Origin of the sequence: Rhizobium sp. WYCCWR10014 (assembly GCF_001657485.1) — a bacterium.
Taxonomy (GTDB): domain Bacteria; phylum Pseudomonadota; class Alphaproteobacteria; order Rhizobiales; family Rhizobiaceae; genus Rhizobium.
The window spans coordinates 740,087-797,757 of sequence record NZ_LXFU01000037.1; the positions used below are offsets into that span (position 1 = coordinate 740,087).

The following is a 57,671-nucleotide window of genomic DNA, read 5'->3' on the forward strand; positions in this document are numbered from 1 at the left end:
AGGGCGATGCATCGATCGGCGAAGCGCTGGAAAGTCATTTTTCCGCGCTGGAAACGCTCCGCATCCAGGCTGCCGAGGATTTGAAGGCATCGCTGTTTACCCGTGTGCTGCTCGGCGACCGCTTCGCGGGCGCCGCCTTCACCGACGGGGCCGAACTGACGGCGGAAGGCCCGGGCTACCGCCTGAGCGGGCGCACGCGACAGGCACCCGGTATTCTATTCGCTGACTGGATTGCCGCTGCCGCCACCGCTCCGCCCAGCCGCCCGGTGACGCTCTACCTCGCACGCGGTGAAGAAGGCGTGCAGGTGGTCGATGATTGGGACGGCTTCGGCCAGCGCACCAATGGATCGGCGACGGCGATCGTCGGCACGCTTCATGTCAATGCCGATGCGATTGCCTCTGCCCCCTCATCCGGATATTCGACCGGCATCTCGCTCGGCCTGCTGCTCAAGGCGGGCGTCAGTCTGGGCATCGCCCGGGCCGCATGGAGCGATCTGATGACCGCAATTGGCGATCGCAGCACGACCGTCCTTCCCCAGATCGGCGAACGCGCCATCCGCATCGAAGCAACGGCGGCAGCCTTGGAACGGGCTGGCCGCAAACTCGACATTGCCCAGGTCAATCCTGTGGAGGCCGCGATGGCGGACGCGCATTTCTCCGCCTCGGCGGCCGCGATCCTTGCCGGGGAAACGGCGCTCGACACCGCGAATGCGCTGTTCGAACTTGCAGGGGAAACATCGGCCGGCATCGGGCTCAATCTCGATCGCCATTGGCGCAATACCCGCATTCACGCGCTATCACTGCGGCGGGATAAGCTGATGCACGCCGCAGGCGAATATAGGTCGAGGCCCGGCAGCACCTAATTCAGCTGGCGGCGGAGATCGGGAATTCTTCCTTGGCGCCGTCGATGCGACCGCCGTCGGCGACGAATTGCTCGAGGGTCATATTGTCGAGAATGGCGGCGATCGCGTCCCGAACATCGGTCATCGAGCGCCGCACCTGACAGGTTTCCGGATCGGCACAGTCGTCGCAGGCCTCGTAGGCCGTACGGCTAGCGCAGCGGATCGGCGCTAAGGGCCCGTCGAGCGTGCGGATGACATGGCCGATGCGGATTTCGGTTGCCGGCCGCGACAGGGAATAGCCCCCGCCCGGCCCCTTCTTCGATCGCAGGATGCCGACATTGCGCAGTTCGAGCAGGATCGTATCGAGAAACTTCTTCGGGATATTGTTGCGGGCCGCGATGTCGTTGATGAAGGCGGTCTCACCCGGCGCCAGCCGCGCCAGGTCGACCAGCGCCTTCAGCCCGTATTTTCCCTTTTTCGTCAGCATCGTCGTCGCCTTGTAGAAATCGCAATATTTATCCTGTCAATAGCAGGCAAATAGCGTCAAAAGCGTGAACATACAACAAAATAGCTATTATTTATAGCTTGTATCGGCAACGTCCACAGGTGCGCGCGGCAGCCTTAAGAAGAACCGGCCGCCGCGCGCCTTGTCAGCCGCCTCGATTAGATCGTCTTCAGCATGCCGCCATCGACGAAATAGGTCGAGCCGATGCAATAGCTCGCACGCTCCGAACTCAGGAAGACGAAGACGTTGGCCAGCTCCTCCGGCGTGCCGAAGCGTTTGGAGGCGGCGTGCTCGTTGGCGACGCTCTGCAGGTAGCCTTCCCAGTTGCCGCCGGTTTCCGCCGTCAATTGCTTGGCGGTCTTGATCCAGTCGGGCGTCAGGATCAGGCCGGCATTGACGCAGTTGACGCGGATATTGTCCTTGATGAGCTCGGTCGAAAGCGTCTTCGAAAACATCATCAGCGCCGACTTGCTGACATTGTAGATCGGCTCGTACCAGAGTGGCTGGACCGCACAGATCGAGGCATTGTGCAGGATCACCCCGCCGCCGCGTTCCTTCATCTGCGGCGCGATGCCCCGCGCCAGCCGCACGGCGGCCATCACATGTAGGTCCCAATAGTCCTGCCACTTCTCGTCGGGCGCCTCCATCACCGTCTCGTTCGATCCGGTGCCGGCATTGTTGATGAGGATATCGGCGCCGCCTTTTCCGGCCGCCGCCGCAATGATCGCCTCGGTTCCCGCAACCGTCGCCACATCGGCCGCGACCGCGGCAGCGCTGACGCCGTACTTCTCGGCGATACGGGCGGCTTCCGCCTCAAGCCGTTCACCGCCTCGGGCTGCCAGCACGAGGTCGGCGCCTTCGGCCGCCAGCCCCTCGGCGATCGCCAGTCCGATGCCGACCGACGCACCTGTTATGACGGCGGTCTTTCCCTTCAATCCGAGATCCATGTCTTCCTCCGCAAACGGCCGGAGATTCCGGCCTGATGTGCTGAGTGTTTCGCCAATGAACCCGGGCGTCAAGCTTCCGAACTCCTCTTGCGGCAGGCGCCGATCTGTCGCATGCCTGCATCAAAAGATGGGAGGAGTTTTCATGCGACGTTATTCAGCCTGCATAGAATGGCTGTTTGCCGAAGAGGGCGACAGCTTTCCCGATCGCATCCGCCGCGCCCATGCGGCCGGCCTGCCGGCGATCGAATTCTGGCGCTGGACCGGCAAGGATCTGGATGCGATCGAGGCGGCGCTGAAGGAAACCGGCCTCGCCGTCTCCAGCCTCGTCGCCGAACCGATGATCGCGCTGACCGACGCCGCCAACCGGCAGGCCTGGCTGAAAGGCCTTGCCGAATCCGTCACTGTCGCGAAACGTCTCGGCGCGCCGGTGCTGATTGCCCAGGCGGGCGACGATCTCCCGGGCTTGACCCGCGAAGAACAGCGCCGGGCGCTCACCGAAACGCTGAGAGCCGGCGCCGATATCCTCAAAGGCAGCGGTGTCCGCCTCGGCGTTGAGCCGCTCAATATCCGCATCGACCATGTCGGCTATTTCCTCGATTCGACCCGCGAAGGTCTAGACATCGTCGATGACGTCGCTCGCCCCGAGATCGGCATCGTCTACGACATCTACCATTCCGCCGTGATGGACGAGCGCACCGAGGAGGTGCTGAACGGCCGTCTCGACCGTATCATCCACGTCCATGTCGCCGATCACCCTGGCCGCCACGAACCGGGTTCCGGCAGCATCGACCTTGCCCACCGCCTCGGCTGGATCTTCGCCAACGGTTACGACGGCGCCGTCGGTCTGGAATATCGGCCGACCAGGCCCGGCGCGGACGCAGCCAAGGCCGCGATTGCTTCGCTCGGCGGTTAAACCTCGGCGGCATCGACGCTTGCCACCACCTTGCAGGGTCCGGCCGAGCGCCGCTCGATAATGCGCGAGGCAATCATGATGCGCCGCGCCGGCATGCCGGGCAGGCGTGGATTCTCGATGCGCTCGAGCAAGAGCCGCAGCCCAACCGCCCCGCATTCCTGCCCCTCCATCCTCACCGTCGTCAGCGCCGGCGAGATCTGCGTCGCCGCCGAGTAGTCGCCGAAACCGACGACCGAAATATCGTCGGGAATGCGATATCCCTGGCCGAGCAACTCGGAAACCACAGTCAGTGCCAGCCCGTCATGAGCACAGAAAAAAGCCGTCGGGCGGATACCTTTTTCCGCAAGCGCTCTGAAAGCCGCGCTGAAGCCGTTCTCTTCATCGAACTGCATAACATGAAGCGCAACATCAGGATAACGTTCGGCGATTTCGCGGGCGCCGTAATGCCGCTCCTGGCGCCCCCGCAGGCCCGGCATGCCATAGACATAAACGATGGACCGATGGCCGAGCCCGACCAGATACTCCACCACCGCCTGCCCTGCCTCATGGTCCGTGCCGCCGACATGGTCGATCTGTTCGAGCGCATCGACCCAGCCGAAACGTACGATTGGAACGCCGGTGGCACTCGCCGCCGCCACTGCCTCACGGGCATGCGGACCGACGAGCATCAGCCCGTCGCACGTGCGCGCCAGCTCCTCCAACTGGCGGGAATCATGGGTCCAGCGTACGCGCAGCGTCATGCCAAGCCGATGGGCCTCGCGCTGCACACCGTTCTGCACCTGCATATAAAGCTCACTGTTGACGGCATCCAGATCGTGAAAGACAACCGCGACCTCGCCCGCACCACCCTGCCCGGCCGGCCTTGTATAGCCGAGGCGCTGCGCCGTCTCGCGGATCAGCGTGCGCGTTTCCTCGCTAACGCCGCTCTTTCCGGCAAGCGACCGCGATACCGCATATTTCGACAGGCCGACCTCCCTTGCGATGGTCTGCAATGTAACCCGGCCTCTACTTCCCACGTGACACCTCAGCGTTCGATTGATGCGACGCTGGCTCTATCAACCGCGCCCGTCAGCCAAATTTTTACACTAACGAAAAACATAACGCTTTACCTAACAATATCCAAATGTAATCTTTTCCCCATCCAAGCCCGACAGCAAAAAATAATCATAAGGGCACGGATTTTTGGAGGAGATCCCCTATGATCAAGCTGAAACGACGTGCGTTTCTGGCCGGGACGTCGGCCGCCCTGATACTGCCGGCCCTGCCGGTTTTCGCCGCTGACTTCAAGGAAGCGGATGTTCTGAAAACGAAGGTGTCGAGCGGCGCCCTGCCGGCCCTGAAGGACCGACTTCCTGAAAATCCGCTCGTCGTCAAACCGGTCGAAAGCGTCGGCAAATACGGCGGCGACTGGAACATGGCGCTGGTCGGCGGCGGGTCGCTGTCGATGCTGTTCCGCTATCAAGCCTACGAGCCGCTGCTGCGCTATACGCCCGACTGGTCCGGCGTAACGCTCAATGTCGCCGAGTCCTTTGAGGGCGACGCCGACTCCAAGGTCTATACGATCCGCCTGCGCAAGGGCATGAAATGGTCGGACGGCCATCCCTACACCACCGCCGACATCAAGTTCTGGTACGACACCGTCTTCACCGACAAGCGCGTCGCCTTTGTCGGCCAGGATCATTGGAAGTCCGGCGGCAAGCCGGCCAAGCTGGAGATCGTCGACGAGCAGACCTTCAAGGTCATCTTCGACAAGCCGAACGGCCTGTTCCCGCTGCAAGTCGCCTGGGCAAACAACGACCAGACGACGCGCACGCCGAAGCATTATCTCGAGCAGTTTCACATCGACTTTAATCCGAAGGCTGATGAACTCGCCAAGCAACGCGGCTTCGAAAGCTGGATCGCCTCCTTCCAGGCGGCCGCCGGTTTTCAGGATGACAATGCCTTCTTCCTGAACTCCTCGAAGAAGCCCTGCGTCCATGCCTGGATGTTCACGATAGCACCCGGCGAAAACACCGAACGCGCCGTTGCCGAGCGCAATCCCTACTACTGGAAGGTCGATACCGAGGGCAACCAGCTGCCCTATATGGACCGTATCGTCTACCAGATGGTCGCCGACCCGCAGGTTCTGCTGCTGAAGGCCATGCAGGGCGAAGTCGACCTGATGGACCAGTATATCGCCACGCCGAACAACAAGTCGGTTCTCTACGATGCGCGTGAGCAGGGCGGCTATGATTTCTACACACTGACTTCGACTGAAGCCAATGTGATGAATTTCATCTTCAACCTGAACCACAATGATGAGACCAAGCGGAAGCTTTTCCGGAACAAGGATTTTCGTGCGGCGCTCTCGACGGCGCTCGACCGGCAGTCGCTGATCGATGCGGTGCTCGTTGGCCAGGGGGCGTCTGCTCAGCCGTCGATCAAGAAGGAGGACCCGCTCTACAACGAGCAGCTCGCCACGCAGTTCACGGCCTATGACGTCGACAAGGCGAATGCCATGCTCGATCAGATCGTGCCGAAGCGCGACGACCAGAACTTCCGCCTCGACGAAAAGGGCCGCCGCCTGACGATCATCTTCGAGATCGACCAGGCGCGCGCTGTCTTCCTCGATCTCTTCCAACTTGTCATTCCGATGTTCCAGGCGGTCGGCATCGATGCGCAGATGCGCTCGATGGACCGTTCGCTTTGGGAAACCCGCGTCCGCCAGGGCCGTGATTTCGATGCGACTGCGCACCAGTTCGGCGCAAATGGCGGCGTCGCCGCCATGCTCGACCCGCGCTATTACGTGCCGACCGATGCCAACGCCATGTATGCCCCGGCCTGGCAACTCTGGTATCGCGACCGCGCCAATGCCAATGCCGAGGAACCGCCGGAAAGCACGAAGAACCAGCTCGCGCTCTACGACAAGCTGAAGGCGACCTCCGACGCATCAGGCCAGCGCGAGGTCATGAAGCAGATCCTGCAAGGTGCGGCCGACAATTTCTATGTCTTCGGCATCTCGCTGCCGCCTGACGGCTACGGCATCGTCAAGAACAACATGAAGAACATCACGAAGATCATGCCGAATTCTTTCGGCTGGCCGACGCCCGCTCCGACGATGCCGGAGCAATTCTACAAGGTCTGAAGACCTTTTATCCCAGGAGCCCAGTCAAGCGCCGGCCCCGCCGGTCGGCGCCCAGATGCTTTCTTTGCCAATGATTGGATGAAGACGATGCTCGATGCCAGGAAACAAAATACCCACGCGCTGAGAACGCCGGACTGGTTCAAGACCGCGACACGCTGGACCCAGCTGACCTTCGTGGAAGACGACCCGGAGAAATACGACCCGGCCTTCTGGATCGATGTCTTCAAACGCACGAAATCGAACGCGGTCTGCCTCAGCGCCGGCGGCTATATCGCTTATTATCCGAGCGACGTGCCCTACCACTATGTGAGCAAGTATCTCGGCGACAAGGATATCTTCGGCGCGCTCGTCGACGCCGCCCGCAAGCTCGACATGCATGTCATGGCCCGCGTCGACCCGCATGCGATCCATGACGATGCCGCCAAAGCCCATCCCGAATGGGTGATGATCAATGCCGACGGCACGCCGCGCCGTCACTGGGCCTATCCCGACGTCTGGGTGACCAATGCCTATGGCGACTACAACACCGTCTTCATGCCGGAGGTGGTCAAGGAGATCGTCCGCAAATACGATATCGACGCGGTCTTCGCCAATCGCTGGCAGGGCCACGGCGTCGATTACAGCGAAGACAGCGCTCGTCGCTTCAAGGACATCTCCGGCCACGCACTGCCGGCGAAGCCCGATGCCGAAGATCCCGCCTGGCAGGCCTGGGTGCAGTGGCGCCGCCGCGTGCTCACCGACATGATCGCCCAATGGGACGATGCCGTCAAAGCGATCCGCCCGCATGCGAGCTTCATTCCGAACATGGGCGGCGCTTCGCTGATGGAATTCGATCTCTCGGTCATCGCCAGACATTGCCCCTTCCTCGTCGTCGACCATCAGGGCCGCAAGGGCCTCGAGCTCGGCTGGTCGGCTGGGCGCAACGGCAAGCGCATCCGCGCCACCTTCCCCGACCGCCCGGTCGTGCTGATCACCTCGATCGGCCCGGAGGAGGAATATCGCTGGAAGGATGCCGTCACTTCGGGCGAGGAGATGCAGCTCTGGATCAACGACGGCACCGCTCACGGCCTCTACGCCTGGTTCACCAAATTCAACGGCGTCGTGCCCGACAAACGCTGGGTCGAGCCGGTCGCCGACGCATTCGGTCTCCAGGCAGCCGTCGAGCCGGTGCTGGAAAGCATGAAGCCCACCGCCGAAATCGCCGTCATCGATCCCTCGACGACGCTGCGCCACTGGGCGCCGGAAGAGCGGCATTCCGCCGAAAAGCATGACCTCGGCCTCTACCATGCCCTCGTCGAGGCCCGCCTGCCCTTCGAGCTGCTTTCGGACCAGGTGCTGACCGAAGAAAGCCTCGATCGGTTCAAGCTCATCATTCTCGCCAACGCTTCCTGCCTTTCTGATGCGCAGAACGCGGCGATCCGCGCCTATGTCGATCGTGGCGGCAGCGTCATTGCCTCTTACGAGACGTCGCTGCGCGATGAATTCGGCAAGAAGCGTTCCGAATTCGGTCTGGCCGATGTGCTCGGAGCCAAGTACGTTTCCGGCCCGCGCGGCATCGTCAAGAACACCTATGTCGCCCTTTCCGGCGATCACCCGATCAATCGGGGTTTTGACGGCGCCGAACGCATCATGGGCGGCACCCGCCTGATCCACGCCGAACCGTCGGCCGATGCGAAGACGCCCTTCCTCTACATCCCCGATTTTCCCGATCTGCCGATGGAAGAGGTCTATCCGCGCGAAGACCCGACAGGTGCTGCCGTCATCGCCCGCGAGACTGGCAAGGGGGGCCGCAGCGTCTATATCCCCTGGAATATCGGCGAGATCTTCTGGGAGGTTTTTGCGGTCGACCACGCTCGTCTCATCGCCAACGCCGTCCATTGGGCGCTCGGCAAGACACCGCGCGTCACCGTCAAGGGCAAGGGCGTCGTCGATCTGGCGCTGCGCGAAAACGGTGACGGCCTGGCCCTCAGCCTCTTCAATCTCACCAACCCGATGATGATGAAGGGCCCGATCCGCGACAATTACCCTCTGGCAGCGCAGACCGTTTCGGTGGAGATTCCGGAGGGCCGATCGGTGGCGAAGGCCTGGCTCGTCGTTGCCGACCGCGCCGCAAGCTTCAGCTTCGGGAATGGCCTCGCGCAGGTGGAGGTGCCTGGTATCGATCGGCTGGAGGTCCTGCATCTCACCTGGAAATGAGATGACACGCGACGGAGGAGCGCTTTCGGCCTCAAGGGCCGAAGGCGGGTGAAGATCCGGGGGAAGCGTGTCACCGCGTTCCCGACGGGAGGAGAAACGTTTCAATGCTTGGCTATATCTTCAAGCGCGTGCTCTACATGATCCCGACCTTGTTTGGCATGTCGCTGATCTCGTTCCTGATCATCCAGTTGCCGCCGGGTGACTATCTGACGTCGATGATCGCCACCATGAGCGACAGCGGCCAGACCGTCGATCCCGCGCAGATCGAGCGGCTGAAGGAAATCTACGGCTTCGACGATCCCTTCTATATCCAATATCTGAAATGGATCTGGGGCATCGTCAGCCGCGGCGACTTCGGCTACTCCTTCGAGTGGGGCCAGCCCGTTTCCGGGCTGATCTGGGCCCGTATGGGCTCGACGCTGGTGATCTCGCTCTTGAGCCTGCTTTTTGTCTGGATCGTGGCTTTGCCGATCGGCATCTACTCGGCCGTGCGCCGCCACTCTGTCGGCGATCATGTCTTCACCTTCCTCGGCTTCATCGGCCTCGCGGTGCCGAACTTCATCCTGGCGCTGACGCTGATGTATGTCGCCTATAAGTATCTCGGCCAGAGCGTCGGCGGACTGATCTCGCCGGAATATGCCGAGGCGCCCTGGAGCCTCGCCAAGGTTGGCGATTTCCTCGCCCATCTCTGGATCCCGATCATCATCATTGGCGCATCCGGAACGGCAGCGATGATCCGTATCCTGCGCGCCAACCTGACCGACGAACTGCACAAGCCCTATGTCGTCACCGCCCGCGCCAAGGGACTGCCGGAATACAAGGTCATCCTCAAATATCCGGTCAGAATCGCGCTCAATCCCTTCGTCTCGGCGATCGGCTGGGTGTTGCCGCATCTCGTCTCCGGCGTCACCATCACCGCCATCGTGCTGAACCTGCCGACCGCCGGCCCGCTGCTTTTCCGCGCGCTGATCTCGCAGGACATGTATCTCGCCGGCAGCTTCATCCTGCTTTTGAGCGCGCTCACCCTTGTCGGCATGCTGCTGTCGGATCTGCTGCTGGCGCTGCTCGATCCGCGCATCCGGTTCAATTGAGGGGAATGCGATGAGCACGCACGAAACCTTCGGAGCCCATGCTGGTCCGCTTCACACTGTTGCCGACGGCCCCTCGATCAGCCCGCTGAAACAGGGCAAGACCGTCTCGACCGCCGCGATCGGCCCCTGGCGGCTGGTCGCCGGCAAATTGATCCGCCAGAAGGTGGCGATGGTGGCCGGCGCCATCATCCTGTTCCTCTATCTGGTCGGCCTCTTCGCCGAATTCCTGGCGCCGGCTTTGCCGATGACCTCGCGGCCACAATATACCTATGCCCCGCCGCAGGGCTTCAGCTTCTTTGTCGAAAAGCCGGACGGCAGTTCGGAGTTCAATTTCCATGTGAAGGGTTACAAGGTCGAGATCGACAAGGTGGCGCTGCGCCGCACCTTCGTCGTCGACGACACCAAGGTCGTCCCGATCGGCTTCTTCGTCAAAGGCGCGGCCTACAATCTCTGGGGCCTGATCCCGATGAACCGGCACCTGATCGGCCCTCTGAACCAGAACGACCCGATGTATCTGCTTGGCGCCGACAGGCTTGGCCGCGACGTCTTCTCGCGCCTCGTCTATGGCACCCGCGTATCCATGTCGATCGGCCTCGTCGGCGTCGCCATGTCGCTGATCCTGGGCGTCGTGCTCGGCTCGATCTCCGGCTTCTACGGCGGCTGGGTGGATACGCTGATCCAGCGTGTCATCGAGGTCGTCAGCGCCATGCCGACCATCCCGCTGTGGCTCGGCCTGGCGGCGGCGATCCCGCTGACATGGTCGCCGGTCAATGTCTATTTCGTCATAACGATCATCGTCTCGCTGCTTGGCTGGACCAGCCTGGCGCGGGAGGTGCGCGGCCGGTTCCTGGCGCTGCGCAGTGAGGATTTCGTCGTTGCCGCCCGGCTCGATGGATCAAGCGAGGCGCGGCTGATCTTCCGCCATATCCTGCCGTCGCTGACGAGCCACATCCTTGCCGTCGTGACACTGGCCGTGCCGACGATGATCGTCGCCGAGACTTCGCTGTCCTTCCTCGGCATCGGTCTCAAGCCGCCGGTCGTCAGTTGGGGCGTGCTGCTGCAGGACGCCCAGAACATCCGCACCGTCGCCACCGCGCCGTGGCTCCTGATCTGGCCATCACTCGCGGTCGTCGTCGCCGTCCTGTCCTTCAATTTCTTCGGCGACGGCCTGCGCGATGCCGCCGACCCCTATGACAATTGAGGAGGAAACCATGACCGATCTTTCAGACGACGTCGTTCTCTCCGTCGAAAACCTCTCGATCGATTTCAGGCTGCGCACCCATATCCTGCACGCCGTCGAAAATGTCAGCTTCGAGCTGAAACGCGGTGAGACGCTCTGCCTCGTCGGCGAAAGCGGATCCGGTAAAAGCGTCACCGCCCGTTCGCTGCTGCAGATCGTCGACAGCCCCGGCAGCATTGTTTCCGGCCGCATCCTGCTCAACAATGGCGACGGGGTCACCGATATCGCCGCCTTGAAGCCGTCGGATCGGGCAATGCGCGCCATCCGCGGCCGCCGCATCGGCCTGATCTTCCAGGAGCCGATGAGCTCGCTGTCGCCGGTCCACACCATCGGCTCGCAGATCATCGAGGCGGTGCGCCTGCATAGCAATCTCGATCATCGCGCCGCCCGCGAAAGGACCGTCGAACTGCTGCGCCAGGTCGAAATTCCGAACCCGGACAAGATGGTCGATCGCTATACCTTCGAATTCTCCGGCGGCATGCGCCAGCGCGCCATGATCGCCATGGCGCTTGCCGGCAATCCGGATATTCTCATCGCCGACGAGCCGACGACGGCGCTCGACGTCACCACCCAGGCCGAGATCCTCGACTTGATCAAACGCCTGCAGGTCGAGCGCGGCATGGCCATGCTGCTCATCACCCATGACATGGGGATCGTCGCCGAAGTGGCAGACGACGTCGCCGTCATGCGCTTCGGCCGTATCGTCGAGCGCGGACCGGTGGATGCGATCTACCATGCCGCCGAACACCCCTATACCCGCCAACTGCTCGCCTCGACAGTCAAGCTCACGCATCATGTCGAAGGCCGGCTGCCCGCCGTGGCGCTGTCGCCGGAGGCACCGCAGCCGATCCTGTCCGTCCGCAACCTCGGCAAGATCTACGGCTGGCACGGCAAATCAAACACGCTGCGCGCCGTCGATGACGCCAGCTTCGATCTCTATCCCGGCGAAAACCTCGGCATCGTCGGCGAAAGCGGCTCCGGCAAGACCACACTCGGCCGCTTGATCCTGCGCACCGTCGAGCCGACAGCGGGCAGCATCACCTATCGCGGCAGGGATGGCGGCGAGATCGATGTCACCAAACTCACCAAGCGCGAGCTCCGCACCTTCCACCGCGAAGTCCGCCTGGTCTTCCAGGATCCGTTCGCCTCGCTCAATCCGCGCATGACCGTCAAGGAGGTGATCGGTGATCCGCTTGTTGTCAACGGGCTGGCCAAGGGCAAGGCGCTGGAGGACCGCGTCGCCGAACTGATGCGCCTCGTCGGCCTCGATCCGATGGGCATGGAGCGTTATCCGCATGCCTTCTCCGGCGGCCAGCGCCAGCGCATCGGCATCGCCCGCGCCCTTGCGCTCGACCCGCGCATCATCATCGCCGACGAGGCGACATCGGCGCTCGATGTCTCGATCCGCAGCCAGATACTCGACCTGCTGCTCGATATCCGTCAGCGGCTGAACTTGAGCTTCATCTTCATCTCGCACGACATTTCAGTCGTGCGTTATTTCTGCGATCGTGTCGCCGTCATGCATCGCGGCAAAATTGTCGAACTCGGCGAAGCCGAACAGATCTGCACCGCTCCCAAGGAGGCCTATACCAAGAGCCTCATCTCCGCCGTTCCCAATCCCGACCCCCGCGACAAGCGTATGCTGCACCGGCATCGTTTCGTTGCGCCCGCCAATATCTAAGGACGATCCCGTGCCGAAATTCTCTGCCAATCTTTCCTTCCTCTATCAGGACTTGCCCTTCCTCGATCGATTTGCCGCGGCTGCAAGGGACGGCTTCGGCGCGCTCGAATATCTTGGCCCCTATGCCGAACCGAAGGAGAAGGTCGCCGAGGCGCTGAAGGCGAGCGGCCTGAAACAGGCGCTCTTCAATGTGCCGTCCGGCGACTGGACCGGCGGCGAGCGCGGCATTGCCTGCCTGCCGGACCGCGTAGAGGAGTTCCGCAACGGGGTCGCGCAGGCGCTCGATTATGCCGCAGCGCTCGATTGCCCACAGGTGAACGTCATCTCCGGCCTGGTCCCGAAGGGTGCGGACCTTCAAACGCTGGAAAATATGCTGGTCGACAATCTGAAATACGCAGCAAAGCGCTGTGCCGACGCCGGCGTCAGGCTTTTGATCGAGCCGATCAATCTGCGCGATATTCCCGGCTTCTTCCTGTCGACCACTGCTGATGCCGAACGCATACTCGACCGGGTCGGCTCGGACAATCTCTATATCCAGTATGATTTCTACCACATGCAGATCATGCAGGGCGACCTGATCCCGACCTTCACAAGGCTGAAGGAGAAGATCGCCCATGTGCAGATCGCCGACAATCCCGGCCGGGGCGAACCCGGCACCGGCGAGATCAATTACGGCTTCATCCTCTCCGAACTCGACCGCCTCGGTTACGACGGCTGGGTCGGCTGCGAGTACAAGCCGAAATCCGGCACCAGCGAAGGCCTCGGCTGGATGAAACCCTATCTGAAGTCAGCGAGGACGGCATGAACATCGGATTTATCGGACTGGGCGTCATGGGCCGCCCGATGGCGGAACACCTGATCGACGCCGGCCACACGCTGCATCTGAGCCGCGTGAAGGAAGCCTCGCAGCATCTTGTCGACAAGGGCGGCAAAGCCGTAGCAAGCGCCAGGGCGGTGGCGCACGCCTCCGACATCGTCATCCTGATGCTGCCGGATACACCAGATGTCGAGGCGGTGCTGTTCGGCGAAGATGGCGTCGCCTCCGGCCTTTCCCAAGGCAAGCTCGTCATCGACATGAGCTCGATCTCGCCGGTGGCGACGAAGACCTTCGCCAGGCGGATCGAGGCGCTCGGTTGTGATTATCTCGATGCTCCCGTTTCCGGCGGTGAGGTCGGCGCCAAGGCCGCCTCGCTGACGATCATGGTTGGCGGCAAGGAGCAGGTTTTCGAGCGCGCCAGGCCGCTTTTCGAAAAGATGGGCAAGAACATCACCCATGTCGGCGGTAGCGGCGACGGTCAGACGGCCAAGGTCGCCAACCAGATCATCGTCGGCCTGACGATCGAGGCGGTTGCCGAAGCGCTGCTCTTTGCCAGGAAGGCAGGTGCTGATCCGGCCAAGGTGCGCACCGCGCTGATGGGCGGCTTTGCCGCTTCGCGCATCCTCGAAGTGCATGGCGAGCGCATGGTCAAGGAGACCTTCGAGCCCGGCTTCCGCATCCGTCTGCACCGCAAGGATATGACGCTCGCCGTCGATGCCGCCCGGGCACTGGATCTGTCGCTGCCGAACACCGCCGCCACGCAACAGCTGATGAATGCCGCGATCGCCAATGGCGACGGCGAACGCGACCATTCCGCCCTCATCCGCACCCTGGAACTCCTCGCCGGAGGACCGCGCTAGATCAACGCTTTTTAGAATAGCCGGACGACACCTTCGATTGCCGACGCCGGAGCCTTCTGTCCGGACGGCGAAGCCATGTCCGGACATCGATAGAGAAGGACAGGATAATGCTGAACAAAGATATCCAACTGCCCTACGGCGCCGTCTATTTCCGCAAGTCCAATCCTCCCCGCGAGGATTGGGAACGTGACTACGCCACTGCTGGACAAGACGGCCTCAACATCTTCCGCCACTGGTTCATGTGGAGCGCGATCGAAACCGCCCCCGGCGTCTACGATTGGGAGGAATATGACCGCCAGATGGATCTTGCCGCCGCAAACGGCATCAAAACCGTTATCGCCGAGCTGATTCATGCCGTGCCGGACTGGGCGATACGCAAATATGCTCATGCATTGCAGGTCAATGCCGACGGCACCAAACTCGGCTCCTATATGGGCGTTTCGTCGGCAACCGGCGGCTTCTCCAACAATGGCGGCGGCGCCGGCGCCCTGACGCTGAACTGCCCCGAAGTGAAGGAAGCAGCGGGCAAGTTCCTGACCGCGCTCGCCACCCGCTACAAGGATCATCCGGCGATCTACGGCTACGACGTCTGGAACGAGTGCAACTATTCCGCCGATGTCGATTACAGTCCCTATGCCAAGGCTGCCTTTCGCAAATGGCTGGAAGAGAAATACGGCAGCCTGAAGGTTCTGGCAAAAGCCTGGTACCGCTACAGCTATGCCGAATGGGACGATATCGAGCCGCCGGTGCATATGGCGCCCTATCCCGAATGCATCGACTGGCTGCAGTTCAAGCGCGACAATTTCTACGATCAGATGCAATGGCGCATCGACACGATCCGCGCCGTCGACCAGAAGAACACCATCGTTGCCCACGGCATATCCGGCGCAATTCCCAACATGGCGGCCAACGGCTGCGACGATTGGCTCGCCGCCTCCAAGGTCGAGGTTTACGGCTTCACCTGGATCCAGGCCCGCAAGGGGTCGGAAGCCTGGAAGAACTGGTACGGCGTCGACATCAACCGTGCTGCCGCCCGCGGCAAGCCGTTCTGGCACGCCGAGCGCCAGGGCGGCCCGCTCTGGCTGCAGCCGCAGGTGATCAGCCGCGACAAGGAGGATGGTCGCGTCGCCGAACCCGAGGATATTCGCCTCTGGAGCATGACCTCGCTTGCCGGCGGCGCCCGCGGCGTGATCAATCTGCGCTGGCGCCCGCTGCTCGATGGCCCGCTCTTCGGCGCTTTCGGCTCCTACGGCATGGACGGCGCGCGCACGCCGCGCTCCGACATGGCAAGCGCCATGGCAAAATGGGCAAACGACAAGGCGCAAGGCACCCTCTGGGAGGCAAAGCCGGTGCGCGGCGAAGTCGGCATCCTCGTCGTTCGCGAAACGCAGGAGTTCGATTACCTCCTGAACCACGACCGCAAGGAGAAACCCTATCCCGAAGCCATGTGGGGCGCCTATCGCGCCTTCCTCGAAAACGGCGTGCAGCCGGACTGGGTGCATATCGACGACATCGCGGCCTATGATTTCCTCTATTTCCCCTATCCGATCATGTTCACATCAGAGCAGGCGAAGCGCTTGAAAGCCTGGGTCGAGAACGGCGGCACGCTGATTGCCGAGGCATGCCCCGGCTATTTCGGCGATCGCGGCCATGTCGGCACCGTGCAGCCGAACATGGGCCTCGACGAGGTCTTCGGCGCACGAGAGGAAGAGGTCGAGTTCATGCCCGATATCGGCGACCGCATCCATTTCGATCTCGACGGCGCGGCGGTCGACGGCGGCGGCTTCCTGCAGTCTTATCGGCTGACCGGCGGAACGGGACGCGGCCACTTCACCGACGGCCGTCTTGCCGTCGTCGAAAATGCCTATGGCAAGGGCCGCACGCTGCTGATCGGCACCAATCCTTCCGTCGCCTATTACCGCACGCAGGGTAAGGCGAATGGCGTTTTCTTCGCCGAGTTGCTGGCATGGAGTGGAAAGAAACGGCATGTGACGCTGTCGAACACCACCCTTTTCGCCCGCATTCACGAGGGGGAAAAGGGCAGCTTCCTCTGGCTCGTCAATCCGACGCGGACGACGCAGAAGACCGAGGTGACGCTCGCCCGAGGGACGCCTGCACAAGGTCAAGCCGTCTGGCCAATCGGCCATATCGGCAATGGTAGCATCGAGGTGCCTGCGCGCGACGTACTGATCCTGCCGCTCGATAGCTGAAACTTCAGGATGCGGATGAACTGGCGCCTTCGGCAAAGGCTTCAAGCTCGGGATCGAAATCGACCTCGACGACATTGTTGAAGACGGCGGTGGCCAGCATGATGCCGGCAAAGGCGACGAGATCGACAAGCACCTTGGTCTCGTAGCGCTCTTTCAGCTTCGCCCAGAGTTCGGCGGGAACAGCGTTGGAATCGGCGACGATCGCCTTGCCGAAGGCGTCGAGCAGCGCTTCCTCGTCGGAAAGCACCAGCGCATCGGGATTGAAACCCTTGTTGATCAGCGCCCGGCGAAAGAAGGTGATGGCGATCTTCGATTTCGCCACCTTCGAGATCGCATGCGAGAAGATCCAAATCGCCCGGTCGCTGACGGCAGGATCGAGCTCAGCCCGTAGCGTGAACCATTCGGCATAGATGCGGTGGGCGGCGGGCGAATGCAGCAGCGTCCGCTTCATGTTGGTCATCCGCCCGCGCAGCCTGACTTCCTCGTCATGCGCCGCACGAACCTCTTCCGAAGCGGTGTCGTAGTCGATCTGCGGGAGATGGCTCATCGGCTTGCTCTTCCTTTTCGCACAAAAGCTATCGGGTCGCCGAGACGTTATGCGGCTGCGCAGCGGCAATTCGCTTGGCCACCGCCCTGCTCCCGCTTAGAATGACGAAATCGAAAGTGGAGGCAAGGCATGAGCGACGACCACGAGCATCACCATGTCGACTGGCGGGAACATGGCGTCAAGGTCATTCCCGGCAATTCGCTCGATCCGAACACCGCGCAGACGCCGGGCATGAACCGTGCGGCCGCAATCAACAAGGCGCGCGCCGGCGCCGAGAAGATCTGGGCCGGCACGGTGACGATCCATGCCAACGCCAAGACCGGCGCCCATCACCACGGCGATCTCGAAAGCATCATCTACGTGGTCAAGGGCAAGGCCCGCATGCGCTGGGGCGAGCATCTGGAATATACCGCCGAGGCCGGCCCCGGCGACTTCATCTATGTTCCGCCCCATGTGCCGCATCAGGAGATCAACGCCAGCCGCGACGAGACGCTGGAATGCGTGCTCGTCCGCTCAGGCCAGGAACCAGTCGTCGTCAACCTCGACATCGAGCCGGTCGAAAAGCCGGAGGACGTCGCGTGGATTGACCCGATCCACCGTTAGAGCAATTCACCGTCGAGCAAGCGGCTGACATCCTCAGCCGCCGAACGCTCTGCCAAGATCATCGCAAAAGATCGTCGCAGACCGCTTTAGGCGTGGACGGCGCCTGCGCTGTTCATAACAGGGTTCTCGATGATCCGGCCGGTATCGGCGGCATAGAGGTGGATCTGGTCGTAATCGATCGCGATGCCGATCGGATCGCCCGACTTCACCTTCACGGCCTCAGTCAGCGCCACGGCAAAGGGCAGCCCGTCGAAATCGGCGTGGACGATGCGGCTTGCGCCGAGCTCTTCGATGAAATCGGCCGTTGCGACAAGGGCGCCCGGCGCATCCGGGGCCACCAGCCGGGCGGCCTCGGCGCGCATGCCGAGCACGACGCGTTTGCCTTTCAGCGGTGCGGCGCGCTCACGCGGCAGCGCGACCTTGCGGCTTTGATCGTAGACGAAGACGCCCTCGTCATTGATCGTGCCCTCGAGCAGGTTCATCGCCGGCGTGCCGACGAAGCCTGCGACGAAGCGCGAGACCGGATGATGATAGACCTCTTCCGGCGTGCCGACCTGTTCCACCCTTCCGCCGTTCATCACCACCAGCCGGTCGGCCAGCGTCATCGCCTCGGTCTGGTCATGCGTGACGAAGATCGAAGTGGCGCCGAGGCGGCGGTGCAGGCGGCGGATTTCGGCGCGCATGGCGATACGCAGCTTGGCGTCGAGGTTCGACAACGGCTCGTCGAAGAGAAATACCTTCGGTTCGCGGATCATCGCCCGGCCCATGGCGACGCGCTGGCGCTGACCGCCGGAAAGAGCGGCGGGCCGGCGTTCGAGGAAAGGTTCGAGGCTGAGTGCCTTGGCGACCTCGCCGATACGCCGCTGACGTTCCGCCTTCGAGACGCCGGCCACCTTCAATGCGTAGCCGATATTCTCGGCAACGCTCATATGCGGATAAAGCGCGTAGTTCTGGAACACCATGGCACAGCCGCGCTCGCGCGGCTCCAGCTGGTTGACGACGCGGCCGTCAATGGCGATTTCACCACCGGTGATTTCTTCGAGGCCGGCGATCATGCGCAGCAGCGTGGACTTGCCGCAGCCGGACGGGCCGAGGATGACGATGAACTCGCCCGACTGGATGTCGAGATCGACGCCGTGAACGACGGGGGTCTTGCCGTAGTTTTTCTTCACGCCACGAATGGAGATCGGTGCCAAGGGAGTACTCCTTCACTTCTCGGTGGAGATAAGGCCGCGTACGAACCAGCGCTGCATCAGGATGACGAGGATCAATGGCGGCGACATGATGATCAGGGTTCCGGCCATGGCGACGTTCCAGTCGGGCAGGCCGAATTCGGACGGGATGAGGGTCTTGAGCTGCGTCACGGCGATGCCGAAATTCGGATCGGTGGTGATCAGCAGCGGCCAGAGATACTGGTTCCAGGCCCAGACGAACATGATGGTGAAAAGCGCGATCATATTTGGCCGCGAGAGCGGCAGCAGAATGTCCCAGAAGAACCGGACCGGGCCTGATCCGTCCATCTTCGAGGCCTCGGCAAGCTCGTCGGGAACCGTCAGGTAGAACTGCCGGTAGAGGAAGGTGCCGGTAGCGGTTGCGACCAGCGGCAGAACGAGACCGGGGTAGGAATTCAGCAGGCCCCATTCGAGCTTGATCTGGATGCCGGTGATCTGCGCAACGAGCCAGCTTATGCCGGTGACGTCGAGGATCGTCTGGAAAGGCTGCAGCGCGTTGGCCGCAATCGAATAGGTCGGCACGATGCGGACTTCCAGCGGCAGCATCAGGGTGATGAAGATGATCCAGAAAATCACATACCGGCCGCGGAAGCGGAAGTAGACGATCGAGAAGGCTGCCATGGAAGACAGCATGACCTTGCCGGCGCCGACGGTTGCGGCGAACATGATGCTGTGGAACAGCTTGTTGCCGAGATCGGCGCGAACCCAGGCGGTCTCAGCGTTTTCCCAGAAGTGCGAGCCCGGCATCAGCGGCAGCGGCACGCGATTGACCGTCTCCAGATCGAGCGTCGAGGCGATGATGACGATGGCGAAAGGCAGAAGCGCGATCACCATGCCGAGCGCGAGAAGCGTATAGCAGATGAAGTTGAATATCGGCGTGCGTTCGATCATGTCCGCGACCTCACTTGTAGTGCACGCGCCGCTCGATGAAGCGGAACTGGAAGATGGTGAGAAGGACAACGAGCACCATCAGGATGATGGACTGCGCTGCGGCGCCCGAATAGTCGAGACCTCTGAAGCCGTCGAAATAGATCTTGTAGACCATGAGCTCGGTGGCACGCGCCGGGCCGCCCTGCGTCATGACATCGACGATACCGAAGGAATCCTGGAAGCTCTCGGTGATGTTGATGACGAGCAGGAAGAACAGCGTCGGCGTCAGCAGCGGCAGCTGGATATCCCAGATACGGCGCATCGGCCCCGAACCGTCCATTGCGGCGGCCTCGATCAGCGAGCGCGGAATGCCTTGCAGCGCCGAGAGGAAGAAGATGAAGTTGTAGCCGATATATTTCCAGGAGAAGGCGACGATGACCGCGATCATCGCATCCTTGCCGTCGAGTGCCGGGTTCCAGAGGCCGGGCCAGACGTGGTTGATAACAGACAGAAGGCCGGCCTCCGGCGCCAGGATGAAGCGGAAGGCGAGGCCGAGAGCGGGAGCGGCAATTGCGTAAGGCCAGATGAAGACTGACCGGTAGACTTTGTGGCCGCGCAATTCGCGATCCGTCAAAAGCGCCAGGATCAGCGCCAGCCCCATGGCGATGGCCGTAGAGCTGAAGCCGAAGACCATGCTGCGGGTGATCGAGTCCCAATAGATCGGATCGGTGAGCAGCTGTCTGAAATTGTCGAAACCGACCCAGGCATTACCGCCGCCCCATGGCTGCTCGAGCGTGAACGCCCAATAGAGCGCCTGTGCGCTCGGCCAATAGAAGAAGACGAAGATCAGCAACAGCATCGGAAATGCGAAGAGCAGTCCGATCGTCGTTGAGGAGAAAGTGACGCGCTTTTCCATGAGTGGTCGTTTTCGCCCTGGTTTGGTTTCAAGCATGTTGCGCAAAACTGTACAGCGGTTTTGCGGTGACGACATGCGTCAAAATAAAGATCTAAAGCGCGAGGAGCGAATCTAAGATTGCAACGCGCTTCAGGCGCGGGCGGCTAGTTCGCAGCCGCGACAAACGAGAGACTTACAAAGACGCACCCGGCGCGCAAAACGCGGGCCGGGTGCGGTTCCTATCAGCCGATCAGGGGAGCTGAACGTTCTTGTAGGTCTGCTGGAAGCGGCGCAGCAGCGTATTGCCGCGTTCGGCAGCGCTGTCGAGCGAAGCCTGGACATCGGCATTGTTGACGAAGATTGCCTGCAGACCATTGGCGATTTCGGTGCGGACCTGCAGCAGGCCACCGAGGCGGATGCCCTGCGGAGCCGCATCGCCAGCCGGAGAAGCGGTCAGGCTCTGAATGGCGAGTTCGCGGCCGGCATAAGGCGCCTTGCCGTAGAAGCCCTGCTTATTCAGATATTCGAAACCGGAGTTGCGAACCGGGATGTAGCCGGTAACGGTCGACCAGGTAAGAGCTTCTTCCGGCTTTGCGATGAAGTTGAAGAAGGCGGCGGCAGCCTTGTATTCGGCGTCGGAGTGACCCTGAAGAACCCAGAGCGAAGCGCCGCCGACATAAGAGCTGTGTCGGGTTGCGTCGCCGTAGGTCGGGAGCATGGCAACGTCCCAGTTCATGCCTTGCTTGGCGGTGCGGCCAACGTTGCCGTGGTCGCCGACCGAGGTCAGGATGACCTGGCAATCGCCAGCGGCAAAGGCTTCGACGAAGGTCTGGCCGACAGCCTTGTTCTTGATGACGACCAGCTTGTCGTCATACCAGGACTTGAGGTCCTTGATGTAGCTGACGAGAAGCGGGTTCTTGTTGAACACCAGCTCGGCGTCGAGACCTTCAAAGCCGTTCTTCTTCGTGGCGATCGCTTCGCCGTTTACGGCTTCGAACTGCTCTATGTACTGCCAGACTTCGTTGTTGGAGATGTCAAAGCCGAGCGGGCAAGCATAGCCTGCATCCTTCAGAGCCTTGAGGTCCTCGCCTGCTTCCTTCCAGGTCGCCGGAGCATGATCCTTGCCGATCTTGGCGAAGGCGTCCTTGTTCCAGTAGAGAAGAGCGGTCGAGGAGTTGAAGGGGAAGGAGTACATCTCGCCCTTCGATGTCGCGTAATAGCCGGAGATACCGGAGAAGTAGTCCTTCCAGTCGACGGTATAGCCCATGTCGGTCATCAGCTTGTTGGCCGGGTAGTAGGCGCCGGAGAGCATGATGTCGAGGGTGCCGGCGTCGGAGACCTGGGCGATGGTCGGCTGCTTGCCGGCGCGGAAGGCAGCAATGGTGTTCTGCAGGGACGCGTCGTAGCTGCCCTGGCTGGTGCAGACGACTTCGTAGTCGGCCTGCGACTGGTTGAAGCGATCGCACTGCTCCTGGACACGCTTTGCGATGTCACCGGAATTGCCGAACCAGAAGTCAATCTTGGTCTTATCGGCGGCGGCAGCGGGACCAGCAAGAAACGCTGTAGCGAGAAGGGCGCCAACGGCGCCGAGAAGCTTGGCTTGCATGAGAACCTCGAACGTAAAAGGACGCGCACTTTCAGCGCACGCCCTATTAGCTGGTTCAAATTGCCGCCGCCAATGAATATTACATGACATGAAATGTTCCAATTCTAGTTGTCACAAAACAGTCATACAATCATTATTCGTAACATTTTGAGAAATATTTAGAGTAACTTAGCAGGATTCTCAAATGTATTTGAAATACTATATATTTACATTAAAATAAACACAATTTTAGAAGGCGTTTAGTGTCTAATTATATTGGAAAAAGGCGTCTTTGTTCGTGCGTCCAGCCGGATTGAAACTTGCAAAAACAGCCGCATTTTGCCGTTGCACTGCTGTGCAACGCTCGGTTTCAGCCTCAAAATCAAAGGGAATCCTTCAAAATTGCAGCAAAACGCGGGTCGAATGCCCGGCTGATCGGTCCCGCGGCAGCCCCGAGCGCCACAGACCAGGGATCGGCCATGCCGGACTGCAGGCGCGGCAGCGTCCGGCCACGACGTTCAGCAATCGACGGCAGCAACGGACCGATTGCCGCAATCAACCTGTTCACCAGCGCTTCCGGCGCGCTGCCGCAGAGGATCACCGTCTGCGGATCGAACAGCGTCTCGATGAGATGGATGCTCCAGCGCAGGTCCACTGCCGCTACTTCGACCCAGGCGTCGATGCTTTGATCGCCCCTCAAGGCAAGGTCGTTGATCCGTGCATAAAGGCCGGGCTCGGCGGGGTCGACCGACAGATGCTGATAGAGCGAGGCGAGCGAGGCGCGATGTTCGAGCGGCGTCGATTTGCCGTCGGCAAACAACAGCGCCATGCCGATCTCGCCGGCATTGCCGTTGGTGCCGCGGTAGAGCTCGCCGTTCAGAATGAGGCCGGCGCCGATGCCATAGCCGACGAAGAGGCAGACGGCGTGGTCGAGGCCATGGGCAGCTCCCACCATGCGCTCGGCGGTCGCCGCCGCTGCCGCATCGTTCTGCAGGCCGACATCGAGCCCGGTGCCGGCGGTCAGCGTTTCCAACAACGGAAATTTTTGCCACGCCTCCATCATCCACGGATCGTCGCCGCTGCCGGCGACCCCGAAGGGCCCGGGCATCGCAGCGCCGAGGCCGACCAGCCGCGTTTCCGATTGCTCAACGATCCCGGCAAGCTTTGAGCGTATGCCGGCGACGAGATCGAGGATGACCTTCGTCCCGTTCGACGGACCTCCGGGCGGGAGGCCGGCCTCATCACGCACGAGAACGCTGCCGACGAGATCGACGGCTACCGCCCGCGTCACATGCCGGTCGATCTGCAGGCCGATCGCAAAGGCGCCTTCGGGCACTAGGCCGTAGGGCGTCGAGGGCTGGCCCCTGCCCCTCCTCACCGCCTCTTGCGAACTGACGAGACCGTCGCGCTCGAGTTCCTCGATGATATTGGACACCGTCTGCTTGGTCAGCCGCGTCGCCCGTGCCAGATCGGCTCGTGAAAGCGCACCGTTGATCCTCAAGGCATCGATCATCACGCGCCGGTTATGCGCGCTGGTGCCTTCGTGATTGGTGCCGCTCTTGGCCCGGATCGGGCGGCTGTCATTCATGTGCAATTCCCTCTTGACTCCAATAGAATGTTGAAGAAGTAATAAGTCAAGACACTTGACTTAATGAGGAACCGGAGAGTTCCAGGGAACGCAGGAGGGCGGCAACGGCTCCGACGACGCTCCGAGACGACGAACCGGCACGCTTTCCGCGCGTGCCCTCTCGAACACCGATGGCGGAGGACCGCCCTCGGCAATGCGTAAATGTCAAAAACTGGAGGCTGCAATGCTGAAATCCTTTAACAAGACGCTTCTGGGTGCGGCCTTGATCGGCGCATCCCTTGCACCGCATGCTTTCGCCGAAACGACGCTGAACGCGCTTTTCATGGCGCAGGCCGCCTATAGCGAGGCCGATGTGCGCGCCATGACCGACGCCTTCGCAAAGGCGAACCCCGATATCAAGGTCAATCTCGAATTCGTTCCCTATGAAGGCCTGCACGACAAAACGGTGCTGGCGCAGGGTTCCGGCGGTGGTTATGACGTCGTCCTCTTCGACGTCATCTGGCCGGCCGAATACGCCACCAACAAGGTGCTGGTCGACGTCTCCTCTCGCGTCACCGACGAGATGAAGAAAGGCGTGCTGCCGGGCGCCTGGACCACTGTGCAATATGATAGCAAATATTACGGCATGCCGTGGATCCTCGACACCAAATACCTGTTCTACAACAAGGAAATCCTCGAAAAAGCCGGCATCAAGACCCCACCCAAGACCTGGGACGAACTGACCGAACAGGCAAAGACGATCAAGGACAAGGGCCTGCTCGCCACGCCGATCGCCTGGAGCTGGTCGCAAGCCGAAGCCGCGATCTGCGACTACACCACGCTCGTCAGCGCTTATGGCGGCGATTTCCTGAAGGACGGCAAGCCGGCCTTCCAGACCGGCGGCGGCCTCGATGCGCTGAAATACATGGTCTCCAGCTACTCCTCGGGCCTGACCAATCCGAATTCCAAGGAATTCCTGGAAGAGGACGTCCGCAAGGTCTTCGAAAACGGCGATGCCGCCTTCGCGCTGAACTGGACCTACATGTACAACATGGCCAACAATCCGAAGGACAGCAAGGTCGCAGGCAAGGTTGGTGTCGTGCCGGCGCCGGGTGTTGCCGGCAAGAGCGAGGCTTCGGCCGTCAACGGCTCGATGGGCCTCGGCATCACCTCGGCCAGCAAGCATCCAGATGAGGCCTGGAAATACATCACCTTCATGACCTCGCAGGCGACGCAGAATGCCTATGCCAAGCTCAGCCTGCCGATCTGGGCCTCCTCCTATGAGGATCCTGATGTCACCAAGGGCCAGGAAGAGCTGATCTCCGCTGCCAAGATCGGCCTTGCTGCGATGTATCCGCGTCCGACGACGCCGAAGTATCAGGAGCTCTCGACCGCGCTGCAGCAGGCGATCCAGGAATCGCTGCTCGGCCAGTCCTCTCCCGAGGACGCGCTGAAGTCGGCCGCCGACAATAGCGGCCTCTGATCAAGCATGAAGACCCGGGCGGCGCCTGCCGTCGCCCGGTCTCCAAAATCTATAATGAAGAAGGGTCGCCTTGATGTCGGGCACTTGGCTGACAACCCGCGCGTGGCTTTTGATGCTGCCGCTTCTCGTGGTCATGATTTCAGTCATTGGCTGGCCTCTGATCGATACCGTCGGCCTCTCCTTCACCGATGCCAAGCTCGTCGGCACCGAAGGAAACTTCGTCGGCATCGACAATTACGCGAAGATGATCTCCGGCTCGAATTTCCAGCGCACGCTCATCACCACCGCATGGTTCGCGATCATCTCGGTCGCCGCCGAAATGGTGATCGGCGTTCTGGCAGCCCTGCTGCTGAACCAGCAGTTTCGCGGCCGCACCGCGCTTCGCGCTCTGATGATCCTGCCCTGGGCTCTGCCGACCGTTGTCAACGCCACGCTCTGGCGGCTGATCTACAATCCGGAGTATGGTGCGCTGAACGCCGCGCTGACCCAACTCGGCCTGCTGGACGCCTACCGCTCCTGGCTCGGAGAACCAGGCACGGCGCTGGCGGCCCTGATCGTCGCCGATTGCTGGAAGAATTTCCCGCTGGTGGCGCTGATCGCGCTGGCCGCACTCCAGGCCGTGCCGCGCGACATCACCGCCGCCTCACTGGTCGACGGCGCCGGCGCTTTCGCCCGCTTCCGCTTCGTCATCCTGCCCTATCTCGCCGGCCCGCTGATGGTGGCGCTGGTGCTGCGCACGATCGAGGCCTTCAAGGTGTTCGACATCATCTGGGTGATGACCCGCGGCGGCCCGGCCAACAGCACGCGCACACTCTCGATCCTGGTCTATCAGGAAGCCTTCTCCTTCCAGCGGGCAGGCTCGGGCGCCTCGCTGGCATTGATCGTCACGCTGCTGGTGACGCTGCTTGCCGCCGGCTATGCCGCTCTGGTGCGCAAGACGGCGGGGAGTGCGGCCTGATGGAACGCCAAAGCCCGCTCTTTTCCGTCTTCATTCACCTCTGCGCATTGCTGCTTGCCGCCGTCATCCTGGCGCCGATCCTCTGGCTGTTCATCATGAGCATCTCGCCGGCCGCCGACCTTGCGGCAAAGCCGCTGCGCTGGTGGCCGCAGACGGCGGATTTCTCGCGCTACGGCGTACTGCTCTCGACGCTCGAAAACAGCGCCGGCGCCGCCTTCACCTCGTCGCTGCGCAACAGCATCGAAGTGGCGGGCATGGCGACGATCGCCGCCATCGCGCTCGCCATTCCGGCCGGCTGGGCTGTGTCGCGCACGCCGTCCGTCGGCTGGTCGCTGTCGATGGTGATCGCCACCTACATGCTGCCGCCGGTGGCGCTCGCCGTGCCGCTCTATATGGGGCTTTCCCATCTCGGCATGCTGAACAACGTCTTCGGCCTCGCCCTCGTCTACCTCACCATCCTTGCGCCCTTCACCACCTGGCTGATGAAGTCGGGTTTCGATTCCATCCCGCGCGAAATCGAATCTGCCGCGATGATCGACGGCGCCGGCCTGTTCCAGACGCTCAGAATCATCACGCTGCCGCTGGCCGCCCCCGTGGTGGCGACGTCAAGCCTCTTTGCCTTCCTGCTTGCCTGGGACGAATTCTTCTATGCGCTGCTCTTCACGTCGGACCAGCGCGCCAAGACGCTGACCGTCGCCATTGCCGATCTCGCCGGCGGCCGCGTTTCCGATTACGGACTGATCGCGACGGCAGGCGTGCTCGCCGCCCTGCCTCCGGTGCTGATCGGTCTCGTCATGCAACGCGCCCTGATTTCGGGGCTCACCAGCGGCGGCGTCAAGGGATGAACATGACAATAGAAAGACCCCGGCCGGCCGGACTTGCCGCAATCGATCGCGAAATGGCGCTCCAGCATGCCGACGCGATCGCCTCCTATGAAGCGGCCAAGCTGATGGCCGTCAGGGCCGCTGCCTCGCTAAAAAAGACCGGCAGGCTGCTGCTCATCGGCATGGGCGGCTCGCATGCCGTCAACCGCGCCGTCGAGCCGCTCTACCGTGCCCTCGGCATCGATGCAGTCGCCTTGCCACTATCCGAACAGCTCGGCCAGCCGCTGCCGATCGCCGGCAAGACAATCTTCGTCACCTCGCAATCCGGCGAAAGCGCCGAAGTCGTGCGCTGGTTCAACGAGACCGGCGGCACGGAGGAGACCTTCGGCCTCACACTCGAGGGCAGCTCCTTCCTCGCAAGAACAGCCCCCTCGCTGGTGGGCAGCGGCGGCACCGAGCTAGCCTTCGCCGCGACCCGCAGCCTGACGGTGACTTTCGCCTTGCATCTGGCGATCCTTTCCGCCCTCGGCGAAGATCCTGACACCGCACTTGCCGCCCTCAAGGCGCCGGAAGATCATGACATCGCCGCCGCTCTCTCTGCGCTCGAAAACGTCGCGACCGTCGTCACCTCAGGCCGCCGGCTGCAGGGTATCGCCGAGGCGCTCGCGCTTGGATTGACCGAGCTGTCGCGCCGTCCCTGCTTCTCGCTCGAAGGCGGCCAGCTGCGCCACGGTCCGATGGAGATGTTGGGGCCGGAGATCGGCGTCGTGCTGTTCCGCGGCCTGGACGAAACCGCCGACCTGGTGACGGCAATGGCGATGTCCGCCGTCGAGACTGGCGCTCCGGTCATCCTCTTCGACGCATCCGGGCAAGCGCCGGTCGCTGGCGCGGTGACGATCCACTTTGCGCCTGCAACCGGTCTTGCCGCGATCTTCGCCATGCTGCCGGTCGCCCAGCGGCTGATGATCGCCTTTGCCGATGCCCGTGTGGAGAATGCGGGAACGCCGGTTCGATCCACCAAAATCACCCGGAGCGAATGAATGCGGCCGCTTGCAGTCATCGGCAACGTCAATGTCGACCTGATCCTTGGCCCGGCCGCCCCCTGGCCGAAGGCCGGGACGGAAATCATCGTCGACCATGACGAGTTGCGCGTCGGCGGAGCCGCCGGCAACAGCGCGCTCGCCTGGCAAGCGCTCGGCGTCGAATTCGAGATCGCTGCCAATATTGGCAGTGATCAGTTCGGCCGCTGGCTGAGCAAAGCCTTCGGCCACCGTTCCGACAATTGGCCCGTACGTCCTGAGAAAACGACGCTCTCCGTCGGCATCACCCATCCGGACGGCGAGCGCACCTTCTTCACGACGAGGGGGCACCTGCCGCGTTTCAGCCTGGCAGATGTCTTCGCCGTCATCGAAGGCGCAAGACTGCAGGGCGGCTACGCGCTTCTTTGCGGCTCGTTCCTGACCGACGATCTGACAGAAGAATACGGCAAGTTCTTCGATTGGGCCGACAGCAATCGCATCACCGTCGCGCTCGATACCGGTTGGCCGCTCGACGGCTGGACAGGCGAGAATTGCGCAGCGACACGCGCCTGGCTCTCCCGCAGCGGTGTCGCGCTGCTGAACGAGGTCGAATCGACGACGCTTGCCGGCATCGCCGATCCGATCGAGGCCGCGCGTCACATCAAATCGCATATGCCGACGGGTGCGATCGTCGTCGTCAAACGCGGCCCGGACGGCGCTCTCGCGATCGGGCCGGACGGCAGCTTGGTTTCGGTGGCAGCGCCCGTTGTCGAAGTCGTCGATACGATCGGCGCCGGCGATGTCTTCAACGCCGCCTTCCTCGCCGCGCTCGCAAGCGATGAACCGCTGATGTCTTGCCTGGAGGCGGGAACCGCAGTCGCCTCGCGCGCCATCTCGACCCTTCCCCGCAACTATGGCGGCCCGACATCTCTTCAGGAGCCCTTGCGATGAGCGCGCTCGAAATTCAAAACATCCGCAAGACCTATGGCGACGTCGAGACGCTGAAAAGCATCGACATCTCGTTGGAAAGCGGCGAGTTCCTGGTGCTGCTCGGCTCCTCCGGCTGCGGCAAGTCCACGCTGCTGAACATCATTGCCGGCCTTGCCGAGGCGACGAGCGGCGACGTCAGGATCGGCGGCCGCTCGGTGCTCGGCGTGCATCCGAAGGACCGCGACATCGCCATGGTCTTTCAATCTTACGCGCTTTATCCCAATCTGACGGTGCACCGGAACATCGGCTTCGGCCTGGAAATGCGCAAGGTGGCAGCACCCGAGCGCGACAGAGCCGTGCGTGATGCCGCCAAGCTCCTGCAGATCGAAAATCTCCTCGACCGCAAGCCGAGCCAGCTTTCCGGCGGTCAGCGCCAGCGGGTCGCGATCGGCCGCGCGCTGGTGCGCAAGCCTCAGGTATTCCTCTTCGACGAGCCGCTCTCCAACCTTGACGCCAAGCTGCGCATGGAGATGCGCACCGAGATCAAGCGGTTGCATCAGATGCTGAAGACCACGGTCGTCTACGTTACCCATGACCAGATCGAGGCGATGACCCTTGCAAGCCGCATCGCCGTCATGCGCGACGGCCGCATCGAGCAGCTGGGCACGCCGGAGGAGATCTACAACCATCCGGCAACGCTCTATGTCGCGACCTTCGTCGGCGCGCCGCCGATGAACCTGCTGAAGGCGACGGCGGGCGACGGTGGCCTGGCGCTTTCAGGCTCCGATACGATCCTGCCCCTGCCCGCTCGTTTCCGCGAGACGGCCGGCAATGGCCGCGACCTTGTCCTCGGCATCCGTCCCGAGGCGCTTCGCACCGACGGCGCAGGCCCGTCGATCGAGGCAACCCTTGAGGTCGCAGAGCTGACCGGCCCGGAACTCGTCGTCACCGCCCTTGCCGGAAATCAGCGCCTGATGGCCTGCCTGCCGCCACGCACACCGATCCGCGACAACGAAAAGCTCACCCTCTTTTTCGACGAGGAGGCTATGCATCTCTTCGACCCGCAAACCGGTCTCAACTGCGGCCGCTAGAGCATGATGCCGAAAAGTGTGATCGGTTTTCGGACGAAATCATGCGTAAAAACAAGGACCTAAAGCGCGAGGGCGAATCTGAAAGATCGCGACGCGCTTTAGCGACGGAACGGCTATCCCCTCAATTGTTCAATTTGCCGCGTCGGTGGGCTTGCGCTGGTAGACGTGAATATAGTCGACAAGCAGTATGGAAGGATTCGGCGTTTCATCGATCGGCCAACCCGAGCCGAGTGCCAGGTTCACCAGCGGATAGAACGGCATGTGGAACTCCTTCGGCGTGTCGAAGCTCCAGATGAACTGACGGTCGAAGTAGAAGCTCGTTTTGTCGGCTTGGATATCGACGCCGTAGGTGTGATATTCGCTGTTCAAAATGCCGTCCTGGACCTTTTGCCAATGGCCGCCGGTCGTATTCTGGCCGCCTTGGCTCTGACGCCAGATATGAAAGCCCATGCTGAATTCGTAGGGCGCGCGCCCATAATATTCCAGGACGTCGATCTCGGCGGTGTATTTCGACCGGTCGAGCCCGATGAGCCAGAAGGCTGGCCAGACGCCCTTGCCCGGCGGCAGCTTCATCCGTGCTTCGAAATAGCCGAACTGCTGCGAGAACCCTTCGCCTTTCGGGTTCACCGACGACAGCAGGCCCGAGCGCCAGGTTCCATCGGCCTCCTTGCGCGCTTCGATCTTCAGAATTCCCTGATCGGTGGTAAACGGAAAGCCGGGGGCCGGATCTGTGAAACGGGCGTCGCCGAAATCGCCGTTCCAGGGCGTATGGGCGATCCAGCGGGAGCTTCTCTCTCCCCAGGCCGAGACGTCGAGACTGTCGAAGCTCTCCTCGAACGTCAGCTGGTACGCATTGATATTGAGTGGTTCCTGAGCCACGCTGGGTTGGCCGGGCAACGCGCCTAGACCAAGAACGATAAGCAAACCGAGAGCCTTAGAAGATATCCCGTAACGCATTCTGCTCCTCCGAAAACGCCAAACCAATCGTTGGGCTGCATTTGTCTCGATCATGAGATGAGAACTCCGTTTCGTCGCGGCATGAGCCTTTGGACGATGATAGTCTCGATGCCGTCGGGCCTTCCGACAATCTGCCACACGAGCAGCGCGAAGACCCAGAAGATTGCCACTGCCGCCCCGCCGCAAAGCGCCAGGCTGACGATCAGGTTGAGGCCGACAGGCATGGCGGCGAGCATCGGCTCCATCCACAGCAGGAAAGCGATCATCGGCACGCTCGCGGCCAGAGGCCTTAAAAACGCGTGCAACTGAGCGGCGAACGTCGCGCCGATCAGCTGCCGCGTGATGATCAGCGATGCGGCATAGGCGACAAGCACCGCCACGATCCGCGCGCCCAGTGCTCCTGCCACCTGAAAATAGACAATGCCCAGGATGGTGACCGGAACCCTGACGGCGAACTCGGCAAACATCCGGAGAGCGAGATAACGGGTTTTGTTGAGCACCATCGCCAGTGGCGGCATCATGTTCGTCGGAAGACCGAGCAGACTGCCGATGCACAGCCATTGCAGAATCGGCGCCGCGGATGCCCATTTCTCGCCGACGATGATCCGCACGGCCGGATCGGCAAGCAAAGCGAGCGCGATGAGGATGGGCGCTGCGACGAAGGTGATCGCATTCGTCGCCTTCAGATAGGCAGCGATCAGATTACGACGGTCATCGACGGTCGAGAATGCCGCCATCAGCGGACGCAACAATGGCCCGACGAAGGTCTGGTATGGAATACCCGCGATATTGTCGGCGACGCTGAAGGCGCCGAAAGTCGACAAGCCCGTAAAGCGCGGCAAAAGCAGCCGGTCCAGTTGCCAGTTGATCGAACTCAGCACCTGCGAGACGGTGTTCCAGCTGATCATGTCCTGAAAGTGCTTCCACTCGGAAAGGCTGAACCTCGGTCGCATCGGCGCAAAGACATAGGAGGTGATCGCCGCGGCGGTCGGGCCAGCAACCGCGCCGATCGCCAGTCCCCAATAGCTGCCGGTCGCGACCGCCACCCCGACACCGAACAGCAGTGTCGACCCTTTGGTGATGAGATCGAGTGCGAATTCGCGTTTGAAATCGAACCGCTGCATGAACAGAACCATGCGCGGGCTGATCACGCTGCGCATGGCAGGCGCAATCGAGAGCACGGCGACAAGGGAGAAAAGCCGGGGATCGTCATAGATCAGAGCCATCGGCCAGGAGATGAACATCATCAGCATGCTGATGGTCACGCCTCGAAGCAGGCTGAGGGTAAGGGCCGTGGCAAACATGTCGTCCGAAGGTGACGGCTGGCGCATCAGGGCCTGCGTCAGCGGCAGGTCCAGGATTGTCTCGACGATGATCAGAACCGAGGTCGCGATGGCGACAAGGCCGAAATCCGCCGGGCTCAAAAGCCTTGCGAGGATCAGGAGACTGACGAAATCGAGCAGTCGCGCCAGGAACTTTCCGCTGATGGTCCAGATACTCGCCGTCGCCGTCCTCTGAGATACGCTTGACATGATCTATCTTCTATTCCTCATCGACGGATTGAGACGGTTTCGGTCCCAGCAGCAAGACAGGCAGCTCCGTTCCTTGCCCTCAGCCTGCCCGTCTTCTGAAGACCTCGGCGGATCGGTCGCCATGGTTGGTCAGTTGCTGCTCAATCAGGCTGGACAGACGGTCGCGGAACACGGCGGAAGAGAATTTCAGCGAGTGCGCGCGGATGGCATGCGGATCGATATCGTCCTCCACCTCTTCGAACGCCGCCATCGTTTCCAACAGAGCTTCCGTAGTCTGCTGCGCGAAGCGAAACCCGACCTGCGGCGAGGAAACGGTTTCCCGGGCGCCGCCGGCGTCGAAAGCCAAGACCGGCCGCCCTGATGCCATGGCTTCCACCGGCAGGATGCCGAAATCCTCCGTGCCCGGAAACAAGAGGGCACGGCATCGCGACAGATGGTCGCGCAGAACGTTGAAGGGCTGATGGCCGAGGAACTGGACGGTCGGTCCGGCGATCGACTTCAGATAGGCCAATTGATCGCCCTCGCCGATGACGACCAGCTTCCTGCCGGCCTCGGTGCAGGCGCGAACGGCGATATCCGGCCGCTTGTAGGTGGTCAGCTGTCCCGCATAGAGATAGAACTCGCCCTTCCCCTTCCCCACCGCAAAATCGTCGGTCGCAACCGGCGGATGGATGACGATGGATTCCCGGTCGTAGAAGCGGCGGATGCGGCTCGCGACATAATCGGAATTGGCAACGAACACATCGACCCGCGAGGAGGTCGTCACGTCCCAAGCGCGTAGCATGGGTGCGGTGATCGACATCATTGCGCGACCCACCCAGGGCAGGCCATGGCGGTAGACATGGAACTGATCCCAGATGTAGCGCATCGGCGAATGGCAGTAGCAGACATGCAGCGCGTCGGCGCGCGTGATGATTCCCTTGGCGGGTCCGGATTCGCTCGACAGCACGAGATCGTAATCCTGCAGATCGAACTGCTCGAGCGCGAAGGGCATCAGCGGCAACATCTTGGTATAATGCCGCTTTGCACCGGGGATCTTCTGCAGGAAGGATGTGCGGATGTTCCGCGTCTTCAGAAAATCGCTGATGCGATCCCGGTTGCAAACGAGGGTGAAGATGTCAGCCTGCGGAAACATGCGGCACAGCTCTTCGACGACCTTCTCGCCGCCGCGCATCGAAACGAGCCAATAATGCACGATGGCGACACGAAGCTGCTTGGTATCGCTCGCGCTTCCGGCATCAGTGACACGTCTTTTCGCCATGACAGGCGCATCGCCGAGAAATGCCCTAGCGTCGGGAAGAGAGGTTGTTGCCTTAAGGGTCAACTCAATACTCCTTGTATCGCCACACCGTCTGTCAGCTCAGGAACCGCATTCGTCGAAATCAGGCTGTGGTATTCGGAAAGAAGCGCGTCGCGCCATTCCTCGTGTGTCGACGCAAGATCCGGCGACTTCAGGAAAGCCCGCTCGCTCATGGCGCGGACCTCGTGCCCCGGCATTTGGCTAAATCGCGTCAAAGTATCGGCAAAGGCGCTTTCGTCAGTCGTATCGCAGGCGATCGCCATGCCGGCTCTTTGCATTTCTTCGGCAAGAAAGGCGCTGCGCGACATGATGACCGGCAGACCGCTCCTGGCCGCTTCGATAGCGACGAGGCCGAATGGCTCGGGATAGCGAGACGGCATCAACAGTGCACGCGCCTTGCGGATGGTCGGGCCGATCTCCTCATGCGACTGCCAGCCGACGGCCCTGACGTGATCTCCCGAAGCCGCAACCAGCGGCATCAGCGGCCCGTCCCCGATCACGCAGAGCCTGACGCCGGCTTTGCGCGTGGCGGCCACGGCGTCCTCTATGCCCTTCTCCTCATCCAGCCGCCCGATGAAGACGAACTCCTCGTTGGCCTCCGCCTCGATGCGTTTGATGGAGAGCGGAGCGACGGGATTGCGGATCGTCGTCAGTCGTTCCGGTCGATATCCGGCGCCGACGAGTAAGCTTGCCATCTTCTCGTGCAGCAGGATGATGCGGCCGAAATCGGCCTGATCCTTCAGCCGCCGGAGGATATTGGAGCCGCGGGCAACCCGCCACAATTTGTGCGAATAACTTCTCTTGTCGCAGGCCGTCGCAATGCAGCTTCCGCCCAGCGGGCGTCGAAGGCAGACTTCCTGCGCCTGATAGTCGAAGAAGGCGCCGTTGGGGCAGGCCGTGAAGAAATCATGCGCGTGCACCACACATCGTCTGGCGACCGGCAGCAACGCCCTGAAAATCGCCGGTGACAGGATCTGGTGCCAGCCATGCACATGGTAGACGGTGTTGGCGGTGTCGTTTGCGGCAATCCAGTTCCCGACCATACGGACGGCGGCGCCATTGTGAATGCCGGTCACGAAAGCCTTCGCACGCTCGGCACTGAGCAGATCGCGGCTGTTCAGCCCGACCATTAAGACCCCGAGTGCGACGAGCTCCGCATTGGCGGCGTCATCTCCGCAAATATAGGTCACGGGGATGTCGAGGCCCCGAAAAAGCTTGGCGGACAGCACCGCCAGCGCCGTCGCACCGCCTCTGGCGACCGAATAGTCGTCGATGATGACCACGCGATCGATCTTTGTCGTGCCGGGGCCGGGAAACCGGCCGACGCTTGCGGCGGATCGGAGGGCCTCGGGAAGCGACGGTCGCATCACTTCACCGAAACTGCGCCGTTGGCACAGGCCTCCAGCGCCTTGCGGTTGAGGATACGGATCTTGCCCTGGCCCCCGTCGATGATCTTGCCTTCCCGCAGGCGCCGCAGGCATTGATTGACCTTCTCGCGGGACGCCGGCAGCGTCGCGGCCAGATCATTTTGCGAGATGATCAGTTCGTCGCCGCTATTTGCCGCATCTTTTCCATAAACCGTGGAGAGCCGCAGCAGTGTGCTGGCCAGCCTCGATTGCAGGCTCGACGCCGCATTGGCAATGATCCGGAGTTCAAGCTCTGAAATACGCGCCAGCGCCCTGGAGAAGACCTTTTCGCGAAAGCAGGGATCGCTGGCGTACATATCGCGCAGCAGCCGGCCTTCGAAGAAATGCAGTTCGCAGGCGGAACCGGCGCGGTATTCGAGGTTCAATGTCTGCCTGCGCAGAACCTCGAGCTCGCCGATGAGGCCGGATTTCGGAATGATCTCGACGATGAATTCCCTGCCGTCGGGCAGCATCGTGCTGGCGCTGACCACCCCCGAATGGACGCGCGCGAACGTATCGACGAGGACGCCAGCCCCGGCGATGATCTCGCCGCGCCGGAAACGCCGGACGCTCGACCGGCAGGAAAGGAATTCGTCGTCGATGACGATGCGGCTATTCAGATGAATGCCGCCGTTAGCCGATATCGCCGCCTTGCCGATGCCGGCCCTGCGATCTGATGCGTGTGTCGCCCCATCCATGCGCATAACTCCACTCGATAACCATAGGCAATGCTGCATTGCATCATTTATATTGTCTTAATATGAGAGTCAAATAACATCACGGAGATATGCCGTAAAGATAAAGTATATATTTAGCTTCAAAACAAAATATACACCATAAATGGACCACAAAATCTCAACGAAGCCAAAAAAGCGCCAATCGATAGAAGATAACCGCCCATTAAAATGCCTTACTGAATTAAAAACAGCAATAATCGAAATGATGATATCAAAACTGATAAATAAGTGTCATCGGATAATCACCACGAATTAGATTAGATTGTTGTTTGAAATGAAAAGAAGGCCATCAAGGTTTAATCCGAATTCTCGATTGCCCGTTAGTAGCATAAAGAATTTATTAAGGATTATGACCTTGGTAACAGACAACCAGAGTGCGGCGCAGCAAACTTTGAACGGTTCTTAATCGGAATGTTTTGGAGACCACCGATGACATGGGAAGCACATAGTTTCGAGGCGTGGTCGCGTGTCGGACGGTCCGCGAAAGACGGCGATCTCCATTCGTCCCGGCCTCGTGCGGCAGGCAGATCGTCGAAGCGCGCGATAGATCTTCTCATCGCAGTCACGGCCCTGATCCTGCTTTCCCCGCTTCTGTTGATCGTCGCAATGATCGTGAAGATGAGCGACCGCGGCCCGGTCTTCTATTCCCATACACGCATCGGCGTCGGCGGAGCGCCTTTCGGATGCCTCAAGTTTCGCACGATGAGGACCGATGCAAGTGCTCAGCTTGCCGAATTGCTGCAAAGCAACCCGGCTGCGCGAAGCGAATGGGAAGAGACACGCAAGCTGAAGGACGATCCGAGGATCACGGCCGTCGGTGATATCCTCAGGCGGTCGAGCATCGACGAGCTTCCCCAACTGATCAATATCGTGCGTGGCGACATGAGCCTTGTCGGCCCCCGGCCGATCACGTCCGAGGAATTGCCGCGCTACGGCGAGCATGTATGGGCCTACATGGCCGTCCGCCCGGGCCTGACCGGTCACTGGCAGACCAGCGGGCGCAATGATGTCAGTTACGAGTACCGGGTTTCGCTCGACGTTCATTATCTCAGCAATTGGTCGCTCGGCCGGGACTTCATCATCATTGCCAAGACCATTCCTGCTCTGTTTTCGCAGCGTGGCTCGTATTGAGCATTCATGGGGAGAGCCGCCGATCGCGCCTGGAATCGGAAGACACGCTACTCCCCCGTCCCTCCAAGCAGCCACTACCCGGTTACTCCGTGATCTCGCCATTTTGGATTAGGACGACATGACCTCAAGCACGATCTTCAGCGGTGTTTCTCCGATATCTCTGCCTACCGCGGCCACCGGCGGGAATTCGCCGCTCACCTTGCGGGATATGCTCTTCTTTCTCAGAATGCGCTGGCTGTGGATTGCGGCGACGACTTTCGCTTTCCTCGTCATGGCAGGGAGCTACGTGCTGACCGCCGAACCGACGTTCGTTGCCAACACGCAACTTGTGATCGTCCCCCAGGTCAGCGGCTCCGAAGCCCAGAGGGCTTTCGCGGAAGACGCGTTCATCGAGGGACAGTTGGAGATCGCCAAATCCAGCGATGTCGTCGGTGGAACGGTAACGGCACTTGGTCTCGATACAGATCCTGACTTTGTCGATCAGACGCCTTCGCTGCAGGATAGGGCAAAGAACTGGTTGATGGGGGTTTCTTCCGAACCGGATACGGCATCGCAGGAAGCGGCAGGCACAGGACCGCGTGACCCACAGCCGCAACAGCAGATCGAGGACGGGCGGATCCGTGATCGGGCGGTCGCCACGCTGCTGAACATGATGGGAGTACGCCGGGTCGGGAGTTCGACGATCATCGAGATATCGGCTGCGGCATCGACCCCGCAGCGGGCCGTCGATATCGCCGACACGCTCGCCAGACAGTATATCCAGAAGAATATCGCGATGAAGGCCAATGCGTCCCGGCAATACAGCGAATGGCTGACCAGATTCGTAAGTGAGCAGCAGCGCGGACTGGCCGAAGCTGCCAGTGCCCTGGCCAGCTTCACGAGCAATCCGCGCGATCAATTCAAGCTTGCGGAGCTGCAGAGCGCGACTGACGCCCGCCGCACCCTCTATGAAAATACCTTGAATCAGCTGACCGAAGCCAAGCAGCGCATCACCTACCCGGTGTCGGATGCCACGATCGTCTCTCGTGCCACCCTGCCTCTTTCGAAAGCCAGACCACGCAGCACGCTCATCATCGCCTTTGCGGCGGCGGTTGGTCTTGGGGTCGGCTTCGCACTCGCCATGATAAGGCACGCTGGCGATCGCCGGATCGTCCGGCCCCATCAGATCGCGGAAGCCGGTGGGCTGCCCTTTGTCACTTTGCTGGCGACATCGAGGACCCGCAATGGTCACTCTGCGCGTTTCCTCGCCGCCGGTACCGGCAGCAGCGGCACCGCAGCTACCTATCCCGTTATTCCAGGCATGACGGAGCTGAGCGCGACGGTCGTTGGTCTTCGGCGCAAACGCCGGGTTGTCATTGGAATCGTCGCCGTCAATCCGGGCGGCGGGGCATCGACCATCGCATGCGAACTCGCGGTGCTCTCGGCGATATCAGGAGCACAGACGCTGCTGATCGATGCGGCTGCACAGAAATCGTCGCTCAGCAAATCGATCGCGCCCCATAGTTCCACAGGCCTCGTCGATGTTCTCGACAATGGCGAACTGATCCAGACGGCGGCATTGCCCCTCACCCCGACGCTGAAGTTCCTGCCCCTCGGCAAAGTCGAAGCGGTGACGCCGGCCATTCGCCTCAGTTCCCGTCGCACGCAGTTGAGCTTCGCCGATCTGAAAAAGGAGTTCGACGCCATATTCGTCGACATTTCCGCATTCTCTGCTTCGCCGGATGCCAATGCGATCGCGCCGGAACTGGACGGTATCCTCGTGGTCACGTCGCACGGGCACACCTCGATCGACGATACCATGCACGTCATCGAGACCCTGCGGAATGTCGGCGCGGAGATCCTCGGCGCGATCATCAACCATGCACCGAAAAGAATAGAGTCATGACTTCACTTTCGGCAGAAGCAACCAGGCAGGACAGCCCGATCGGACCGGCGCTTGTTCATTGCGGCGCTGAAGCCATGGAGGACCGCGCGCGCCGCCCATTGCGAATGGCTGTGGGAATTGCTTCGGCAGGCCGCCCCTCGATACTGCGGGAGACCGTCGATTATCTCACCGCCCTGCCGGACCAGGCCGAGCGGCTGATCGTCTGTGTGCCCGTGATCGACGACGCCGCCGGCCTCGCCGACCGCCTGGATGTGGAAGTTATCGTCGGCAGCCGTGGCCTGACCTCCCAGCGCAACAGGATCATCCAGGCCGCCGCCGCCGATACGGATATTCTGATCTTCCTGGATGACGACTTCATTCCCGCCGCGACCTTTCTGCCTCGGATGGCGGCTATCTTTGCAGCAAACCCCGACGTGGCGATCGCCACTGGCGAAGTCCTGGCCGACGGCGTCCTCGATGGCGGCCTCGGCATGTCAAAGGCCCTGCAGGTTCTTGAAACTGCCGGCGAAAGGGCCGGGCAGGTGGCGGAGGTCTATAACGCCTACGGATGCAACATGGCGGTTCGCCTTTCACCCGTTCTCCAGCATGCGCTCGCCTTCGATGAACAGCTGCCGCTCTACGGCTGGCTCGAAGATGTCGATTTCAGCCGGTCCATCGCCCGCTACGGCAGATCCGTGCGTGTCGAAGGCGCTCGCGGCGTCCATCTCGGCGTCCGATCCGGGCGCCAGCCCGGCCGAAGACTCGGCTATTCGCAAGTTGCCAATCCTGTCTACCTGATGCGGAAGGGCACGATGTCGAAGGGCCGTGCTGTCGCACAGATCGGCCGCAACATCCTGGCGAATATGCGGGGCCTATTATTCAATGACCGCTTGATCGATCGATGGGGACGCTTGAACGGCAATTTTCTGGCGCTATCCGATCTTCTTGTCGGCCGCGTCTCTCCGTCCCGCATCCTGGAATTGGGCAATCCCGCGCCGCGCGAGATGCCTTCGCCGTCGATCGCAACGAAACGGAGATAACAGACAATGCAGCGCACATCCTTGTCCGGTCGCCTTATCTCCGTCGCCCTTGCCTTGCTGGTATTTTCCGGCGTAACCGGCTGGAGCGTCGCCCATGCGGAAAACTACACCCTCGTGCCGGAAGATCAGGTGAGACTGCGTGTCGTCGAATGGCGATCGTCGGATTCCCGGTATGCCAGCTGGGAAGCCCTCGGCGGAACATATACAGTCGACGATGCCGGTAATCTGGCGATTCCGATTGCCGGCCAGGTGCAGGCGATCGGCAAGACGACGGAGCAGGTTTCCGATGCGATCGCCACCGCGCTCTCCGAAAAGGCCGAACTGCCGGGAAAGCCGTTCATCGCCGTGGAAATTGCCCAGCATGCGCCGATCTTCGTAACCGGGACCGTGCAGACCCCCGGGCGCTATGCTTTTGAAGCCGATATGACGGTCATGAAGGCCGTCAGCATCGCCGGCGGCTTCCTTCGCGAGCGCGAGGAGAATACCGTCTTCGAGCGCGACCGGATCCAGGCTGCCGGCGCCTACCGAACGGCCATTCTCAACCGGCGCGACCTTCTGATGCGCCAGGCGCGGTTGCGCGCCGAGATCGCCGGCGAACAGAGTTTCGAGATCCCTGCCGAGCTCGCCGGAACACCCGATGTGGACAAGCTGAAGGCGCAGGAATTGAACCTGATGCGGCTGCGACGCGTCGATATCGAAAGCCAGATCGAAGCGGCGAGCGACCTCGCCCGTCTCTACGGCCAGCAGGTCCAATCACTCGAGGCCAAGATCAATTCGCAAAAGCGGCAGATCGACCTTGCGCAAAAGGAACTGGATAATGTCAACAGCCTGGTGAGCAAGGGTCTGGTCAGCAATTCCCGGCAGGTCACGGTCGACCGCGGCGTCGCGGATGCACAAGGCACCCTGATCGATCTCGAGGTCGCGCTGACCACGGCTCGCCAGGGGCTCAGCGAAGCCGATCGCTCGAAGATCAATATCGTCAACCGGCAGAACAGCGAAAACCAGGAGCTGCTCAACCAGGTCAATCTCGCGATCGGCAGGGCGGCAATCGACATCCAGGTGGCCCAGCTTCTGGGCGAACAGGCTGGCTACAGCGCTCAACTCGCCCAGATGAATACGGACATGCCGGGTCTTGGCAGAGCGCAGAAGAACTACAGGATCGTGCGTCGCAACGACGATGGCACTTATCGCAACATCGAGGCGGACGAGACGACCAGCTTGCGGCCGCATGATGTCGTCGAAATCGGCATCGACACGGATCTCCAGACGCCATCGCCGCCGCTGCAGCTGCAGTCCGCGCCACAGCAGCAAAGCTCGGCAGTCCCGCTGTCTGATGTAGCAGGCGACAATCAGACGGCTCCCGGCTGGATATCCCAGACGGGATCGAATTAGGGGGCGGTCGTGACCATTAACGACAGCTGGCGGCTTTCGCCTCGGGCATTGCGTCGGAAGGCGGATGCCGGTTTTCGGCAAACCCGATGCCTCCCGCTCTCCGTCCGGATCGGGATCTGAAGCATGTCGATAGAACCGATCGGCTTCATCGTTCTGCTGCTTGGCCTGCTCAGCATGGTCAACGGCGCGCGTTTTGCGATCACGACCCTTTGCCTGTCGACGCTGCTCGGAGCCGCAGCGGCTCTGCAATTGCCCGCGCTTGGCGGCAGCAGCATCCAGCCAAGCCATCTTCTCGTGCTTTTTCTCGTGGTAGCCGCCCTGCTGCGTCCGGCTCAAACACAGGCGACGCTCGCCAGCATGGCCTATCCGGGTCCCGGTTTCTGGTTTGCCGCCTACATCCTGTTTTCGGTGGCATCATCTTTCTTTTTGCCGCGCATCTTTGCAGGCGCGACCCTCGTCTACTCCTCTGCGCGAGACACCACGGGCATGATGTCGACGGTAGCGGCTCCCCTGTCGCCGGGTTCGTCCAATCTCAGCCAGTCTGTCTATCTGCTCGGCGACCTCGCCTGCTTTGCCGTCGTCTCGGGGCTTGCCAGGCTCGGCTATGCCCGTTTCATCGCACTGCAGTTAATCGTCGCCTCGATCGCATGTTTTACCCTGGCATTGATTGATATCGGAACATTCCTCACCGACCAGTCCTACCTGCTCGATGTCATCAGAAACGCGAACTATACGATGCATACGGCCGAGACGATCAGCGGCTTCAAACGCATCGTCGGCCCGTTCCCCGAAGCAAGCACTTATGGCGCGGTCGCATTGGCCTATTTTTCCTTCACGCTTCTGCTCTGGCTGGAGCGCGTCCAAAGCCGTATGGCAGGACTTGCAACGCTTTTCATCGGCCCGACGATCGTCCTCTGCACATCGACAACCGCCTATATTGCCGGCATTTTCGTTGTCTGCATGTTCGTTCTGTTTTGCCTGAAACGACTGATCAACGGCCCTGCCAAGACCCCGCATGTGACTTTCCTGGTGATCACGCTGTTCTTGATTCCCTGCGCCATCGTCGCACTCAGCCTTGCCCCCGATGCGTGGAATTCCATCGCCGGCCTGATGAGCACCACCTTGTCGGACAAGCTCCAATCGCAATCCGGTGAAGAGCGCACCGCCTGGAATACACTGGCATTGATCGCATTCGTCGATACCGCCACCTTCGGCGCCGGGCTAGGCACGGTTCGGGCCTCGAGTTTTATCGCCGCGTTGCTCTCCAATGTCGGATTGACCGGCACTCTTCTCTTCGCCGCCTTCTTGTACAGCCTTGCGAGGGCCACCGGCCGGCACATGTCAGGCGATCGGGAGACGCACGCGATCGGAAACGCTGCGGTTATGGCATCCATCGCGCAGGTCGCCTCCGCAGCGATATCGGGGAGCGGCACGGATCTCGGCTTGCTGTTCAGCACCACTGCAGGTCTGGCGGCCGGCTGCCTGGCAACCAATACCTCCCCCCGGCGCGCGACCCGATCGCTCGCCAATAGAACCCCGCTGGAGGCATCGGCATCTCTGATGAGAGCGCCGATGTTTTCAACACGATGACGCCCGCTTTGAAACTCCGCCAAGGCGCGGGATGGCAATCTCGTCGAGCCATCGGCGTGCCCGCATTGGGCCGAAGCCGGCCGGGCGCACCGCATCTTTCAAGAATCGCCTGTAAAAGCAGCACATCCGACAAACGCCGTCCTGCGAGGCCAGCCGCAGAGGCCTATGCTGCGGGTTTTATGCCGACATCAGCCTTGCGGGCGCTCGCTGGTGGTCGCGACGCTATCTGCAACGGAATTGTTTTCGCGCAGCTTGGCACTGCGCCGCAAAAGCCCCGACAGGAACACGCCTGTCAGATAGCCGATTTCCATGAGCACGAGGATGGCGATACCGGAGAGCATGGCCGCGATCACGGACGACCCGCCGGCAAAAGCCACGCCGCCGAAGCCGATTGCCACCAGGATTGCAAAAATCGCGAAAGCCCAGGCGCGGATGGAAGCCCCGGCAGCGATAGAAATCACGGCTGCCCCGAGTGTGGTGATCAACATGAAAATCCCGCTTCCCTCCGCATTCCGACAAGCGTCCCGGCACCAATCGCCATACCGCGAAACAACATGTCGAAACATAGCCTTATGACAGGCAAGGCACTCTTCATGGTGAATATCTCAACAATGAAACATACAAAAGCCGCCGATAGCCAGACACCGATTCAGCACCAGCGCACTGGATGCTGGCCTATATATACCGAACAGGGCCTTCATATGACAGACCCGTCGGCTCAATTCACAACTGGTCCCTCGCCTCGCAAAGACAATACCGATTCACTTGTATTGCGCACAATCGGAAAGGTGATGACATGAACAACCAGTGCGTCGTCTACGTCACGGATGTCGAGTATTCATTTCCGACCATTCTCTCGGCGCTTCAGGCTCGCAAATTCGCAAGCCCTGCGACCGATGTCTGCGTTCTGATGTCGGAACATCTCGACAATTTCGAAGAGCTGAAAGCCCTGCTAGCAAGGAGCGGGGTCATATTGACCGATGCGACCGAAGCGCTGCAGGACTCGCTCGGCAAGCTCGACAGTTCGCATTTCCAAGGACGCATCAGCGTCAGCACAATGGCCAAGCTGGTCCTTTGCGAGATCCTGCCTTCCAACTATACCCAGATCATCTACCTCGATGGGGATACCCAGATCGTCAGCGATCTCGGTGCGTTCGAAAGTGCCACTGTGCCCGAGGGCAGGTTTTTCGCGGCGCGCGATTACACGGCGATCCATGACTTCCTCGACACCGGAAAGGACAGCCACTATTTCAACGCAGGCGTCCTGAAATTCCATCGAAACGGCTGGATCGGGCAGGAGGCGCTTGAGCTATTTGCTAGAAATCCCGAGGCCTGCGAGGGCAAACATGATCAGGGTGCATTGAATTATGTCTGCGGTTCATCGCTCATCCTGGTATCGAACCGCTGGAACTTTCCCAAACAATTCCTTCATCTGGTGAACATTTCCTCCTTGTCGATCGTCCATTATATGGCGCATCCGAAGCCATGGCATGGAACTTTCTTTCCGTGGACCGATAAGGAAAGCCAAGTGTACGTCGACCTGCGCAAAGCACATCCGATTTACAACTCGCTGTATCGCGGAATAACCTTCGATCGGAAGATGCTGTACAAATACCGGTCGATACGGGCGCGCATCGAGCACGCAATTGAGAAAGAAGGACCCAATCCTAGGGTCCAGAGCCTGCTGGTTGGCGACTACGCCGTATGATGATGTATTGTTGGTCCGACATGAATGTCGGCGTGACTGAACTCAGCCTCGCCGGTCGAGCCGTGGATTTGCAGACGGAAGCGCAAAGTACTCATCCATTCACTCCAGGAATGGATAATCTTCAGGACAGAATATGAGTTATAGGGCTTCCGCCGCCAGTATCTCGCATTACGTGAAAGCCCGCCTGCGCCGGTCGCTCAAGGCTCGGCAGGTTCGCTATGACCTGCTGCGCAACGGGCTCAAGCAGGCGCGCCACGTCGTCATCTGCGTCATCCGTGACGAGGGACACCGGTTGGCCTTCTTCCTTCAGTATTATCGCGATCTCGGCTTTGAGCACTTCATCTGTATCGACAACGGCTCGACCGACTGCACGGCCGAGCTGCTGTCCAGCTTCGACGATGTCTCCCTTCTTTCGGCTCATGGTTCCTACAAGGCGGCGAGGTTCGGAAACGACTGGATCAACGAAGTCATCAATCGCCACTGCCGGGAGAAGTGGGTCCTGTATGTCGATGCAGATGAGTTCCTGGTCTATCCGCATTGCGACACACGGCCGATCGATCAATTGACTTCCTATATCGATTCCATGGGCGGCCATTCCCTCCGCTCGGTCATGATCGACATGTACAGCCCGCATCCCGTTCTCGAAAACATATGCGAACCCGGTCGCAACCCGCTCGAGGTCTGCAATCTCTTCGACCGCTCCGGCTATGTTGCGCATTTCGACAAACGCAACTGGACGATATGGATCAAGGGCGGCGTTCGTGGGCGCGTCTATTTCCACGACCGGCTCTGGGACGGCCCCGCGCTCAACAAGATACCCCTGGTCTATGTGGCGGGTGAACGTCTGTTTCTTAAATCATCGCACCAGGTCTGGCCGCTCTCCCTGAATTTGGGCGACATGCGCGGAGCGCTCGGCGTATCCGGCGCCCTTCTGCATTTCAAGTTCCTGTCGACCTTCGTGCACAAGGTCGCCGATGCGGCACACCGATCCCAACATACGGAAGAATATACCGTATACTCCTCAGGCAAGGACATGGATGACTTCGTCTATGACGATACGGGCACCTACAGAAGCTGGAAGGACCTGTCCGATCACGGGCTCATACAGGGTGAAGGCTGGAAATACTGGAGGAATGCTTCCGAGAGCGAAGTCTAAGTATGCCGCGCCAAAATGCGCAGCGATTTTGGGACGACGTGCATGAAGACAAGAGTTAGAGCCTTTCCTGATCTTTCCGCCTGCTTCGTCTGACTATCAATCCCACTGTCATCAAACACAAAACCCGCCGGCGGCGGGTTCTGTCGAAGCTGTCTGCCGTTCCGTTTTTTTATCGCGGCGACGCCTCAAGCGAGACCCGCCCCCTCGGCATAAGCCTCCAGCGCCTTCCGATTGAGAATGCGGATTTTGCCCTGTGTCCCGTCGACCACTTTGCTCTCGCGCAAGCGCCGCAGGCATTGGTTGACCTTTTCACGCGACGCCGGCAGTGTCGCGGCCAGCTCATGCTGCGAGATGATCAGCTCGTCGCCGCTATTCTGCGCATCCATTCTGTAGAGGGCAGAAAGACGCAGCAGCGTCCGGGCCAGTCTCTGCCTTAGACTCGATCCGGCATTGGAAATGATACGCAGTTCGAGTTCGGAAACACGCGCCAGCGCCTTCGACAAGATCTTCACCTGAAATTGCGGATCGTTCGCACACAGGTCCCGCAGCAACCGACCGTCGAAGTAATGCAGTTCGCAATCCGACGAGGCCCGATATTCCAGGCTGAGAGACTGCCTGCGTAGCACCTCCAATTCGCCGATCAAGCCGCCTTTCGGAACGATTTCCACGATGAACTCTCGTCCATCGGCAAGCGGGGTGCTTGCGTTTACCATTCCGCGCTGTACGCGGGCGAACATGTCGAGGACGACGCCGGCGCCGGCAATAATCTCACCGCGGCGAAACTTGCGAACACTCGAGCGGCAAAACGGGAACTCGTGATCCAAATCCGCCCGGCCGTCGTAAACAGTACCGACAGACCCGCAAGTAACCGCTTCGCTTGTTCGCGCTGCGTTTCCTCTAGTCCTGTTGTCTCTGGTGCTAATCGCCCCGTCCATATGCGCAACTCCACGCAGACTAATTGACTTACTGTCTTGAGCGACATTCGTAATACGTTAAATTAGAAAGTCAAACAGTAATAAAATAAAAAAATCGTGTTTAAACTATACGTAATTATGACGAATGCTCATGTTTATATATCATAAAATTCATAATGAATTCTATCTCAAACAAATCTTTGAGGCTGCATGACGGTTTTTATACAATTTATGACAATTGTCGATCCGAAGACTACATCCGACCAACACAATAAAAATACTGCATTTCAAAATAAATTCTAAATAACATTTCTGTTATATAGTTCAAATCAAAGGTAATATTTTATATATTCGAAGAATTTCTTTAGAATATAAAGAATTTATTCATGATTATGACCTCGGTCACAGACACCAAACTTGCGTTAAAACAAGCTTTGGCTGTGATTTCTGGAATTTGTCTAACGGAGACGCGGGTGGCGGGAAAAAATCAGGGCATGAACCCAACCGAACCTTGGCGAGATTTCGCCAGGGCTCGACAGGAAAGACGTTCATTCAATTCGTCACAACCCCGTCTGATCAGCAGAATTCTGAAGCGCACATTGGACATCATCATTGCGGCAAGTTTCTTATTCCTTCTGTCGCCGCTCCTTCTGTCGGCGGCAGTCATCGTCACGCTAAGTGATTGGGGCCCTGTTTTCAATTCTCATCGCAAGATCGGTTATAGAGGAAAAGAGTTTGGCTGCCTCAAGTTTCGGACGACAGGATCCGACGCAACGACCGACGCGCACGTCACGGTCGTCGGCGATATTTTGAAGCGATCGAGCCTCGACAAGCTTCCGCAATTGATCAACGTATTGTTGGGCCAAATGAGCCTCGTCGGGCCTCGCGCCATTACCAAAGAAGAGCTGCCGCGTTACGGTGAACATGCCTATGCTTATATGGCCGTCCGTCCCGGCCTGACTGGCCATTGGCAAACCAGCGGGCACAACGACGTCAGCTATCGAAATGGAATTTCCCTCGACGTCGAATATTTGTCTAAATGGACGCTCACGCTGGACTTCGTGATCATGGCAAAAACGCTATCGGCGCTGCTTTCCCGGCATGCGTTGCTGCCCAAAGTCGATTCCTAAAGCATGTCGCGCAAAACCAGAGACCAATGCGCGGCAAGCGAATCTAAAAGATCGCGACGCGCTTAGACACCCTGGCATAGCGCAGCCGAGCATCCTGCGGCCTCGGTCATGTCATTACCCATGAGGACGCTTGCCCGTGAGATGGGAGCGCTCCGTGATGGAGTTCTTTTTCCGGCGCTTTTGAATATGCCACAAGGAAAAGGCGAATAGACCCGCCAGATAGCATATCTCCATCAATACAAGCACTTCGACGCAAGAAACGATCGCCTCCGCCAAGGAGGAACCTTTCAGCAGGATCACGCCGCCCAGGGCCGTGACCACCAGAAATGCAAAGATTGCAAAGGCCGAGGCGCGAATGGTCGCTCCGGCGGCAATTGAGACGGCAACCACGACGAGCGTGCTCTTCAGCATTATTCGATCCTCTCTTCACACCTCCTTCAAGCCACCGTCAGCCCTCGATGACATGATAAAACCCAAGTCGAAACGAAGTCCGATCAAAGTATTTTACCTATTGTGGTTAAAATATTGCTAACGCCAGCCCAGCAAATCGACTGAACAATGCCGGAGAATATTCGACTATTCATCCAGCAAGGCCGTTCTACCGATTAAACCCAAGAGATCTTTGGATATTGCGGCCAGAAAGATTTAGGCATCGGGGTTTATACAGGAGCCAGCAATGCAGCTACGGCGTTCTCTCGCCGAACTGAACGTTCAATTGTTGTTTCTGAAAAGATGAATTTGGCCATAGGCTTACGCTCGAGCGCATGTGCGCTGGCAACGATCGGACTTACCCTCTCCGGCAAGCGTGACATCAACGGCATTGGGGTTGCGCAGCAGCCTAAGGAAAACTGGAGGCTCTACGATGGACCCGGATATTTAACTGAGGCGATCGGTCAGGCAACAACGAAACAGGGCCGCCGCTATGGCGAGCCCTGCTGATGTCCTTGCCGGTTGAGCACCTGCGATGGAATTGCCAGCCTCGAGGCCGATATCGACAAACCTATTTCGAGACCGCGCCGGCCAGTTGCCGTTTTGCGCCGCGTTGGAGACTGAGGTTTTCCAGCCAGGTGACTTGTTTCCTCAATTTCAACGCCGGCTTTTCGATAAATCTCCACGAGAAGGCGGCAAAGCAAGCGGCAACAATGCTGCAGACGATCCCGTTCAACCACCAGTTATGCGCCCATGGGCCGAGCGCCACGAACGCCTGTTGGATCGGATAGCCATAGAGGAAGACGCCGTAGGAGTAGTCGGCCCCACGCAGGACGCCGAGCTTGCGGGGCGAGGTGAGACCAAGGAAGACCGTGACATATCCCATGGCCGGAATGGCAATGAAATCCCCAAAGGAGGTGAACCAGTAGGCCCACAGTATCACTGCCACAGAGGCGAGGAAAATTCGGATATCCCACAGAACCTTGTCCTTGTAGAGATAGAAGGTCACCCCCACAAGAAAAGCACAAATGAGCAGATTGCCCGACGCGGTCGTCGGCATAGTTGCCCAATCGCTTTCATGTTTCCAATATCTTGCGATACCGAAGGCTATGATCAACGCCGGCGTGGCGATCAGGGCAATCACTCGCCGCCTGACCACGCCGAGCAGGAAGAGAACGGCGATCACGGCATAACACTCAAGCTCGAAGGGCACCGTCCAGAGCTGCCCGTTCACCATTGCGGCGTCAGGATTATCCAGGAATACCCCGGGGAGATTGAAGTGAATGTGCCCCGTGACATTCATCAGATATGTAAAGAACTGAGGATCGGTGAAATAGTCACGCAGGTCATACTCAGTGTAGATCGCTCCGAGTATAAAGGCAGCCAACAATACCTCTACCGCCAGAGCGGGGTAGATTCGGATAAATCGATTACCGAGAAAGGAGATCAATGTCTTCGATCGTTCAAGACTGCCAGCCACCAGGAACCCGCTCAGGACAAAGAACATGGGCAGCACTGATTTGATAAAAGGACGGAATGGCGACTCCCAAAGAAACAGGTCGTCGCCATAGGTGACGCGGGCCGTGTGTATCCAAAGCACTGAAAAGGCTAACAGTAATCGCATATAGTCGAATCCTGTCGGTCGCCCGTTCGCTAGATCAAGCTTTTCGCCGAGAAACATCTGTGCCCCTTTCAGAAGTATTGACTCGATTTGGAATGGCAAGCCGTTGCCGTAGAGCGGCGGCGGCATCATTGCCGGGTCGGGGCCGCGTGTCAGTGACCACAGGTACATCAGGTAAAAATTGAACGAGAGAGCAGCCCTCTCCCGAAGACGCATCTCTGACCATCAACCTATGGCCCTGTGCTTCCCGAGGGCCATGCAACGGTCGGAGTTGAAATCCAGGTGATCGGGCGGCGGATTGGATGAGGGGACTATGAAATTTCTGGCCACGCTGTTTTGTATTGTTCTCGCCCTTATCGGATTGGGGCTGATCGGAGGCGGCGCCTGGCTGTTGCGCCTCGGCGGCTCGCCCTATTACGCGATCGTTGGGCTTGCCTATCTGGTTGCCGCGCTTCTGCTGTGGCGCCGGAAGACGTCGGGCGGCCTCATCGTCCTGCTTGTCGCCGTTTTCACCCTTCCCTGGGCACTATGGGAGTCGGGTCTCAATTTTTGGGCGCTGTTTGCCCGCTTGATGTCCCCCATCGCGCTGGCGGGCTTTGCCCTTCTCTTTGCACCATCGCTTTCCCCGGCCGCCAACCCAAAGCTCTTTTATGGCGGCGCCTTGGTGACCGCTCTCATCTTTGTCACGGGCTTCGGTCTTAGCTTCGGGTCGCATGGGATCATCCACCCCTCCGCCGACATCACCGCCTATAAAACCGCCAAGGGCGACAACGCTCCCTCCGATTGGACATCCTATGGCCGCACCACGGCAGGAGATCGTTATTCCCCATTCGATCAGATCAACCGCGGCAATGTCTCCAAGCTCGATCTCGCCTGGACATATCGCACAGGAAAAAGCGATGGCGCCGATCAGAACACGCCTCTGCAGATCGGCGATACGGTCTACACCTGCACGCCGACAGATGTGATCGCAGCGCTCGATGCAGATACTGGCAAACCTCGCTGGACTTTCGATCCCAAGGCGACGGCGCCTTATTGGCAACGCTGCCGCGGCCTCGGTTACTACAGGATGCCGACGGAAGCTCAGTCGGCCGATGGTCTTTGCAATGAGCGCCTGGTGCAGACGACGATCGATGCGCGTCTCCTGGAAATCGACAGCAAGACCGGCGCGCCCTGCAAGGACTTCGGAGATAATGGCACCGTGCAGCTTTCCCAGGGCATGGGCGAAGTCAAGACGGGCTATTATTTCCAGACATCGGCGCCGCTGATTGCCCGCAACCTGATCGTCGTCGGAGGCTGGGTCACGGACAATCAGGAGGTCGGTGAACCCTCCGGCGTCATCCGTGCGTTCAACGTCGTCACCGGCGAGCTCGAATGGGCATGGGATCTCGGCAACCCGGCGATTACCAAACTTCCGCCGGAGGGCCAGACTTATACGCGGGCCACGCCCAACATGTGGACGACGGCCGCATTCGACGACAAGCTCGGTCTCATTTATGCGCCGCTCGGCAATACGACGCCGGATTATTACGGCGTCAATCGCCCTGCTTTCGCCGATCAGTACAACGCGACATTGGTGGCGCTCGATGTAACGACGGGTCGCGAGAAATGGAAATTCCAGACCGTGCATCACGATATCTGGGACTATGATCTGCCGGCCCAACCGGTCCTGATCGACCTGCCTGACGGCAATGGTGCCACCGTGCCTGCTCTGCTGCAGGCCACCAAACGCGGGCAGCTTTTTCTCCTCGACCGCCGGACCGGCACACCGCTTGCCGAAGTTCAGGAGAAGCCGGTCCCGCAGGAAGGCGGCGCGCCGGAAGAGAAACTCTCCCCGACGCAGCCCTACTCCGTCGGCATGCCGACAATCGGTGCGGAGCGCGTGACGGAGCAGACAGCCTGGGGCCTGACGATGTTCGATCAGCTGGCATGCCGCATCGCCTTCCGCAAGATGCGCTATGACGGCGATTTCACCCCGATCGGCACGCAATATGCGATCCAGCAGCCGGGAAATCTGGGCGGCCTCAATTGGGGAAGCGTATCGGTCGATCTGCCCAACAACCGGGTCTTCATGAACGATATCCGCGTCCCCAGTCTCTTCGCACTCATCCCACGCGAGGAGTATGTCGACTTTGCCCTCACCACGACCGCCCACGGCCCCTCCGCCCCGCAGCGCGGTACGCCTTACGCCATGGCCACCGAGATGTGGACATCGAGGCTCCGCGTTCCCTGCACGCAACCGCCCTTCGGCACCGTCACTGCAGTGGATCTGAAGACACGAAAGATCGCGTGGCAGGTTCCGGCCGGCACAGCCGAAGAACTCGGACCGTTCAAGATCAAAACCAAGCTGCCTATGCCGATGGGCCTGCCGAGCTACGCCGGCACGTCGGCGACCGCCGGCGGCATCGTCTTCTTCGCCGGTTTCCAGGACTATTATATCCGCGCCTATGACGCCGAGAACGGTGCCGAGCTCTGGAGATATCCCCTGCCGGTCGGCTCGAGCGCGACGCCCATGAGCTACGTCTCACCGAAAACAGGCAAGCAATATGTCCTGATATCGGTTGGCGGCGCACCCTATTCGAAAGACGTCGGCGACTACGTGCTTGCCTTCTCTCTGAAAGACGGAGCTTAACCGCGGGTATCGCTTAGGCTTCACCGACCATCTTCAAGTACACGGCCACCGGACAGCTTCTCAGCAAAGGCAATCGGATTTGGCGGCGTTGCCGGTCACACTGTGTTACTTTGATCCGATGAGGAATTGGGACTTACGAGCGTGACGCGAAAACTGGCGGCGATCCTGGTCGCAGATGTGGTCGGCTACAGCCGCCTCGCCGGTGCGGACGAGGATCGCATCCTGGCGCGGCTGAGAACGCTGCGCAGCGACCTGGTCGATCCGACCATTGCCGTGCACAATGGCCGTGTGGTCAAGCGTACCGGTGACGGAAGCCTCATCGAGTTTCGCAGCGTCGTGGACGCCGTGCGTTGCGCGATTGAAGTGCAGACCGCCATGGTCGAGCGCAATATCGGCGTGCCGCCTGAACATCGCATCGAGTTCCGGGTGGGGATCCATCTGGGCGATGTGGTCGAGGAGAGTGACGGCGACTTGATGGGCGACGGCGTCAATATCGCCGCGCGGTTGGAGGGAGTTGCCAAGCCCGGCGCCATTTGCCTTTCCGAAGATGCCTACCGCCAAGTGAAAGCGCGGCTCGATCTTACCGTGACCGATCTCGGCAAAATTGAGCTCAAGAATATCGCTGAACCGATGCAGGCCTATTCCCTTCAGATCGGAACTCCGCAGCCGAACCCGGCACGACAGGTGCAGCCCGCAATCGAAATGCCGTCAATTCCGGCCGTTCCCGATAAACCCTCCATCGCCGTACTGGCGTTCAACAACATGAGCGGCGACGCCGAACAGGAATATTTCTCCGACGGTATCAGCGAGGACATCATCACCGATCTCTCGAAGCTGTCCGAATTGCACGTGATCGCCCGCAACTCATCCTTCGTCTACAAGAATGTAACGGCTTCCGTGCCTGACATGGCTAAGGCGCTCGGCGTCCGCTATGTCCTTGAAGGCAGCGTACGCAAAGCCGGCAACCGCGTGCGTGTCACCGCCCAATTGATCGACGCGAGCAATGGCGGACATATCTGGGCCAGCCGGTTTGATCGCGAGCTCACCGACATTTTCGCGGTTCAGGATGAGCTCACGCAGGAGATCGTGGCGGCGCTCAGGCTAAACCTCACGCATGGCGACCAGGATCGATTAGCCCAAGGGCGCGCACTCAATGTCGACGCTTACGAGTTGTTGTTACGTGGCCGCGAGCAGGCGTCGGCCCATACCCGAACCGGAAACAGAGCCGCCCGCAGCCTGGCGGCCGACGCCATCGCCATCGATCCGCAATATGCGGCCGCCCAGGCACTCATGTCCTTCACCCACGTGCTCGACTACGTCAACGCCTGGAGCAACGATCCGGAAGGCTCGCTGCGGATCGGGATGGATCTCGCGCAGAAGGCCGTGGAGATGGCGGAGGAACAGCCCAACGGCCGCTTCGCACTGGGCATGGCTTGCATGTGGAACCGGGAGCTGGACCGGGCGCGGGCAGAAGTGCAGCAGGGTCTCGCGCTGCAGCCCAACTCCGCCGAACTCCTGTTGCTGATGGCCCATATCCAGATATTCTCCGGCGATCCCGCCGACGCCCTGGAAACACTCGATGCATCGATGCGGCTCGATCCGCACCATCCGGAAATTCTCTTCCAATTTCTCGCCGATGCGCACTTTTCTCTCGGCGAATATGAGCGGGCAATTGCAGCCATCGAGCAGCGGCTCCAACAAAACTCTCAGTCGGAGACCGCCTACGCCCTGCTAGCCTCATGCTATGGGCACCTCGGCCGGCCGGAGGAGAGCCGGCAGGCCTGGGAGAAGGCACTCCGGATCAATCCTGATTTTTCTGTCGAGCGCCGCCGGCGCGTCCTTCCATTTCGAAACCCCGAGGACTTTGCCCGCCGCGTAGAAGGACTTCGTAAGGCAGGACTTACCATTTCGGATCTTGGTCTATGCTGAGGGGAACTGCTGTCGAGCCGATATCGCGGACAGCTCGTTTTATGACGGACGCGTGCACGCGGGACTGGCGACCGTTTCCTCAGCCCGCCAGCTGCAAAATCTATCGTGACCACCGTGCGATGATTTCGTCGGTATTTGCCAGCACCTTACGGACTGCGTTGCGCGCCATGTTCGGCCGCTGCAGTCGAATGCTTTTCTCAATATTTTCGTGAAGTTTCAGCGCGTAGCGCAAGTTGTCTTCCTCCCGCGTGACATGGGCGAAGAGGTGGTTTAGCGCCGATTCGATCAAGACGCCGAGCGGCACCAGCAGATCATTTCCCGAGGCGCGCAAGATCGCGATGTGAAATCGCGCATCGGATTCTGTTCGCTGCTGGAGCGATGTCGCCTGATCCATGTCGTGCAGGGCCCGACTGATCGCGGTCATTTGCTCGTCGGTTCGGCGCTCCGCAGCAAGCGCAGTCGCTTCCGGCTCGATCATATGCCTGAGTTCTTGCACGGCCCTCAGAAAGGATTCACGATCAGGAGATGCCGCATACCAGCCCAAGACATCTCGATCCAGCAGGTTCCAACGTTCCTTGGGTTCGACCCAACTGCCGATTTTCGGGCGGGAAGAAAGCAGGCCCTTGGCCATCAACATCTTGATCGCTTCACGCACCGCTGATCGGCTGACCTCAAAGACTTGCGACCACTTTGCCTCATTTGGCAGGATCGTGCCCGGCGGATAGTCGCCGCGCACGATTCGCAGACCGATCTCGCCTGCCAAGGACACATGAACACTCGCCCCAGTCATGCGGGGAGAATTTGGGCGCCTTGTGGTGGCCGAGCGGTCAACCATCTCCACCTCGACCGCAGCCGTTGGCTTTCCCGATTTCTTGTCAGGCATTTATTTCTACTGCCTCAGCATTCTTTCGACTGTCTGCACGGATGATCAAAACAATCGTAATAACGAGGAAGTCGCCTGCGATTGACGCCGGCACAAAGCGCGGAATTCAGGGCGCGTCAAGCCCAGCGGATCTCTCGATCCGTCTCGTGGGGCAGTCGGCGCACCCTTGAACCGGGTGCGCCAAACCGTGAAACCTACTTTTGAATGCAGGTATCGACTGTATCCTTGGTGCACTCATCGAGCCCGGTGAAGACCGGATCTTCAACCGGCTTGCCGGCAATCAGATCCATCATCACCGACGGTGCCTTGTAGCCCATCTCGAACGGCCGTTGGCCGACGAGCGCTGTCACCAGCCCTTCCTTCGCAATGGCGACCTCGTCGCCGATCGTGTCGGCGGCACCAATGACGAAATCGTTGCTGGCGATCTTGTCGGCCAGAGGCTTGAACAGGTCGCGATAGGGTTGCGGTGCACCGAACAATGGCCAGCCACCCATAATGCCGAATGCGTCCAAGTCGGGATTGGCCGCGAGGATATCGGTCATTGCCTGAACGCCCTTGGCACCGTCGTCATTGGTGAACACCGGGCAACCGGCGACCTCGGTCCAGCCACCCTCGCCTTTCAGCTCGGTCAAGCCTTTCTGGCCAGTAAGCGTGTCACGCATTCCTTGTGCGCGGCGTAGAATATTGTCCGCTCCCGGATTGCCTTCGATCGTGCAGATCTTGCCGCCCTTCGGCTTGCCCTTCTTGATGTATTCGCCGATGCGGGCGCCCATCAGATAGTTGTCGGTGCCGAGATAAGTCTTGCGCAATGCTGCATCCTCGGCGGCAAGATCGGCATCGAGCGTCATCACCGGAACCGTCGGATTGGCCGTCTTCAGGGTCTGGGCGATCAGCTTTGCATTTGACGGCGAGATTGCGATTGCAGCCGTGTCCGCCTTGCCCAACATATCCTGAACGATCTGCGCTTCGCCGGCTTCATCGGATGTCGATGCCGGCCCGGTGTAGAAGCATTCGTATTCCGCAGTGGGGTTCTCCTTGTTCCATTTCTGGCAACCTTGGTTGATTGCTTCGAAGAACGGATTGTCGAGGCCTTTGACGACGATGACGAGTTGCTTCTTGGCCAGGGCCTGCCCGGCGGTCAGTGCTAAAACTGCGGCTGTAAGTAGTAATGCCTTCCTCATAGTTTCCTCCCTTGAAACAGACGGACACCGCGTGCCCGCCACACAAAATCAACCCGGATACCAGACGATGCGAGGCTCCTCCTTCGAACGCTCGTATTGCCAGGCCGAGTCGATAAGCATTTCGAGATTGTAATTTGGCTGCCAATCCAGCAGGTATTTCGCCTTGCTGTTGTCCATCCAATTGGAATGGAAGCGGCTCGGTATGTCGACGGAGTCGAGATTGCGCGTGCGCAAGAGATAGGCGGCGACTTCAGCATAGTCGACGGGGCGATCCATGCAGATATTGAAGAGTTGCCGCTCCGCCCGGGGGTTATCGATCACTGCCAATATTGCCGACACAAGGTCGTCGACATGGACGAAATTGCGCTTCAGTGCACGTCCGTCGGCGTCCACGAGCAGCGGCACCGTACCCATCGCCGCATAGCGCCGTGCCGCTTCTTCCGGAACGAGCGTCTTCCAGTCCGGACCGCCAAAGACGTCGTCTCCAAAAGACAGCGAATACTTGAAATCATCCTTTTCCATGATCCAGGGCGCGCGCAGACAACAGCCATTGAGGCCGTACTGAATGCCAAACTGCTCCAGCATGACCTCTTCCAGGACTTTGGAGAGCGCATAGCTTCCCGGATAGGCACAATGGCGGGCGTTCTCGGTGATCGGGCCGTCATGGCGATAGTGGAAATGTCCCACACCCGCATCACCACCGATCAGGATGAACTGGCGTGCGGTGACGCTCGTACGGAACTCCTCGAGCAGCCAAAAGAGACCTTTGACCGTGACATCCATAATGTCTTCAGGCGTTTCCTTGCATGTGGCGAGATGCACGACATGGGTAACGTCATCCAGCGCCTTTGCCACGACATCGCGATCGGCGATCGAGCCTTGGAAGACATCGACACGGTCGGTCGCCTCGTACAAACGATTATGGCAAAGCGCACGAATACGGGCTTTGGAAAATCTCGGATCGTCAAGCAGCCCAGCTATGAAGCGCCGCCCGACCTTGCCCGTCGCACCGGTCACAAGGATCAGCATGCTCTTTCTCCCCCATTGATAGGTAATATCCGGGCGCCACTCACGTCAAATGATATTTGTCTGACAAAACAGATTTTTGT

Annotated in this window: 48 protein-coding genes (1 of these 48 cut by a window edge); 27 read left to right on the forward strand and 21 right to left on the reverse strand. The window is 60.3% G+C overall.

Translation table 11 applies throughout. From position 1 onward, the window contains the following. Window positions 1-863, forward strand: partial view of a monooxygenase gene (locus A6U98_RS20345; RefSeq protein ID WP_064652190.1) — the 3' portion only. 265 nt of this gene lie to the left of the window's left edge; 863 of the gene's 1,128 nt are visible here — the last part of the coding sequence; its start codon lies off the left edge, out of view; its stop codon occupies window positions 861-863. 1 nt (window position 864) lies between these two features. Here the strand turns inward: A6U98_RS20345 and A6U98_RS20350 are convergent, their stop codons facing one another. Beyond that, a complete protein-coding gene (locus A6U98_RS20350; protein ID WP_011653231.1) occupies window positions 865-1,329 on the reverse strand; it encodes an Rrf2 family transcriptional regulator in 465 nt (154 codons plus the stop codon). Between the two features lie 176 nt (window positions 1,330-1,505). Further along, a complete protein-coding gene (locus tag A6U98_RS20355; protein WP_064652191.1) occupies window positions 1,506-2,294 on the reverse strand; it encodes an SDR family oxidoreductase in 789 nt (262 codons plus the stop codon). 142 nt (window positions 2,295-2,436) lie between these two features. Between A6U98_RS20355 and A6U98_RS20360 the strand changes: the two genes are divergently transcribed. Beyond that, the gene (locus tag A6U98_RS20360) at window positions 2,437-3,207 is read left to right on the forward strand and encodes a TIM barrel protein (protein ID WP_064652192.1); all 771 of its coding nucleotides are present in this window, start codon (window positions 2,437-2,439) and stop codon (window positions 3,205-3,207) included. Here the strand turns inward: A6U98_RS20360 and A6U98_RS20365 are convergent. Next, entirely contained in the window at window positions 3,204-4,223 is a 1,020-nt protein-coding gene (locus A6U98_RS20365) for a LacI family DNA-binding transcriptional regulator (RefSeq protein ID WP_064652193.1), read from the reverse strand. The two genes, A6U98_RS20360 and A6U98_RS20365, sit on opposite strands and share 4 nt — an antisense overlap. Before the next feature lie 182 nt (window positions 4,224-4,405). Between A6U98_RS20365 and A6U98_RS20370 the strand changes: the two genes are divergently transcribed. The 8 genes from A6U98_RS20370 (at window position 4,406) to A6U98_RS20405 (ending at window position 16,426) form a co-directional block, all read left to right on the forward strand. After that, on the forward strand, window positions 4,406-6,331 hold the full coding sequence (locus A6U98_RS20370) for an ABC transporter substrate-binding protein (RefSeq protein WP_064652194.1): 1,926 nt from the start codon (window positions 4,406-4,408) through the stop codon (window positions 6,329-6,331). 87 nt (window positions 6,332-6,418) lie between these two features. After that, the gene (locus A6U98_RS20375) at window positions 6,419-8,527 is read left to right on the forward strand and encodes an alpha-amylase family protein (RefSeq protein ID WP_064652195.1); all 2,109 of its coding nucleotides are present in this window, start codon (window positions 6,419-6,421) and stop codon (window positions 8,525-8,527) included. Window positions 8,528-8,631: 104 nt separating this feature from the next. Next, on the forward strand, window positions 8,632-9,618 hold the full coding sequence (locus A6U98_RS20380) for an ABC transporter permease (protein WP_064652196.1): 987 nt from the start codon (window positions 8,632-8,634) through the stop codon (window positions 9,616-9,618). Window positions 9,619-9,628: 10 nt separating this feature from the next. Then, entirely contained in the window at window positions 9,629-10,819 is a 1,191-nt protein-coding gene (locus A6U98_RS20385; protein ID WP_064652197.1) for an ABC transporter permease, read from the forward strand. A 10-nt stretch (window positions 10,820-10,829) separates the two neighbouring features. Further along, a complete protein-coding gene (locus A6U98_RS20390) occupies window positions 10,830-12,539 on the forward strand; it encodes an ABC transporter ATP-binding protein (RefSeq protein WP_064652198.1) in 1,710 nt (569 codons plus the stop codon). A gap of 10 nt (window positions 12,540-12,549) precedes the next feature. Then, complete coding sequence (otnI, locus tag A6U98_RS20395) at window positions 12,550-13,344, forward strand: 2-oxo-tetronate isomerase (protein ID WP_064652199.1); 795 nt, start codon at window positions 12,550-12,552, stop codon at window positions 13,342-13,344. After that, complete coding sequence (locus A6U98_RS20400; RefSeq protein ID WP_064652200.1) at window positions 13,341-14,216, forward strand: 2-hydroxy-3-oxopropionate reductase; 876 nt, start codon at window positions 13,341-13,343, stop codon at window positions 14,214-14,216. Before otnI ends, A6U98_RS20400 begins: the two co-directional genes overlap by 4 nt. 107 nt (window positions 14,217-14,323) lie before the next feature. Further along, window positions 14,324-16,426, forward strand: a complete 2,103-nt coding sequence (locus tag A6U98_RS20405; protein WP_064652201.1) for a beta-galactosidase — start codon at window positions 14,324-14,326, stop codon at window positions 16,424-16,426. Window positions 16,427-16,430: 4 nt separating this feature from the next. Here the strand turns inward: A6U98_RS20405 and A6U98_RS20410 are convergent, their stop codons facing one another. Further along, on the reverse strand, window positions 16,431-16,973 hold the full coding sequence (locus A6U98_RS20410; protein WP_064652202.1) for a hypothetical protein: 543 nt from the start codon (window positions 16,971-16,973) through the stop codon (window positions 16,431-16,433). 129 nt (window positions 16,974-17,102) lie between these two features. Between A6U98_RS20410 and A6U98_RS20415 the strand changes: the two genes are divergently transcribed. Beyond that, a complete protein-coding gene (locus A6U98_RS20415) occupies window positions 17,103-17,576 on the forward strand; it encodes a cupin domain-containing protein (protein WP_064652203.1) in 474 nt (157 codons plus the stop codon). Window positions 17,577-17,662: 86 nt separating this feature from the next. On the opposite strand, the gene A6U98_RS20420 is transcribed toward A6U98_RS20415, so the two are convergent. From A6U98_RS20420 to A6U98_RS20440, 5 genes are all read right to left on the reverse strand, one after another. After that, the gene (locus A6U98_RS20420) at window positions 17,663-18,772 is read right to left on the reverse strand and encodes a sn-glycerol-3-phosphate import ATP-binding protein UgpC (RefSeq protein WP_064652204.1); all 1,110 of its coding nucleotides are present in this window, start codon (window positions 18,770-18,772) and stop codon (window positions 17,663-17,665) included. 12 nt (window positions 18,773-18,784) lie between these two features. Further along, complete coding sequence (locus tag A6U98_RS20425; protein ID WP_064652205.1) at window positions 18,785-19,699, reverse strand: ABC transporter permease subunit; 915 nt, start codon at window positions 19,697-19,699, stop codon at window positions 18,785-18,787. Window positions 19,700-19,709: 10 nt separating this feature from the next. Next, window positions 19,710-20,594 carry a sugar ABC transporter permease gene (locus tag A6U98_RS20430; protein ID WP_064652206.1) on the reverse strand — a complete coding sequence of 295 codons (885 nt, stop codon included), beginning with the start codon at window positions 20,592-20,594 and terminating at the stop codon, window positions 19,710-19,712. A 229-nt stretch (window positions 20,595-20,823) separates the two neighbouring features. Continuing rightward, a complete protein-coding gene (locus tag A6U98_RS20435) occupies window positions 20,824-22,179 on the reverse strand; it encodes an extracellular solute-binding protein (RefSeq protein WP_003542468.1) in 1,356 nt (451 codons plus the stop codon). Window positions 22,180-22,540: 361 nt separating this feature from the next. Then, the gene (locus A6U98_RS20440) at window positions 22,541-23,746 is read right to left on the reverse strand and encodes an ROK family transcriptional regulator (RefSeq protein WP_064652207.1); all 1,206 of its coding nucleotides are present in this window, start codon (window positions 23,744-23,746) and stop codon (window positions 22,541-22,543) included. Window positions 23,747-23,969: 223 nt separating this feature from the next. Here A6U98_RS20440 and A6U98_RS20445 point away from each other — a divergent pair, with 223 nt between their 5' ends. The 6 genes from A6U98_RS20445 (at window position 23,970) to ugpC (ending at window position 30,030) form a co-directional block, all read left to right on the forward strand. Continuing rightward, window positions 23,970-25,208: an extracellular solute-binding protein gene (locus A6U98_RS20445; RefSeq protein ID WP_064652208.1), complete on the forward strand. Its 1,239-nt coding sequence runs from the start codon at window positions 23,970-23,972 to the stop codon at window positions 25,206-25,208. 73 nt (window positions 25,209-25,281) lie between these two features. Next, a complete protein-coding gene (locus A6U98_RS20450; protein ID WP_064652209.1) occupies window positions 25,282-26,166 on the forward strand; it encodes a sugar ABC transporter permease in 885 nt (294 codons plus the stop codon). Beyond that, on the forward strand, window positions 26,166-27,011 hold the full coding sequence (locus tag A6U98_RS20455; RefSeq protein WP_064652210.1) for a carbohydrate ABC transporter permease: 846 nt from the start codon (window positions 26,166-26,168) through the stop codon (window positions 27,009-27,011). Before A6U98_RS20450 ends, A6U98_RS20455 begins: the two co-directional genes overlap by 1 nt. Next, window positions 27,008-28,030, forward strand: a complete 1,023-nt coding sequence (locus tag A6U98_RS20460) for an SIS domain-containing protein (protein WP_064652211.1) — start codon at window positions 27,008-27,010, stop codon at window positions 28,028-28,030. Before A6U98_RS20455 ends, A6U98_RS20460 begins: the two co-directional genes overlap by 4 nt. Then, window positions 28,031-28,960 carry a PfkB family carbohydrate kinase gene (locus tag A6U98_RS20465; RefSeq protein WP_064652212.1) on the forward strand — a complete coding sequence of 310 codons (930 nt, stop codon included), beginning with the start codon at window positions 28,031-28,033 and terminating at the stop codon, window positions 28,958-28,960. It begins immediately after the preceding gene. After that, on the forward strand, window positions 28,957-30,030 hold the full coding sequence (gene ugpC / locus A6U98_RS20470) for a sn-glycerol-3-phosphate ABC transporter ATP-binding protein UgpC (protein ID WP_064652213.1): 1,074 nt from the start codon (window positions 28,957-28,959) through the stop codon (window positions 30,028-30,030). The genes A6U98_RS20465 and ugpC overlap by 4 nt, the downstream gene beginning before the upstream one ends. 129 nt (window positions 30,031-30,159) lie before the next feature. Here the strand turns inward: ugpC and A6U98_RS20475 are convergent, their stop codons facing one another. The 5 genes from A6U98_RS20475 to A6U98_RS20495 form a co-directional block, all read right to left on the reverse strand. Beyond that, window positions 30,160-30,987: a glycoside hydrolase family 16 protein gene (locus A6U98_RS20475; protein ID WP_064652214.1), complete on the reverse strand. Its 828-nt coding sequence runs from the start codon at window positions 30,985-30,987 to the stop codon at window positions 30,160-30,162. Window positions 30,988-31,037: 50 nt separating this feature from the next. Continuing rightward, complete coding sequence (locus A6U98_RS20480) at window positions 31,038-32,519, reverse strand: lipopolysaccharide biosynthesis protein (RefSeq protein ID WP_064652215.1); 1,482 nt, start codon at window positions 32,517-32,519, stop codon at window positions 31,038-31,040. Between the two features lie 79 nt (window positions 32,520-32,598). Further along, on the reverse strand, window positions 32,599-33,843 hold the full coding sequence (locus A6U98_RS20485; protein WP_064652216.1) for a glycosyltransferase family 4 protein: 1,245 nt from the start codon (window positions 33,841-33,843) through the stop codon (window positions 32,599-32,601). Further along, on the reverse strand, window positions 33,840-35,189 hold the full coding sequence (locus A6U98_RS20490; protein ID WP_197496408.1) for a glycosyltransferase family 4 protein: 1,350 nt from the start codon (window positions 35,187-35,189) through the stop codon (window positions 33,840-33,842). The genes A6U98_RS20485 and A6U98_RS20490 overlap by 4 nt, the downstream gene beginning before the upstream one ends. Beyond that, a complete protein-coding gene (locus A6U98_RS20495; RefSeq protein ID WP_064652218.1) occupies window positions 35,186-35,923 on the reverse strand; it encodes a Crp/Fnr family transcriptional regulator in 738 nt (245 codons plus the stop codon). The genes A6U98_RS20490 and A6U98_RS20495 overlap by 4 nt, the downstream gene beginning before the upstream one ends. 468 nt (window positions 35,924-36,391) lie before the next feature. Between A6U98_RS20495 and A6U98_RS20500 the strand changes: the two genes are divergently transcribed. The 5 genes from A6U98_RS20500 (at window position 36,392) to A6U98_RS20520 (ending at window position 42,979) form a co-directional block, all read left to right on the forward strand. Then, window positions 36,392-37,093, forward strand: coding sequence for a sugar transferase (locus A6U98_RS20500; RefSeq protein ID WP_064652219.1), 702 nt, complete (start codon window positions 36,392-36,394; stop codon window positions 37,091-37,093). A gap of 118 nt (window positions 37,094-37,211) precedes the next feature. Next, window positions 37,212-38,978, forward strand: coding sequence for a GNVR domain-containing protein (locus A6U98_RS20505; protein ID WP_064652220.1), 1,767 nt, complete (start codon window positions 37,212-37,214; stop codon window positions 38,976-38,978). Beyond that, window positions 38,975-39,997 carry a glycosyltransferase gene (locus A6U98_RS20510; RefSeq protein WP_197496409.1) on the forward strand — a complete coding sequence of 341 codons (1,023 nt, stop codon included), beginning with the start codon at window positions 38,975-38,977 and terminating at the stop codon, window positions 39,995-39,997. Before A6U98_RS20505 ends, A6U98_RS20510 begins: the two co-directional genes overlap by 4 nt. Before the next feature lie 6 nt (window positions 39,998-40,003). Beyond that, window positions 40,004-41,389, forward strand: coding sequence for a polysaccharide biosynthesis/export family protein (locus A6U98_RS20515; RefSeq protein WP_064652221.1), 1,386 nt, complete (start codon window positions 40,004-40,006; stop codon window positions 41,387-41,389). Between the two features lie 123 nt (window positions 41,390-41,512). Further along, a complete protein-coding gene (locus tag A6U98_RS20520) occupies window positions 41,513-42,979 on the forward strand; it encodes a hypothetical protein (RefSeq protein ID WP_064652222.1) in 1,467 nt (488 codons plus the stop codon). 188 nt (window positions 42,980-43,167) lie between these two features. Here A6U98_RS20520 and A6U98_RS20525 read toward each other — a convergent pair whose 3' ends face one another. After that, entirely contained in the window at window positions 43,168-43,467 is a 300-nt protein-coding gene (locus A6U98_RS20525) for a hypothetical protein (RefSeq protein ID WP_064652223.1), read from the reverse strand. Window positions 43,468-43,775: 308 nt separating this feature from the next. Between A6U98_RS20525 and A6U98_RS20530 the strand changes: the two genes are divergently transcribed. Next, a complete protein-coding gene (locus tag A6U98_RS20530) occupies window positions 43,776-44,687 on the forward strand; it encodes a glycosyltransferase (protein ID WP_003542501.1) in 912 nt (303 codons plus the stop codon). Window positions 44,688-44,820: 133 nt separating this feature from the next. Then, a complete protein-coding gene (locus tag A6U98_RS20535; RefSeq protein ID WP_064652224.1) occupies window positions 44,821-45,843 on the forward strand; it encodes a glycosyltransferase family 2 protein in 1,023 nt (340 codons plus the stop codon). 185 nt (window positions 45,844-46,028) lie between these two features. On the opposite strand, the gene A6U98_RS20540 is transcribed toward A6U98_RS20535, so the two are convergent. Further along, window positions 46,029-46,778 carry a Crp/Fnr family transcriptional regulator gene (locus tag A6U98_RS20540; protein WP_064652225.1) on the reverse strand — a complete coding sequence of 250 codons (750 nt, stop codon included), beginning with the start codon at window positions 46,776-46,778 and terminating at the stop codon, window positions 46,029-46,031. A 452-nt stretch (window positions 46,779-47,230) separates the two neighbouring features. Between A6U98_RS20540 and A6U98_RS20545 the strand changes: the two genes are divergently transcribed. Next, a complete protein-coding gene (locus tag A6U98_RS20545) occupies window positions 47,231-47,887 on the forward strand; it encodes a sugar transferase (RefSeq protein WP_064652226.1) in 657 nt (218 codons plus the stop codon). A 114-nt stretch (window positions 47,888-48,001) separates the two neighbouring features. Here the strand turns inward: A6U98_RS20545 and A6U98_RS20550 are convergent, their stop codons facing one another. Together A6U98_RS20550 and A6U98_RS20560 are read right to left on the reverse strand one after the other, a co-directional pair. Next, window positions 48,002-48,298: a hypothetical protein gene (locus tag A6U98_RS20550; RefSeq protein ID WP_064652227.1), complete on the reverse strand. Its 297-nt coding sequence runs from the start codon at window positions 48,296-48,298 to the stop codon at window positions 48,002-48,004. Between the two features lie 589 nt (window positions 48,299-48,887). Beyond that, complete coding sequence (locus A6U98_RS20560) at window positions 48,888-50,108, reverse strand: acyltransferase (RefSeq protein WP_184500948.1); 1,221 nt, start codon at window positions 50,106-50,108, stop codon at window positions 48,888-48,890. 142 nt (window positions 50,109-50,250) lie between these two features. On the opposite strand from A6U98_RS20560, the gene A6U98_RS20565 reads away from it, so the two are divergent. Together A6U98_RS20565 and A6U98_RS20570 are read left to right on the forward strand one after the other, a co-directional pair. Then, window positions 50,251-52,569, forward strand: a complete 2,319-nt coding sequence (locus A6U98_RS20565; RefSeq protein WP_064652229.1) for a membrane-bound PQQ-dependent dehydrogenase, glucose/quinate/shikimate family — start codon at window positions 50,251-50,253, stop codon at window positions 52,567-52,569. 141 nt (window positions 52,570-52,710) lie between these two features. Next, window positions 52,711-54,498 (forward strand): adenylate/guanylate cyclase domain-containing protein, encoded by a 1,788-nt coding sequence (locus A6U98_RS20570; protein WP_064652230.1) that lies wholly within the window; start codon window positions 52,711-52,713, stop codon window positions 54,496-54,498. A gap of 100 nt (window positions 54,499-54,598) precedes the next feature. On the opposite strand, the gene A6U98_RS20575 is transcribed toward A6U98_RS20570, so the two are convergent. The 3 genes from A6U98_RS20575 to A6U98_RS20585 all read right to left on the reverse strand — a co-directional run bounded on the left by A6U98_RS20575 (window position 54,599) and on the right by A6U98_RS20585 (window position 57,591). Then, entirely contained in the window at window positions 54,599-55,381 is a 783-nt protein-coding gene (locus tag A6U98_RS20575) for a FadR/GntR family transcriptional regulator (protein ID WP_064652231.1), read from the reverse strand. Window positions 55,382-55,575: 194 nt separating this feature from the next. Continuing rightward, window positions 55,576-56,562: a substrate-binding domain-containing protein gene (locus A6U98_RS20580; RefSeq protein WP_012758783.1), complete on the reverse strand. Its 987-nt coding sequence runs from the start codon at window positions 56,560-56,562 to the stop codon at window positions 55,576-55,578. A 48-nt stretch (window positions 56,563-56,610) separates the two neighbouring features. Next, window positions 56,611-57,591 (reverse strand): NAD(P)-dependent oxidoreductase, encoded by a 981-nt coding sequence (locus tag A6U98_RS20585; RefSeq protein ID WP_064652232.1) that lies wholly within the window; start codon window positions 57,589-57,591, stop codon window positions 56,611-56,613. Window positions 57,592-57,671: the final 80 nt, after the last annotated feature.

What these genes read in the sequence shown, in the direction of transcription:
- A6U98_RS20560 (WP_184500948.1), bottom strand. Translation starts at nt 50,108, where the DNA reads ATGTACCTGTGGTCACTGACACGCGGCCCCGACCCGGCAATGATGCCG.
- A6U98_RS20400 (WP_064652200.1), top strand. Translation starts at nt 13,341, where the DNA reads ATGAACATCGGATTTATCGGACTGGGCGTCATGGGCCGCCCGATGGCG.
- A6U98_RS20550 (WP_064652227.1), bottom strand. Translation starts at nt 48,298, where the DNA reads ATGCTGAAGAGCACGCTCGTCGTGGTTGCCGTCTCAATTGCCGCCGGA.
- A6U98_RS20390 (WP_064652198.1), top strand. Translation starts at nt 10,830, where the DNA reads ATGACCGATCTTTCAGACGACGTCGTTCTCTCCGTCGAAAACCTCTCG.
- A6U98_RS20460 (WP_064652211.1), top strand. Translation starts at nt 27,008, where the DNA reads ATGAACATGACAATAGAAAGACCCCGGCCGGCCGGACTTGCCGCAATC.
- A6U98_RS20380 (WP_064652196.1), top strand. Translation starts at nt 8,632, where the DNA reads ATGCTTGGCTATATCTTCAAGCGCGTGCTCTACATGATCCCGACCTTG.
- A6U98_RS20450 (WP_064652209.1), top strand. Translation starts at nt 25,282, where the DNA reads ATGTCGGGCACTTGGCTGACAACCCGCGCGTGGCTTTTGATGCTGCCG.
- A6U98_RS20370 (WP_064652194.1), top strand. Translation starts at nt 4,406, where the DNA reads ATGATCAAGCTGAAACGACGTGCGTTTCTGGCCGGGACGTCGGCCGCC.
- A6U98_RS20430 (WP_064652206.1), bottom strand. Translation starts at nt 20,594, where the DNA reads ATGGAAAAGCGCGTCACTTTCTCCTCAACGACGATCGGACTGCTCTTC.
- A6U98_RS20500 (WP_064652219.1), top strand. Translation starts at nt 36,392, where the DNA reads ATGACATGGGAAGCACATAGTTTCGAGGCGTGGTCGCGTGTCGGACGG.
- A6U98_RS20580 (WP_012758783.1), bottom strand. Translation starts at nt 56,562, where the DNA reads ATGAGGAAGGCATTACTACTTACAGCCGCAGTTTTAGCACTGACCGCC.
- ugpC (WP_064652213.1), top strand. Translation starts at nt 28,957, where the DNA reads ATGAGCGCGCTCGAAATTCAAAACATCCGCAAGACCTATGGCGACGTC.
- A6U98_RS20415 (WP_064652203.1), top strand. Translation starts at nt 17,103, where the DNA reads ATGAGCGACGACCACGAGCATCACCATGTCGACTGGCGGGAACATGGC.
- A6U98_RS20475 (WP_064652214.1), bottom strand. Translation starts at nt 30,987, where the DNA reads ATGCGTTACGGGATATCTTCTAAGGCTCTCGGTTTGCTTATCGTTCTT.
- A6U98_RS20530 (WP_003542501.1), top strand. Translation starts at nt 43,776, where the DNA reads ATGAACAACCAGTGCGTCGTCTACGTCACGGATGTCGAGTATTCATTT.
- A6U98_RS20540 (WP_064652225.1), bottom strand. Translation starts at nt 46,778, where the DNA reads ATGGACGGGGCGATTAGCACCAGAGACAACAGGACTAGAGGAAACGCA.
- A6U98_RS20535 (WP_064652224.1), top strand. Translation starts at nt 44,821, where the DNA reads ATGAGTTATAGGGCTTCCGCCGCCAGTATCTCGCATTACGTGAAAGCC.
- A6U98_RS20585 (WP_064652232.1), bottom strand. Translation starts at nt 57,591, where the DNA reads ATGCTGATCCTTGTGACCGGTGCGACGGGCAAGGTCGGGCGGCGCTTC.
- A6U98_RS20565 (WP_064652229.1), top strand. Translation starts at nt 50,251, where the DNA reads ATGAAATTTCTGGCCACGCTGTTTTGTATTGTTCTCGCCCTTATCGGA.
- A6U98_RS20575 (WP_064652231.1), bottom strand. Translation starts at nt 55,381, where the DNA reads ATGCCTGACAAGAAATCGGGAAAGCCAACGGCTGCGGTCGAGGTGGAG.
- A6U98_RS20515 (WP_064652221.1), top strand. Translation starts at nt 40,004, where the DNA reads ATGCAGCGCACATCCTTGTCCGGTCGCCTTATCTCCGTCGCCCTTGCC.
- A6U98_RS20505 (WP_064652220.1), top strand. Translation starts at nt 37,212, where the DNA reads ATGACCTCAAGCACGATCTTCAGCGGTGTTTCTCCGATATCTCTGCCT.
- A6U98_RS20375 (WP_064652195.1), top strand. Translation starts at nt 6,419, where the DNA reads ATGCTCGATGCCAGGAAACAAAATACCCACGCGCTGAGAACGCCGGAC.
- A6U98_RS20385 (WP_064652197.1), top strand. Translation starts at nt 9,629, where the DNA reads ATGAGCACGCACGAAACCTTCGGAGCCCATGCTGGTCCGCTTCACACT.
- A6U98_RS20435 (WP_003542468.1), bottom strand. Translation starts at nt 22,179, where the DNA reads ATGCAAGCCAAGCTTCTCGGCGCCGTTGGCGCCCTTCTCGCTACAGCG.
- A6U98_RS20480 (WP_064652215.1), bottom strand. Translation starts at nt 32,519, where the DNA reads ATGTCAAGCGTATCTCAGAGGACGGCGACGGCGAGTATCTGGACCATC.
- A6U98_RS20495 (WP_064652218.1), bottom strand. Translation starts at nt 35,923, where the DNA reads ATGGATGGGGCGACACACGCATCAGATCGCAGGGCCGGCATCGGCAAG.
- A6U98_RS20525 (WP_064652223.1), bottom strand. Translation starts at nt 43,467, where the DNA reads ATGTTGATCACCACACTCGGGGCAGCCGTGATTTCTATCGCTGCCGGG.
- A6U98_RS20440 (WP_064652207.1), bottom strand. Translation starts at nt 23,746, where the DNA reads ATGAATGACAGCCGCCCGATCCGGGCCAAGAGCGGCACCAATCACGAA.
- A6U98_RS20520 (WP_064652222.1), top strand. Translation starts at nt 41,513, where the DNA reads ATGTCGATAGAACCGATCGGCTTCATCGTTCTGCTGCTTGGCCTGCTC.
- A6U98_RS20410 (WP_064652202.1), bottom strand. Translation starts at nt 16,973, where the DNA reads ATGAGCCATCTCCCGCAGATCGACTACGACACCGCTTCGGAAGAGGTT.
- A6U98_RS20510 (WP_197496409.1), top strand. Translation starts at nt 38,975, where the DNA reads ATGACTTCACTTTCGGCAGAAGCAACCAGGCAGGACAGCCCGATCGGA.
- A6U98_RS20445 (WP_064652208.1), top strand. Translation starts at nt 23,970, where the DNA reads ATGCTGAAATCCTTTAACAAGACGCTTCTGGGTGCGGCCTTGATCGGC.
- A6U98_RS20355 (WP_064652191.1), bottom strand. Translation starts at nt 2,294, where the DNA reads ATGGATCTCGGATTGAAGGGAAAGACCGCCGTCATAACAGGTGCGTCG.
- A6U98_RS20360 (WP_064652192.1), top strand. Translation starts at nt 2,437, where the DNA reads ATGCGACGTTATTCAGCCTGCATAGAATGGCTGTTTGCCGAAGAGGGC.
- A6U98_RS20350 (WP_011653231.1), bottom strand. Translation starts at nt 1,329, where the DNA reads ATGCTGACGAAAAAGGGAAAATACGGGCTGAAGGCGCTGGTCGACCTG.
- A6U98_RS20425 (WP_064652205.1), bottom strand. Translation starts at nt 19,699, where the DNA reads ATGATCGAACGCACGCCGATATTCAACTTCATCTGCTATACGCTTCTC.
- A6U98_RS20465 (WP_064652212.1), top strand. Translation starts at nt 28,031, where the DNA reads ATGCGGCCGCTTGCAGTCATCGGCAACGTCAATGTCGACCTGATCCTT.
- A6U98_RS20455 (WP_064652210.1), top strand. Translation starts at nt 26,166, where the DNA reads ATGGAACGCCAAAGCCCGCTCTTTTCCGTCTTCATTCACCTCTGCGCA.
- A6U98_RS20405 (WP_064652201.1), top strand. Translation starts at nt 14,324, where the DNA reads ATGCTGAACAAAGATATCCAACTGCCCTACGGCGCCGTCTATTTCCGC.